Genomic DNA, 47,766 nt, shown 5'->3' with positions numbered 1-47,766 from the left:
CGCCGGGCGCGACCGCCCGGACCCCGTCCGCGAGCGCGAGCGCGGGCGGCGCGTACGGCGGGCGGCAGGACGCCGTGCCGGCCGGCGGTGGTTCCGGCCGGTCCGGTGGCCGCGGCCGGGCGGCGGGCCGCAAGGGCGGTTCCGCCGGCAAGCGGCGGACCGGGACGTTCCTCGCCGGTGTCGTGGGCGTGCTCGTGGTGATCGCCGGGGCCTTCTACCTCACCGGTGGCGGCGACGACGAGGCCAAGGGCGGTGCCACATCGCCCACGCCGAGCGCCAGCACGAACCCCGACCTGCCGCCCGGCGTGAAGTGCAGCGGCGACAGCTGCACCGGCAAGGACGCGGAGAACATGGGCTGCAGTGGTGACCTGGTGACCACGGCTCAGACCGCGACCGTCGGCACGACCGTCGTGGAGGTCCGCTACAGCGAGACCTGCAAGGCGGCCTGGGGCCGTATCACGCAGGCCGCGCAGGGCGACGAGGTCCAGATCAGCGCCGGCAAGGCGAAGCAGACCGGCAGCATCACCGCGGCCGGGGACAGCATCGCCTACACCCCGATGGTGGCCGTGAAGAACGCCGCAGACGCCAAGGCGTGCGCGACGCTCGCGGCCGGCGGCCAGGGCTGCACGGAGTGACGGAGCAGCGGACTGGCGGAGTGACGGAGTAGCGGGCGCGGCGGGATCCGCCGGGCCGGGAAAGATCTTCGTGGAGGAAGGCATGCCCGCCCGGATCGGGGGCACGCGAACCGTACCCCCACGGGACCGGCATCGTCGGTATCCCCCTCAGGCGGCCGCCTTCGTCCTCCTCTCCCGGACGGGCGGCCGCCTCTTGTGTGACGGCGAGTGGGTTGTGGGCCGGGCCACACCGACCCGGCGGTGCGGGATCCCGGATGCGCGATAGCCTGACCGCTGGATGGATCTCTTGACGCCAAGAGATCGATCAAACGTCCGGGGCAGGGACCCCGCCCCTACCGCCAGCTGTCATACGGAGAACGCCATGACCCGCACTCCCGTGAACGTCACCGTCACCGGCGCGGCCGGCCAGATCGGTTACGCCCTGCTCTTCCGCATCGCCTCCGGTCAGCTGCTCGGCGCGGACGTGCCGGTGAAGCTGCGCCTCCTGGAGATCACGCCGGCGCTCAAGGCGGCCGAGGGCACGGCCATGGAGCTGGACGACTGCGCGTTCCCGCTCCTTCAGGGCATCGACATCACCGACGACCCGAACGTCGCCTTCGACGGCGCCAACGTCGGTCTGCTCGTCGGCGCCCGCCCGCGCACCAAGGGCATGGAGCGCGGCGACCTGCTGGAGGCCAACGGCGGCATCTTCAAGCCGCAGGGCCAGGCCATCAACGCCCACGCCGCGGACGACATCAAGGTCCTGGTCGTCGGCAACCCGGCCAACACCAACGCCCTGATCGCCCAGGCCGCCGCGCCGGACGTCCCCGCCGAGCGGTTCACGGCGATGACCCGCCTGGACCACAACCGCGCCCTGACCCAGCTGTCGAAGAAGACCGGCACCCCGGTCTCGGAGATCAAGAAGCTGACGATCTGGGGCAACCACTCCGCCACGCAGTACCCGGACATCTTCCACGCCACGGTCGCCGGCAAGAACGCCGCCGAGGTCGTCAACGACGAGAAGTGGCTCGCCGACGACTTCATCCCGACCGTCGCCAAGCGGGGCGCCGCCATCATCGAGGCCCGTGGCGCCTCCTCGGCCGCCTCCGCCGCCAACGCCGCCATCGACCACGTCTACTCGTGGGTGAACGGCACCCCCGAGGGCGACTGGGTCTCCATGGGCATCCCGTCGGACGGCTCCTACGGCGTCCCGGAGGGCCTGATCTCCTCCTTCCCGGTCACCTGCAAGGACGGCACGTACGAGATCGTCCAGGGCCTGGACATCAACGAGTTCTCGCGCGCCCGCATCGACGCCTCCGTCAAGGAGCTCGAGGAGGAGCGCGAGGCGGTCCGCGGTCTGGGCCTCATCTGACCCGACCCGCTCGCGCCTGAATCCCGCAGGCCCCGCACCGGATCACCGGTGCGGGGCCTGCGGGCGTTTCCGACATACCTTTTGTTCCTTTTTGTCCGCATCTCCCGTGACGCAGCGCACTTTCGGCCACCCAGGCGCATGCATCCAGGGGTCTCGGGCAGGCGAACCCGGTCTCTGAGTGACACGTCTGTGACACAGAGACGCTGAACAGGAACGGAAGGCGAAGAGCGATCATGGCGGAAAGTACCGAGCTGCAGGCGAGTCAAACCATCCACGCGGGAGGAAAGTGGCGCGCGGCCGTTTCCGGGGCCACGCGCGAGATCATCGACCCCGCGGACGCCGTGCCCTTCGCCCTGGTCGCGGAGGGTGACGAGAAGGACACCGACCTCGCGGTCGCGGCGGCCCGCCAGGCCTTCGACGAGGGCGACTGGCCGCACACGCCCGCCGTCGAGCGGGCCGCGCTGCTGCGCCGCGTGGCCGACCTGCTCGTGCGGGACCGGGAGAAGCTCGGGCGCCTGGAGGCCCGGGACGCGGGCAAGACCGTGGAGGAGGGCCGCGTCGACATCGACTGTGTCGCCGACGCCTTCCGCTACTTCGCCGACCTGGTCGCCGCCGAGGCCCCGGGCCGGGTCGTGGACGCGGGCTCGCCCGACATCCACAGCGTCGTCGTGCACGAGCCCGTCGGCGTCTGCGCGATGATCACGCCCTGGAACTACCCGCTGCTGCAGGCCAGCTGGAAGATCGCCCCCGCCCTCGCCGCCGGGAACACCTTCGTCGTCAAGCCCAGCGAGATCACGCCGATGACGACCGTCGCGCTGATCGACCTGCTCGTCGAGGCCGGTCTGCCCGCCGGGGTCGCCAACATCGTCACCGGGCCCGGCCACACGGTCGGCGCGCGCCTGTCCGAACACCCCGACGTCGACCTGATCTCCTTCACCGGCGGCCTGGTCAGCGGCACCAAGGTGGCCCAGGCCGCCGCGCCCACCGTCAAGAAGGTCGCCCTCGAACTCGGCGGCAAGAACCCCAACGTCGTCTTCGCCGACGCCTGCGCCACCGAGGAGGGCTTCGACACCGCCGTCGACCAGGCCCTCAACGCCGCCTTCATCCACAGCGGCCAGGTCTGCTCGGCCGGGGCCCGCCTCATCGTCGAGGAGTCGGTGCGGGATCGTTTCGTCGCCGAACTCGCCCGCCGGGCCGGGAAGATCCGCCTCGGCCGTGGCACCGAGGACGGTGTCGAGTGCGGCCCGCTCGTCTCCGAACAGCAGCGCGCCAAGGTCGAGATGTACGTCGAGTCCGCCCTGCAGGAGGGCGCGGTGCTGCGCTGCGGCGGCAAGCGCCCCGAGCCGTCCCCGCAGCGGCCGGAGAACGGCTACTTCTACGAGCCGACCGTCCTCGACCACTGCCACCGCGAGATGCGCGTCGTGCGCGAGGAGGTCTTCGGGCCGGTCCTCACGGTCGAGACCTTCCGCACCGAGGACGAGGCCGTCGCCCTCGCCAACGACACCGAGTACGGCCTCGCGGGCGGCGTCTGGACCGCCGACCCGGGGCGCGCCCGCCGCGTCGCCGGCCGGCTGCGCCACGGCACGGTGTGGATCAACGACTTCCACCCCTACCTGCCGCAGGCGGAGTGGGGCGGTTTCGGCAAGAGCGGAGTGGGCCGCGAGCTCGGCCCGGCCGGTCTCGCCGAGTACCGGGAGACCAAGCACGTCTACCAGAACCTCGCACCCAAGCCGGTGCGCTGGTTCACGGGCTGACCACCCGGCCCGGATCACCCCCCGACCGGGCCGGATCCCCGGGCCCGGATCACCCGGTCCGGGCCGCCCCCCCGGCTCGGACCACCCCCGGGTCCGGGCCGGTCCCCAGGCCCGGACACCCCCGGTCCGGGCCACCCCCCTCGGTCCGGATCACCCCTGGTCCCGGCCACCCCCTCGGCTCGGATCCCCCCGTCCGGGCCGACCCGGTCGGTCCGGGGCGACTCCCCCCTCGCCCCGGACCGGCCTCCCCCCACCTCCGAGCCCGTCCCCTTCATCCCCCTCTGGAGCAAGCACGCCATGTCCCACACCCCTCATGAGTACGACTATGTCGTGATAGGCGGCGGAACCGCTGGTTCCGTCATCGCCTCCCGCCTCACCGAGAACCCGGATGTCACCGTCGCCGTCATCGAGGGCGGCCCCAGCGACGTGGACCGCGACGACGTGCTGACCCTGCGCCGCTGGATGGGCCTGCTCGGCGGCGAGCTCGACTACGACTACCCCACCACCGAACAGCCCCGCGGCAACTCCCACATCCGGCACAGCCGGGCCCGGGTCCTGGGCGGCTGCTCCTCGCACAACACCCTGATCGCCTTCAAGCCGCTGCCCGCCGACTGGGACGAGTGGGAGGACGCCGGCGCCAAGGGCTGGGGCGCGGTGCAGATGGAGGCGTACTACGCCCGGCTGCTCAACAACATCGTCCCGGTCGACGAGAAGGACCGGAACGCCATCGCCCGCGACTTCGTCGACGCGGCCCAGGAGGCGCTCGGCGTGCCGCGCGTGGAGGGCTTCAACAAGAAGCCGTTCACCGAGGGCGTCGGCTTCTTCGACCTGGCCTACCACCCCGAGAACAACAAGCGGTCCTCGGCGTCGGTGGCGTACCTGCACCCGGTGATGGACGAGCGGCCCAACCTGACGATCCTGCTGGAGACCTGGGCGTACAGGCTGGAGCTGAACGGCAACCGTGCCGAAGGCGTGCACGTGCGCACCAAGGACGGCGAGGAGATCCTCGTCAAGGCGCGGGGCGAGGTCCTGCTGTGCGCCGGCGCCGTCGACTCGCCCCGGCTGCTGATGCACTCCGGCATCGGCCCGAAGGCCGACCTGGAGAAGCTCGGCATCCCCGTCACGCACGACCTGCCGGGCGTCGGCGAGAACCTGCTCGACCACCCCGAGTCCGTCATCGTCTGGGAGACGAACGGCCCCATCCCGGAGAACTCCGCGATGGACTCCGACGCGGGCCTGTTCGTGCGCCGCGACCCCGAACTGGCGCACCCCGACCTGATGTTCCACTTCTACCAGATCCCGTTCACGGACAATCCGGAGCGACTGGGCTACCAGCGGCCGGAGTTCGGCGTCTCGATGACCCCGAACATCCCCAAGCCCAAGAGCCGCGGCCGGCTCTACCTGACCAGCGCCGATCCCGAGGTCAAGCCCGCCCTGGACTTCCGCTACTTCACCGACGAGGACGACTACGACGGCCGGACCCTCGTCGACGGCATCAGGATCGCCCGCGAGATCGCGAAGACCGAGCCGCTGGCCGGCTGGCTCAAGCGTGAGGTCTGCCCCGGCCCGGACGTCACCGGTGACGAGGAACTGAGCGAGTACGCCCGCAAGGTCGCGCACACCGTCTACCACCCCGCCGGCACCTGCAAGATGGGCGCCGGGGACGACCGGCTCGCCGTCGTCGACCCCGAGCTGCGCATCCGCGGCCTGCAGGGCATCCGCGTCGCTGACGCCTCCGTGTTCCCCACCATGACCACCGTGAACCCGATGATCGGCGTGCTCATGGTCGGGGAGAAGGCCGCCGAGCTGATCGGTGGTGGTGCCAAGTGACCGCGACCCTCGAACCCCCGACGGAGCAGACCATGGACACCACCGCCCCCGTCTTCTCGGTCCAGGGCCTGTGGAAGGTGTTCGGCCCCAAGGCCGAACGCGTCCCGGGCGATCCCGAGCTCACCGCCCTCGACCCCGCCGAGCTGCGCGAGCGCACCGGCTGCACCGCCGCCGTCCGGGACGTCACCTTCGACGTGCGCAAGGGCGAGGTCTTCGTCGTCATGGGCCTGTCCGGCTCCGGCAAGTCGACGCTGGTGCGCTGTCTGACCCGGCTGATCGAGCCCACGGCCGGCACCATCGCCATCGACGGCGAGGACGTCCGCGCCATGGACCGCTCCCGGCTGCGCGAACTGCGCCGCCACCGCGCGGCGATGGTCTTCCAGCACTTCGGCCTGCTGCCCCACCGCACGGTCCTCGACAACGTCGCCTACGGCCTGGAGATCCAGGGCATGGGCAAGGCCGAGCGGCGTGAGCGGGCCGCCGAGGTCGTCGCCAAGGTCGGCCTGGAGGGCATGGAGCACCGCCGCCCCGGCCAGCTCTCCGGCGGCCAGCGGCAGCGCGTCGGGCTCGCCCGCGCCCTCGCCGTCGACCCCGAGGTCCTGCTGTTCGACGAGCCGTTCAGCGCGCTCGACCCGCTGATCCGGCGCGACATGCAGGAGGAGGTGATCCGGCTGCACCGCGAGGAGGGCCGCACGATGGTCTTCATCACGCACGACCTCCAGGAGGCCCTCAGGCTCGGCGACCGCATCGCCCTGATGCGCGACGGCCGGGTCGTGCAGCTCGGCACGCCCGAGGAGATCGTGGGCGCGCCCGCCGACGACTACGTCCGCGAGTTCGTCCGGGACGTGCCGCGCGAGCAGGTCATGACGGTCCGCACGGCCATGCGCAGCCCCTCGGCGGGCCTGGACGGCAGCGGCCCGGCGGTCCGGCCCGACGCCACGGTCTCCGAGGCGATCGAGGCGGTCGCCCGCGCCGGCGCCCCGGCCCGGGTCATGGACCGGGGCCGGTGCGTGGGCATGGTCGACTCCGACACCCTCCTCGGGGTCGTCGCCGGCACGGAGCAGCCCGCTCCGCCGGGCGCGGACCAGCCCAAGGAGGCGGTGTGATGGCGACCCTCACCGCCAACCCGCCCCGCCTGGGCCTGCCCGGGCTGCTGAAGAACGCGACCGTGCGCAAGCTGCTGCTGCTGGCCGTCGCCGCCGCGGTGCTCGTGCCGCTGGCCGACGCCCGCTGGGCGAGCGGCAGCTGGCCGGCCGCGCTGACCGTCGACCTGTCCGGCCCGCTGGCCAGGACCAGCGACTGGATCATCGACAACCGCGACAGCCACCCCCTGTTCCTGTACTTCTTCGGCCACGTCAGCAACGTCGTCGTCATCGCCGTACGGGCCGTCTACCTCACCCTCCTGGCCGTCGGCTGGGCGGGCGTCACCGCCCTGGGCGCGCTGGTCGCCTGGCGCGTCGCGGGTGTGAAGCTGGCCCTTGGCACGGCCGTGGCGTTCCTCGCCTGCGGCCTGCTCGGCATGTGGGTGCCGACCATGCAGACCCTCGCCCTGATGGTCGTCGCGGTCCTCGCGTCGATCGTGGTGGGCGCGCTGCTCGGGCTCGCCGCCGGGCTGTCCGACCGGATGGACCGCGCCCTGCGCCCGGTCCTGGACACCATGCAGGTGCTGCCCGCCTTCGCCTACCTGCTGCCGGTCGTCCTCGTCTTCGGCATCGGCGTCCCCGCGGCCGTGCTGGCCACCGTCGTCTACGCCGCCCCGCCGATGGCCCGGCTGACCTCGCTGGGCCTGCGCGGCGCCGACAAGGAGGTGCTGGAAGCGGTCGAGTCCCTCGGGTCCACCGCCCGCCAGCGCCTGCTGACGGCCCGCATCCCGCTGGCCCGCAGGGAGCTCCTCCTCGGCGTCAACCAGACGATCATGATGGCGCTCTCCATGGCCGTCATCGCGGCCGTCATCGGCGCGGGCGGTCTCGGTGACCGCGTCTACCAGGCCCTGGCCTCCGTCGACGTCGGTGCCGCGCTCGCCGCCGGCATCCCGATCGTGCTGCTGGCCGTCGTCCTGGACCGCGTCACCGGCGCGGCGGGGGAGAAGCTGGGCGCCGAACCCGAGCCCCACAGCGGGCGCGGCTGGCTCTACGCCCTCGCCGGTGTCGTCGCCGTGGCGGTCGCCGGGCGGCTCGCGGGCCGCCTCGACTGGCCCGACGCCTGGGTCGTCGGCATCGCCGAGCCCGTCAACCGCGCGGTGGACTGGATGACCGCGCACCTGTACTCGGGCGTGCCCGTCATCGGCGGCACCGCCGACTGGGCGGGCCACTTCACCACCTGGGTCCTCGACCCGGTGCGCGACGGCCTCCAGGCGCTGCCCTGGTGGGCGGTGCTGCTGGTCGTCGCCGCCCTGGCCTGGGTGATCGGCACCTGGCGCACCGCGCTGACCGCCGTCCTCGCCATGGCCGCGATCGGTGTCCTCGGCGTGTGGAAGCCGTCCCTGGACACCCTCTCCCAGGTGCTCGCGGCCGTCGCCGTCACCCTCGTCGTCGGTTTCGCCGTCGGCATCGCCGCCGCCCGCAGCGACCGGCTGGAGCGGGCCCTGCGCCCGGTCCTCGACGTCTTCCAGACGATGCCGCAGTTCGTGTACCTGATCCCGGTCGTCGCCCTGTTCGGCGTCGGCCGCGCCCCGGCCGTCGCGGCCGCGATCGTGTACGCGCTGCCGGCCGTCGTCCGCATCACCACCCAGGGACTGCGCCAGGTCGACCCGGCCGCGCTGGAGGCGTCCGGCTCGCTGGGCGCGACCAGCTGGCAGCAGCTGCGGCAGGTCCAGCTCCCGCTGGCCCGCCCGGCGCTGCTGCTCGCCGTCAACCAGGGTCTCGTCCTGGTCCTCGCCGTCGTCGTCATCGGCGGTCTGGTCGGCGGCGGCGCGCTCGGCTACGACGTGGTCTTCGGCCTCGCCCAGGGCGACCTGGCGACCGGTCTGGTGGCCGGCGCGGCGATCGTCTGCCTCGGCCTGATGCTCGACCGGGTGACCCAGCCCACCGAACGCCGCGCGAGGAAGGGAGCCTGACATGCGCGTCCGTACCACTGCCGCGGTCGCCGCGGTGAGCTCTCTGGCGCTGCTCACCGGCTGCGGTGCCGCCGACATGACCAAGCAGGCCTCGCCCTTCGCCAACGCGCAGGGCGCGAAGACGGTGACCCTGTCCGTGCAGTCCTGGGTGGGCGCGCAGTCCAACGTGGCCGTCGCCCAGTACCTCCTGGAGCACGAGCTGGGCTACCGCGTCGACACCGTCCAGGTCGACGAGGTGCCCGCCTGGGACGCGCTGAGCCAGGGCCGCGTCGACGCCCTGCTGGAGGACTGGGGCCACCCCGAGCAGGAACAGCGGTACGTCAAGGACAAGAAGACGATCGCGCGGGGCGGCGAACTCGGCGTCACCGGCCACATCGGCTGGTACGTCCCGACGTACCTCGCCAAGCAGCACCCCGACATCACGGACTGGAAGAACCTGAACAAGTACGCCGACCTCTTCCGCACCCCGGAGAGCGGCGACAAGGGCCAGCTGATGGACGGTTCGCCGTCCTACGTCACCAACGACAAGGCGCTGGTGAAGAACCTGAAGCTGGACTACCAGGTGGTGTTCGCGGGCTCCGAGGCGGCGCAGATCACCCAGATCAGGCAGTTCGCCAAGGAGAAGAAGCCCTTCCTGACCTACTGGTACTCCCCGCAGTGGCTCTTCGAGAAGGTCCCGATGACCGAGGTGAAGCTGCCGCCGTACAAGGAGGGCTGCGACGCCGACCCGGAGAAGGTCGCCTGCGCCTATCCGCACACCCCGCTGCAGAAGTACCTCAACGCGGACTTCGCGAAGAAGGGCGGCAAGGCGGCGGCCTTCCTGAAGAAGTTCACGTGGACGACCGAGGACCAGAACGAGGTCTCCCTGATGATCGCCGAGCAGAAGATGTCCCCCGAGGAGGCGGCGAAGAAGTGGGTGGACAGCCACGAGTCCACGTGGCGCCAGTGGCTGTCCTGACCCTCACCGCAGCAGCCCGGCGGCGATCTCCCGCACCGCGCGTGCGGCCCGCCGCTGGAGACCCGGCCCGAAGGTGACCCGGGTGGCCCCCCGCCTGCCGAGTTCGGCGGGCGAGGGGCCGTCCTTGGTGAAGACGCCCGGGATCGGTCAGCCCGCAGGCGACACCCGGGCACTGACCGCGTCCCAGGGGCCGGGCAGCACCAGCGGGTCGCCCGGCGGCCGGTGGTGGTGCAGGGCGTCGAAGACATCGGCGTTGTTCATGGTGTGTGACCCCCCGGCGGAATCCGGCGGGCGACCATCATCCGGTTCCAGTTGTTGATGGCGACGATCAGGCCGACCAGATGGGCCAGCCGGGCCTCGTCGAAGTGCCGGGCGGCCCGTTCGTACACCTCGTCCGGCACGAAACCGCCGGTCAGGACCGTCACCGCCTCGGTCAGCGCCAGCGCCGCCCGCTCCCGCTCGTCGAAGACGTCCCCGGCCTCCTCCCAGGCGGCCAGCAGGTCCAGCTGACGCTCGCTCACCCCGTACCGCCGGGCGAGCGCGAGGTGCATGTCGAGACAGAACGCGCACCGGTTGAGCTGCGAGGCGCGGATCACGACGAGCTCGGCCAGGGCCGGGTCGCCGAGCCCCTCCTTCGCCGCGGCGCTCAGGGCCGACAGGGCCCGGGCCACCGCCGGGTCGAGCGCCCGCGTCCGCACCGTCACTTGTACTGGCCCGGCTGGTAGTGCCCCGGCACCATCCGGCAGGTCACCCCGAAACGGTTCCAGGCGTTGATCGTCGTGATCGCCGCGATCAGCTGCGCCAGCTCGGCCTCCTCGAAGTGCCGGGCGGCCCGCTCGTACACCTCGTCCGGCACGAAACCGTCCGTCAGGACCGTCACGGCCTCCGTCAGCTCCAGCGCCGCGATCTCCTTCTCCGTGTAGAAGTGCCGCGACTCGTCCCAGGCGCTCAGCTGGACGATCCGCTCGACGCTCTCGCCCGCCGCGAGGGCGTCCTTGGTGTGCATGTCGATGCAGAAGGCGCAGTGGTTGATCTGGGAGGCGCGGATCTTCACCAGCTCGTACAGCGTGTGGTCCAGGCCCTGCCGGGCGGCGATCTCCAGCCGGACCATCGCCTTGTAGACCTCCGGCGCGTGCTTGGCCCAGTCCAGCCGGGCCGGCCGCTCGGCGGCGCGCGCGGCGGCCGTCTCGTTCAGGTGCGTCGTCATGCCCTCGACCCTAGGGAGGAAGCAGCCCAGGGGTATGGTCCATTTCCATGGCGGAACAGTGGGCCACTCTGGGCGTCGACCTGCACCTGGAACCGGCCGGCCCGGGCCTGCGCAGGGGGCTGACCGACGCCCTGCGCGAGGCGGTGCGCTCCGGCCGGCTCGCCCCGGGCACCCGGCTGCCCTCCTCCCGCTCGCTCGCCGCCGACCTGGGCATCGCCCGCAACACGGTCGCCGACGCCTACGCCGACCTGGTCGCCGAGGGCTGGCTCACGGCCCGGCAGGGCTCCGGCACCCGGGTCGCGCAGCGCACCGTCGTCCCCCCGGCCGGGTCGGCGCCCCACCCGCGCGAACGGACCCGCCCCGCCTACGACCTGCGCCCCGGCAGCCCCGACCTCGCGTCCTTCCCGCGCGCCGAGTGGCTCAAGGCCGCCCGCCGCGCCCTCGACGCCGCCCCGTACCACGCCCTGGACTACGGCGACCCGCGCGGCCGGCCCGAGCTGCGCACCGCGCTCGCCGGGTACCTGGCCCGGGCCCGGGGCGTGCGCGCCGACCCCGAACGGATCGTGGTGTGCGGCGGGTTCGCGCACGGCCTGAGACTGCTCGGCACGGCCCTGCGGGCACGCGGCGCACGGACGGTCGCGGTGGAGTCGTACGGCCTGGACGTGCACTGGAGGGTCCTGTCCGGCTCCGGCCTGCGCACCGTCCCGCTGCCCTTCGACCGGCGGGGCACGGACCCCGGCGCGCTGCCCGGCACCGACGCGGTCCTGCTCACCCCCGCCCACCAGTTCCCCATGGGCGTGCCCCTGCACCGCGACCGCCGGGCCGCCGTCGTCGACTGGGCGCGCCGCACCGGCGGGCTGGTGCTGGAGGACGACTACGACGGCGAGTTCCGCTACGACCGGCAGCCCGTCGGCGCGCTCCAGGGCCTCGACCCCGACCGGGTGGTCTACCTGGGCACCGCCAGCAAGTCCCTCGCGCCCGGCCTGCGGCTGGCCTGGATGGTGCTGCCGCCGGACCTCGCCGAGGAGGCCGCCGCGGCCAAGGGCGGCGTCGACACCTGCGGCGTGCTCGACCAGCTGACCCTGGCCGAGTTCCTCACCTCCGGCGCCTACGACCGGCACGTGCGGGCCACCCGTCTGCGCTACCGGCGCCGCCGGGACGCCCTGGTCGCCGCCGTGGCCGCCCGGGCCCCCGAGGCCCGGGTCACCGGCATCGCGGCCGGTCTGCACGTCCTGCTGCGCCTGCCGCCCGGCACCGAGCAGTCGGTCGTCCAGGCCGCCCACTGGCGGGGCCTGGCCGTCCACGGACTGGCCCGCTACCGGCACGCCGACGCGGCCGCCGAGCCGGCCGACGCCCTGGTCGTCGGCTACGGGACCCCACCGGACCACGCCTGGTCGGGAGCGCTGGACGCACTGTGCGCGGTGCTGCCCGGATGAGAACCGGGGTCCTTCCCCCGCCGGCCGGTCCGTCCGCTCAGCGCGGCCCGGCCACCCCGGCCGGCTCCTCCACCGGTGCCTCCCCGAACCGCGACAGCGCCAGCGCCCCCGCCACCGCCACCGCGAAACCGACGATCGCCAGCCAGCCGAGCCCCGGCCGGGTGCGGTCCCCGAGCCACACCACACCGATCAGCGCGGGCGCGACCGTCTCCCCGAGGACGAGCCCGGCGGTGGCCGTCGTCACGGACCCGCGCTGCAGGGCCGAGGTCAGCAGCAGGAACCCGGCCCCGCCGCCGAGCAGCAGCGCGTACACCGCCGGGTCGGTGAGCAGCGCGACGGGCGTCAGCCCGTCGATCAGCCGGACCGCCACCTCCACCACCCCGAACCCCAGCCCGGAGCCCAGACCCAGCACCAGCGCACGCGCCCGCTCCGGAAGCCGCCCCGCCGCCGCCCCGAGCAGCAGCACCCCGGCCGCCACCCCGAGCAGCGCCCACTCCAGCCAGCCGGGCCCGGACTCGTCGCCCTCGGCGCCGGAGGCCAGCCCCAGCAGCGCGAGCCCGGCGCACACCACCCCCACCGCGGCCCACTCCACACGGCTCAGCCGCACCTTGAGCAGCCGGGCGGCCACGACGGCCGTGACGGCGAGGCTCGCCGCCAGTGCCGCCCCCACGGCGTAGATCGGCACCGACCGCAGCGCGAGGACCTGGAGAACGAAGCCGAGCCCGTCCAGCGCGAGTCCGGCCAGATACCGCCACTGCCGCAGCGCCCGCCACAGCAGCGCCATGTCCCCGCCCGGCCCGGTCGCCGCGGCGGCCCGCGCGGCGATCGCCTGCAGCACCGTCGCCGTACCGAAGCAGACCGCCGCACCCAGGGCGCACACCATTCCAAAGATCACATATCGACCCTAGGGGAGACGCGGACGCAGGGGGGCCGTGCGCGGCCGCGCACACCGCTCTCTAGGCTGACCGTCCAGCGGTACATGACAGAAACAGACGGGGGAGAAGCACCGGTATGGCGGAGACACGGCGGCGGCTGCGTTCCAGCACAGTGGTCCTCGGCGGCATGGGCGTCCTCGCGGCGGCCCTGTCCGCCTGCGGCTCCGACCCGGACCGCCGCTGCGTGGACCGGGACAGCTACGACTACATCAACGGCTACAAGATCGTCGCGGACCAGAACTGCTCGTCCGGTTCCTCCACGGGCAAGAGCCGCAAGAAGCCCGGCAAGGCCACGAACGCCGACTGGTACTACGACGCCGACGTCAGCGGCCGCTACGCGGACGACGGCACCTTCAGCCGCAGCGAGGCCGTCGACCGGGGCGGCTTCGGCTGCTCGGGCGGCAGCGGCGGCGGCTGACCGGGCACGCGCGCATGGAACGCCGTACCACCACCCCCCGCCCCGGCTGGCAGCAGACCGTCGAGGAACAGGGCCTGATCTACCCCCTGACCCGCTACCCCGACGGCTCCCTGCGCCCCTACTGGGACGAGAGCGCCTACTACGTCTTCAGCCTGCCCGAGATCGAGGCCCTGGAGGAGGTGGTCGAGGAGCTCCACCGCATGTGCCTGGCGGCGGCCGAGCACATCGTCACCGAGGACCGCTTCGCCGACCTGGGCATCACCGACCCCCGCGTGGCCCGGGCGGTCGCCGACGCCTGGCACCGCCGCGCCGAACTGCCCTCCCTCTACGGCCGCTTCGACCTCCACTACGACGGCACGGGCCCGGCCAGGCTCCTGGAGTACAACGCCGACACGCCCACGTCCCTGGTGGAGGCCGCGTCCCCGCAGTGGTTCTGGATGGAGGAGCGCTTCCCCGGCGCCGACCAGTGGAACTCCCTGCACGAGCGGCTCATCGACGCCTGGAAGAACCAGGCGGCCCTCCTCCCGCCCGGCAGCCCCCTGTACTTCGCGTACTCCTCGGCCGACGAACTCGGCGAGGACATGATGACGGTCGCCTACCTCAAGGAGACCGCCGAGCAGGCCGGCCTGGCCACCGACTGGATCGCCATGGAGGAGATCGGCTGGGACCGCCTCTCCGGCCGCTTCGTCGACAACCGCCTCCGCTTCATCCGCAGCATCTTCAAGCTCTACCCCTGGGAATGGCTCACCACCGACCGCTTCGCCGGCCACGTCCTGGACACCCTCGACAACGGCGGCGGCACGGGCTCCACCCTGTGGATCGAACCGGCCTGGAAGATGCTCCTCAGCAACAAGGCCCTGCTGGCGATCCTCTGGGACCTCTACCCGGACCACCCCAACCTGCTGCCCGCGTACCTGGACGGCCCCCGGGACCTGACCGCCACGGGCTGGGTCGCCAAGCCGCTGCTCGGCCGCGAGGGAGCGGGCGTCACGATCCACGAGCCCGGCACGGACCCCACCCCCCGCGACGAACCCTGCTGCTACCAGCAACTGGCCCCGCTGCCCGACTTCGACGGCAACCGGGTCGTCCTGGGCGCCTGGGTGGTGGAGAACGAGTCGGCGGGCCTGGGCATCCGCGAGTCCTCGGGCCTGATCACGGACGAGTACGCGAGATTCCTGCCCCACGTGATCCTCTGAGGGCCGAAACCCGCGCCCGGCCGCGCGGGGCGACCCGGTAGGCTGGCCACGGGCCGTGACTGGCGCGCTGGGATGGACGAACCATCGGGGAGCGGCCCGAACGACAAGAGCCGTGCGCCTGGGCCGTACCGTGAACGCTGAACGCAACGTCCGGAGGTCCTCATGTCCGCAGAGCTCAGCCCCGCTTCCACCGCCTACCGCGCCGCCCTCGACGTCATCCGCGCCGTGGAGCCGCGCGTGGCGGACGCCATCGGCCAGGAGGTCGCCGACCAGCGCGAGATGCTCAAGCTGATCGCCTCCGAGAACTACGCCTCCCCGGCGACGCTCCTGGCGATGGGCAACTGGTTCAGCGACAAGTACGCCGAGGGCACCATCGGCCGCCGCTTCTACGCCGGCTGTCGCAACGTCGACACCGTCGAGTCCCTCGCCGCCGAGCACGCCAAGGAGCTCTTCGGCGCCCGCCACGCCTACGTCCAGCCGCACTCCGGCATCGACGCCAACCTCGTCGCCTTCTGGTCGGTCCTGGCCCAGCGCGTCGAGGTTCCGGCCCTGGAGAAGGCCGGCGCCCGCCAGGTCAACGAGCTCTCCGAGGAGGACTGGGCGGAGCTGCGCCGCGCGTTCGGCAACCAGCGCATGCTCGGCATGTCCCTGGACGCGGGCGGCCACCTCACCCACGGCTTCCGCCCGAACATCTCCGGCAAGATGTTCGACCAGCGCTCCTACGGCACCGACCCGGCCACCGGCCTGCTCGACTACGAGGCCCTGCGCGCCACGGCCCGCGAGTTCAAGCCGCTGATCATCGTCGCGGGCTACTCGGCCTACCCCCGTCTGGTGAACTTCCGGATCATGCGCGAGATCGCCGACGAGGTCGGCGCCACGCTCATGGTGGACATGGCGCACTTCGCCGGCCTGGTCGCGGGCAAGGTCCTCACCGGCGACTTCGACCCGGTCCCGCACGCCCAGATCGTGACGACGACCACGCACAAGTCGCTGCGCGGCCCGCGCGGCGGCATGGTCCTGTGCGACGACTCCCTGAAGGACCAGGTCGACCGCGGCTGCCCGATGGTCCTCGGCGGCCCGCTCCCGCACGTCATGGCCGCCAAGGCCGTGGCCCTCGCCGAGGCCCGGCAGGAGTCCTTCCGCGACTACGCCCAGCGCATCGTCGACAACTCCCGGGCGCTGGCCGAGGGCCTGATGCGCCGCGGCGCGACCCTGGTCACCGGCGGCACGGACAACCACCTGAACCTGATCGACGTCGCCTCCTCCTACGGCCTCACCGGCCGCCAGGCCGAGGCCGCCCTGCTGGACTCGGGCATCGTCACCAACCGCAACGCGATCCCCGCCGACCCGAACGGCGCCTGGTACACCTCCGGCATCCGCATCGGCACCCCCGCCCTGACCACCCGCGGTCTGGGCACCGCCGAGATGGACGAGGTCGCCGGCCTGATCGACCGCGTCCTCACCACCACCGAGCCGGGCACCACCAAGTCGGGCGCCCCCTCCAAGGCCGCCCACGTCCTCGACGCGAAGGTCGCGGACGAGATCTCCCGGCGCGCCACGGACCTGGTCGCGGGCTTCCCCCTCTACCCGGAGATCGACCTCGGCTGACGAACGCCGTCAGGGGCAGCGTCCCCAGGGGCGCGGGGAACTGCGCGAACGGGTCCCACCGGCCCGCAGTTCCCCGCGAACCGATCCTCCCGAGCTCTCTGAGAGAATGAGGGACATGGCCTTCGATCGTCCCCGCGTGCTGTCCGGCATCCAGCCCACCGCCGGCTCGTTCCACCTCGGCAACTACCTCGGCGCCGTCCGCCAGTGGGTGGCCCTGCAGGAGACACACGACGCGTTCTACATGGTCGTCGACCTGCACGCGATCACGGTCCCGCAGGACCCGAAGGACCTGCGCGCGAACACGCGCCTGGCCGCCGCCCAGCTCCTCGCGGCCGGTCTCGACCCGGACCGCTGCACGCTCTTCGTGCAGAGCCACGTCCCGGAGCACGCCCAGCTCGCCTGGGTCATGAACTGCCTCACCGGCTTCGGCGAGGCCTCCCGCATGACCCAGTTCAAGGACAAGGCCGCCAAGCAGGGCACCGACCGCGCCTCCGTCGGCCTGTTCACGTACCCGATCCTCCAGGTCGCGGACATCCTGCTCTACCAGGCGAACGAGGTCCCCGTCGGCGAGGACCAGCGCCAGCACGTCGAGCTCACCCGCGACCTCGCCGAGCGCTTCAACGGCCGCTTCGGCCCCACCTTCACCGTCCCGAAGCCGTACATCCTCAAGGAGACGGCGAAGATCTACGACCTCCAGGACCCGTCGATCAAGATGAGCAAGTCGGCGTCCACGCCGAAGGGCCTGATCAACCTCCTGGACGAGCCGAAGGCCACGGCGAAGAAGGTCAAGAGCGCCGTCACGGACACGGACACGGTGATCCGCTACGACGCCGAGAACAAGCCGGGCGTCAGCAACCTCCTCACGATCTACTCGACCCTCACCGGCGAGACCATCGGCGAGCTGGAGGAGAAGTACACCGGCAAGATGTACGGCGCGCTGAAGACGGACCTCGCCGAGATCATGGTCGAGTTCGTCACGCCGTTCCGGGAGCGCACCCAGCAGTACCTGGACGACCCCGAGACGCTCGACGCGGTCCTGGCCAAGGGCGCCGAGAAGGCCCGCGCCGTCGCCGCCGAGACCCTCGCGCAGGCGTACGACAAGGTCGGCTTCCTGCCCGCCAAGCACTGAACGCCGGCCCCGCGCACAGCCGTACCACCGAACAGCGCTGTACATCACTCCGGTTGCGCCTGCCCGTAACCCGGTCGTGGCCTTACAGTCGATAACCGGGTGGTCGTATCAGCGGCCCGCCAACTGAAACGACAGGAGACGACGTGGGGACCGTAACGATCGGTGTGTCGATCGCGGTCCCGGAGCCTCACGGCAGCGAGCTCCAGCAGCTGCGCGCGGGCTTCGGCGACGCCGCGGCTCACGGCATCCCCACGCACGTCACCCTGCTGCCGCCAACGGAGGTCGACGAGGCCGCCCTGCCGGCCGTCGAGGCGCATCTGACCGAGGTCGCCGCGGCCGGCCGGCCGTTCCCCATGCGGCTGTCCGGCACCGGCACCTTCCGGCCCCTGTCGCCGGTGGTGTTCGTGCGGGTCGTCGCCGGAGCGGAGGCCTGCACGAGGCTCCAGCAGCAGGTCCGCGACCCCGCCGGACCCATCGCACGCGAACTGCAGTTCCCGTACCACCCGCACGTCACCGTGGCGCACGGCATCGACGAGGCCGCCATGGACCGCGCCTTCGAGGAGCTCGCCGGCTACGAGGCCGAGTGGCCCTGCACCGGCTTCGCCCTCTACGAACAGGGCGCCGACGGCGTCTGGCGCAAGCTCCGCGAGTTCCCCTTCGGCGGCCCGGTGGTCCCCTCGCAGTCCGGCCGCGTGGATCACGGCTCGGTGCCCACGCGCTGACCCCCCTGGCGGGTCAGATCGGCAGGCGGCGGAACACCCCGCGCGGCAGGTGCCGCAGCGCCGCCATCACCACGCGCAGCGCGCCCGGTACCCACACCGTCTCCGAGCGGCGGCGCAGCCCCAGCTCGACCGCCGTGGCGACCGCCTCGGGCGTGGTCGCCAGGGGCGCCTCGGGCAGCCCCGCGGTCATCCGCGTCCGCACGAAGCCGGGGCGCACGACCATGACGTGCACGCCCGTGCCGTGCAGTGCGTCCCCCAGGCCCTGCGCGAAGGCGTCCAGGCCGGCCTTGCTGGAGCCGTAGATGAAGTTGGCGCGGCGGGCCCGCTCGCCCGCCACGGACGACATCACGACCAGCGAGCCGTGCCCCTGCGACTGGAGCGAGCGGGCGCACACCAGGCCGGCCGAGACCGCGCCGGTGTAGTTGGTCTGCGCGACCCGCACCGCCGCCTCCGGCTCCCGTTCGTCGCGGGCCTGGTCCCCGAGCAGGCCGAAGGCGAGCAGCACCAGGTCGATGTCGCCCTCGGCGAAGACCTTGCCGAGCACGGCCTCGTGGGAGGCGGGGTCGAGCGCGTCGAAGGCCACGGTGTGCACGTCGGCGCCGAGCCCGCGCAGCTGCCCGGCGGCCTCCTCCAGCGCGGGTGAGGGACGGCCCGCCAGCCAGACGGTGCGGGTGCGGCGGGCGATCAGCCGGCGGGCGGTGGCCAGCGCGATCTCGGACGTGCCGCCGAGGACGAGCAGGGACTGGGGGAGGCCGAAGGCGTCCTTCATGACAGCTCCTAGGGGTTCGCTCAGAGGTGGAGGCGGCGGGCCAGGTCGGACACGAACACCCCGTGCGGGTCCAGCTCGGCGCGCAGGGCCCGGAAGTCGTCCAGGCGCGGGTACATCGCCGGGAGCAGCTCCGGGCGCAGCCGGGAGTCCTTGGCGAGGTAGACGCGGCCGCCCGCGGCGGCGACCTCCTCGTCGAGTTCGTCGAGGAACGCGCCGAGGCCGGGCAGGCTCGCCGGGATGTCCAGCGCCAGCGTCCAGCCGGGCACGGGGAAGGACAGCCAGCCCGGGTCGGACTCCCCGAAGCGCTTGAGGACGGCCAGGAAGGACGGGCAGCGGCGTTCGGAGATCCGGCGCACGATGCGGCGCAGGGCGTCCTCCCGGCCGTAGCCGACGACGAACTGGTACTGCACGAAGCCGCCCCGGCCGTAGACGCGGTTCCAGTGGGGCACGCCGTCCAGGGGGTGGAAGAAGGCCGAGATCCGCTGGAGTTGGCCGGTGCGGGCGCGGGGCGCCTTGCGGTACCAGAGCTCGTTGAACAGGCCCACCGTCGTCCGGCTGAGCAGGCCCTCGGGCAGGACGGCGGGGGCGGACGGCAGGCGCGAGGTGCGGAAGGAGAGCGCGTCGCGGCGCATGCGGGCGGGGAGCGCGTCCAGGGGCGCGTGGTCGCCGCGGGTGAGGACCGCGCGGCCGGTGGCAGCGCCGCGGGCCAGCAGGTCGATCCAGGCGACGGAGTAGCGGTAGCGGTGGTCGGTGGCCGCCAGCCGGGCCATGAGGTCATCGAGGTCGGTCGCGCGTTCGGTGTCGACCGACATCAGCGAGGTCTCGACGGGCTGGAGCCGGATCGTGGCGGTGAGGATCACCCCGGTCAGGCCCATGCCACCGGCGGTCGCGTCGAACAGCGGCGTGCCCGGGATCACCGTGTGGATCTCGCCGTCGGCGGTGAGCAGTTCGAGGGCGAGCACGTGCCGTGCGAAGGAGCCCGAGACGTGGTGGTTCTTGCCGTGGATGTCGGCGCCGATCGCCCCGCCGACGGTGACGTAGCGGGTGCCGGGCGTGACTGGCACGAACCAGCCGAGGGGCAGCAGCACTTCCATCAGGCGGTGCAGGGAGACGCCCGCGTCGCACAGCACGGTGCCGCCGTCGGCGTCGATCGCGTGCACCCGGTCCAGGCCCGTCATGTCGAGCACGGCCCCGCCCGCGTTCTGCGCCGCGTCCCCGTACGCCCGGCCCAGGCCCCGGGGGATCCCGCCGCGTTCCCCGCAGCCGCGGACGGCCGCCGCGGCCTCCTCGTACGTCCGTGGGCGGATCAGCCGGGCGGCGGTGGGGGCGGTGCGGCCCCAGCCGGTGACGGTGGTGTGGTCCAGGCCCATGACGTCCGGGGCGTACTCGGGGACGGAGTCGGTGTCGGAGTCGGTGTCGGCAGACATGTCGGTGACCGTATCGCCCTAGTGTGGGCGATGAGTTCGAGAACATGGCATCCCTCCCCGAAATGGGTGATTAATGGGATGTCGCTCAATATTGCCGGAGTTCAGGCGAGTCGGGCGTGAACAGTGAGTCCACATGGACGACCTCGACGACCTGCACGACATGGATCACCGGATCGTTGCGGCGCTCAGGGCCTGCGGCACCGACCCGCGCGTGGCCGGCGCCGCACGCGCCCTGTCCTGGGCGGGGGAACACGCGGCGCTGTGGCTGGCGGCGGGCCTGGCCGGAGCCGCCGTCGACCGCGGCAGACGCGGCGCCTGGCTGCGCGGCACGGCCCTCACCGCCGGGGCGCACCTGGTCAGCATGGGGGTGAAACGGGTCGTGCGCCGCCCGCGCCCCGCGCACGTCGACCCGCTGGTGCGCACCGCCGGCCGGCACTCCTTCCCCAGCTCGCACGCCACCTCCTCCGCGGCCGCCGCCGTCGCCTTCGGCGCCCTCGGCGTCCGCGCGGTCCCGCCGCTCGCCGCCGCCGTGTGCGTCTCCCGCCTGGTCGTCGGCGTCCACTACCCCTCGGACGTCGCGGCCGGCGCGGCCCTCGGCGCCCTCACGGCCCGGCTCGGCGCCCGCTGGATGACGGGAGGCACACCCCGTGACTGAGACGGCCATCCTCCGCCAGCGCGCCCCCGAGCAGCCGCCCGCGCCACCCCGCAGGGGCGGTGTCCCGGCCGGACTGCTCAGAACCGCCCGCCCCAGGCAGTGGGTCAAGAACGTCCTCGTGGTCGCCGCCCCGGCCGCCGCCGGAGAACTCTTCTCCCGCCACGCCCTGATCCAACTCGCCCTGGTGTTCCTCCTGTTCACGGCCTGCGCCGCCGCCGTCTACCTCGTCAACGACGCCCGCGACGCCGACGCCGACCGCGCCCACCCCGTCAAACGGCACCGCCCGGTCGCCGCCGGACAGGTACCGGTCCCCGTCGCCTACGCCGCCGGCGGCCTCCTCGGCGTCCTCGCGCCCACCGCGGCGGCCTGGCTGTGCGGCCCGGCCGTCGCCTCCCTGCTGACCGCGTACCTCGCGATGCAACTGGCCTACTGCATCAGCCTCAAGCACGTCCTGGTCGTCGACCTCGCCGTCGTCACCACCGGGTTCCTGATGCGGGCCATGGTCGGCGGACTCGCCCTCGGCATCCCGCTGTCGCGCTGGTTCCTGATCACCACCGGGTTCGGCGCGCTGTTCATGGTGGCGGCCAAGCGCTACTCGGAGGCCGTGCAGATGGCCGGAAAGGCGGGCGCCACCCGCGCGTTGCTCACCGAGTACACCACCGGCTACCTCCGCTTCGTCTGGCAGCTCGCGGCCGGGGTCGCCGTCCTCGGCTACTGCCTGTGGGCCATGGAGGAGGGCGGCGTCCCGCACACCAGCGTGCTGCCCTGGCGCCAGCTGTCCATGGTCGCCTTCATCCTGGCGATCCTGCGCTACGCCGTCTTCGCCGACCGCGGCACGGCCGGCGAACCCGAGGACGTCGTCCTGCGCGACCGGGCGCTCGCCCTGATCGGCGTGGCGTGGGTGGCGATGTACGGCCTGGCGGTGGCCAACTGGTGACCACGCGCGCCTGGTCCGGCCCCGCGCCCCCGCTGCGCCGGGAGCTGCTGGGCTTCGCCGCCGCCGGTCTGCTCGCCTACGCGGTCGACCTCGCCCTGTTCACCTGCCTGCGCGGCCCCGCCGGGCTCGGTCCGCTCACCGCCAAGGCCCTGTCCTTCCTGGCCGCCTGCGCGGTCGCCTACGCGGGCAACGCCCTCGGCCCCTACCGGGCCGCGCGGCCCCGGGGCCTGCGCCCCTGCGCCGTGTTCTTCGCGGTGAACCTCGCCGGGGCCGCCGTCCAGCTGCTCTGCCTCGCCGTGAGCCACTACGGCCTCGGGCTCACCTCCCAGCGCGCCGACACCGTCTCCGGCGCGATCGTCGGCATGGCCCTGGCCACAGTTCTGCGGTTCTGGGGTACCCGCACATGGGTGTTCCGGGCGGAGGGCAGAGTCGGATCATGGACTGGCTGAAAAAGCTCCCGGTGGTGGGGCCGTGGGCGGAGCGGCTGATGATCACCCACGCGTGGCGGTCGTACGAGCGGCTGGACCGCGTGAAGTGGACGCGGCTGGCCGCCGCGATGACCTTCACCAGCTTCGTCGCGCTGTTCCCGCTGCTGACGGTGTCGGCCACCATCGCCGCCGCCACGCTCAGCACCGAGCAGCAGGACCGGCTGCAGGACAAGATCGCCGAGCAGGTGCCGGGCATCTCCGACCAGCTGGACGTCGCCGGCCTGGTGGAGAACGCCGGCACCATCGGGCTCATCGCCGGCGCGCTGCTGTTCTTCACCGGCGTCAGCTGGGCCGGCTCGATGCGCGAGTGCCTGCGGGCGGTGTGGGAGCTGCCCGAGGAGGAGGAGAACCCCCTCGTGCGCTACGGCAAGGACGCGGGGGTCCTGATCGGCCTGGGCGGCGCGCTGCTGGTCACCATCGCCGCCTCCGCCGTCGCCTCCGCGATGATCGGCTGGATCATCCGGGAACTCGGCATCGACGAGGGCGGCTGGGGCGGGGTCCTGCTGCGCGTCGTCGCGTTCCTGATCGCCGTCCTCGCCAACTTCCTGCTGCTGCTCTACGTCCTGACGCTGCTGCCCGGCGTCGAGCCGACGCGCCACCGCCTGGTCGTGGCGGCCCTGACCGGCGCGGTCGGCTTCGAACTGCTGAAACTGCTGCTCAGCGGCTATCTCCAGGGTGTGGCCGCGAAGAGCATGTACGGCGCGTTCGGCGTGCCCGTCGCGCTGCTGCTGTGGATCAACTTCACCTCGAAGCTGGTGCTGTTCTGCGCCTCCTGGACGGCGACGCAGAGCAAGCAGGACGAGGTGCCCGGCTTCACGGGCGCGTCCGGCGGCGCACCAGATCCGGCAGCGGCCACCGGCGGTTGACCAGGAACGCGCCACCCGCGAGCAGCACCAGCGCGCCCCCGGTCACGCCGAGCGCGACGCCGATGCCGCTGGAGCCGTCCGCCGCCGGGGCGCCGGCCACCGGCTGGGAGCCCGTCCCGGCCGTGCCCTTCGCGCCGTCCCCGGAGCCGCCCGCCTCGCCGGAGGGGTTGGCGTCCGGCGCGGCGGCCTGCGCGGCACTCTTCGGCGGCACCAGCTCGCCCACCGGCCGCACCTTCCCGGCGGCCTTGAAGCCCCAGTCGAACAGCCGGGCGGTCTCCTTGTAGACCTCGTTGTGCCCGTCCTTCTCCGGCTTCATCACCGTCACCAGCAGCACCTTGCCGCCCCGCTCGGCGACCCCGGTGAAGGTGGCGCCGGCGTTGGTGGTGTTGCCGTTCTTGACGCCGGCGATGCCCTCGTAGACGGGCACGTCCGCGTCGCCGGCCAGCAGCCGGTTGGTGTTCTGGATCTCGAAGGACTTGCGGACCTTCTTGCCCTTCTTGTTCTTCTTCGTCTCACCGGGGAACTTCGCCGTCACCGTCGAGGCGTACTCGCGGAAGTCCTTCTTCTGCATCCCGGAGCGGGCGATCAGCGTCAGGTCGTAGGCCGAGGAGACCTGCCCCTCGGCGTCGTAGCCGTCCGGGCTGACGACATGCGTGTCGAGGGCCTGCAGCTCCTCGGCGTGCTCGTTCATCTCCCTGACGGTGTTCTCGACGCCCTTGTTCATCGCCGACAGCACGTGCACGGCGTCGTTGCCGGAGCGCAGGAAGACGCCGAGCCACAGGTCGTGGACCGAGTACGTCTCCTCCTCCTTTATCCCGACCATGCTGGAGCCGGGGCCGATGCCCGCCAGGTCCGAGGGAACCACCTTGTGCTCGGTGTCCCTGGGGAACTTCGGCAGCAGCGTGTCCGCGAACAGCATCTTCAGCGTGCTCGCCGGGGCGAGGCGCCAGTGCGCGTTGTGCGCGGCCAGCACGTCACCGGTCTCGGCGTCGGCCACGATCCAGGAGCGGGCGCTGACGTCCTTCGGCAGCACCGGCACGCCGCTCGCCAGGTTCACCTGCGTGCCCGGCAGCCCGAGCCGGGCGCCGCCGACGGTCGACATCGACGCCGGGGGCGTGGCCGAGGGACTCGCCGACGGGCTCGCCGAGGGGCTGCCCGAGGGCTTGGGGGCCGCGACGGCGGCGGGCGCGGCCAGGGCGAGGGTCGACAGGACGGCGGAGGTGACCAGCAGGGATCGCCTGGCGGTCTTCTTCGGTGCGGGCACGGTCGGAAACGTACATGCCGTGCGCGGGGAAGTCCCGCCTGCGGCCCCACCCCGGGGAAGGAACCGGACAGGCGCTGGCGATACTGGTTGCATGCTGTGCTCATCCGGGGGACAACCCCCGGACCCCCGGCCGGCCCCGGGAGCTCGGCATTGCGATGAAAGGTCTGATTTTGTGAAGCTCAGCCGCCCCGTGTCCTGGTTCCTGCTCGCCTTCGGGGTGTGGAGCTGGGTCATCTGGATCACTTTCGTCAAGAACCTTGTCAAGGACGGCAGCGGACTGGCGTTCGACGACGGTCGGCCCACGGCGTACTTCTGGGTGCACCTGCTGCTCGCCGTCGTTTCCTTCGTATTGGGGACGGTCGTCGGGGCCATCGGGTTGCGTGGTCTGCGCGCACTGCGCCGGACGTCATAACGGCAATCGGGAGACACGACACCGTGGCCATCGTCTTCGTACTCGTCGCCCTGCTGGTCCTGGCCGTCATCGTGACGGCCAACTGGTATGTGTGGCGCCGCCTGTTCCGCGACACCACCCGCGGACCGGGCCCGGCCCGCCGCGCGGGCGCGGTGCTGATCGCCGGCGGCTGGGTCCTCGCGATCACGGCCCTGGTCGCCGAACGCTCGGGCGCCCCCTTCTGGCTCCAGCAGGTCCTCGCCTGGCCCGGTTTCCTGTGGCTGGCACTGTCGATATACCTGCTGCTCGCGGTCCTCGCGGGCGAGGTCGTCCGGCCGTTGCTGCGCCGCTTCCTGGAGCGGCGGGACCGAGCCGGGGAGCAGGGCCCCGAGGCCGCAGCGGTGACGCCCGCCGCCTCACCGCCACAGAAGGTCACCGTGCCCGGGCGGGCGCCCTCCACCGTGGCGGCCGACCCGGAACCGGCCCCCGCGTCCGGCCCGCCCGCCGACGCCGGCGGCCCCTCCGGCCCCTCCCGCCGTCTCTTCGTCTCCCGGGTCGTCGGCGGAGCGGCCGCCGCCGCCGCTGTCGGAACCGTCGGGTACGGGACGTACGGCGTGCTGCGCGGCCCGCAGGTCAAGCGGGTCACCGTGCCGCTGGCCAAGCTGCCGCGCGGGGCGCACGGGTACCGGATCGCCGTGGTCAGCGACGTGCACCTCGGCCCCGTCCTGGGCCGCGGCTTCGCGCAGAGGGTCGTCGACACGATCAACGCGACCCAGCCCGACCTGATCGCGGTCGTCGGCGACCTGGTCGACGGCAGCGTCAAGGACCTGGGCCCCGCCGCGGCCCCGCTGGCGCAGCTGAGAGCCCGGCACGGCTCGTACTTCGTCACCGGCAACCACGAGTACTTCTCCGGCGCCGAACAGTGGGTCGAGGAGGTCCGGCGGCTCGGCCTGAACCCCCTGGAGAACGCCCGCCGGGAACTGCCGTACTTCGACCTGGCCGGGGTCAACGACGTCGCCGGTGAGGAGGAGGGCCAGGGCCCCGACTTCGCGCGGGCGCTCGGCGACCGGGACCGGGCCCGCGCGTGCGTGCTCCTCGCCCACCAGCCGGTGCAGATCCACGACGCCGTCGACCACGGCGTCGACCTCCAGCTCTCCGGCCACACCCACGGCGGCCAGCTCTGGCCCGGCAACCTCCTCGCCTCCGCCGCCAACCCCACCCTCGCGGGCCTGGAGCGCTACGGCGACACCCAGCTCTACGTCTCGCGCGGCGCCGGCGCCTGGGGCCCGCCCACCCGGGTCGGGGCACCGTCCGACATCACGGTGATCGAACTGGCGTCGCGGCAGGCGTGACCCGGGCCGGTGAGAGCTTCCCGGACCCGGACCCGGACCCGTCCTAGGACCCGGTGGTGCGCCTGGCCGGGTCCGGGATCGCGCGGGTCATGCCCGGCAGGAAGTCCGTGAACAGCTCGTGCACCTCCCGCACGAGCGGCCGCAGCACCCGGAAGCGGGCCAGGGCGACCCCGCGCGCGGTGAGCCGGGCGCCCCGCTCCGCGAGCCGGTAGCTGCGCTCCCGCCCTTCGGTGCGGTCGAAGATCCAGTACAGGACGAGGCCCATCTGGGACAGCCACATCAACTCGGGCAGGATGTCCCGCAGTTCCTCGGGCACCTTCGTCTTCGTCCCGGCCAGCACCTGCCGGTGGACGCTGATGGCCTCCAGGCGCGCGTGCTCCGACTCGGGCGAGAAGGGGCTGAGCGGACTGTCCGGGTCGGCGGCGTTCTTGAAGAACTGCACCGCGAACTCGTGGTACGGCGTGGCGATGTCCAGCCAGGCCCGCAGCACCCCGGCCAGCCGGGCCTCCAGGTCGCTCTCCCGCTCCAGGATCTCCCGGACGGCCAGCTGGTGCTCGGCGGCGATCCGGTCGTAGAAGCCCTGGATCAGGTGCTCCTTGCCCTCGAAGTAGTAGTACGCGTTCCCGACGGAGACCCCGGCCTCCTTGGCGATGGCCCGCATCGTCGTCTTGTCGTAGCCGCGTTCCTGGAACAGCCGCATGGCCGTCTCCAGGATCAGGGCGCGGGTCTGCTCGGACTTGCTCGGGGTGGCGCCGTCGTCGGGGCCGTCGTTCTTCTCGGGCACGGGAACAGAGCCTAATGCCAGGGCCGGTGCGGTCACCGTGGGGCGCAGGAGCCGTCGCCGCAGGACGGCGCGGTGTGGGTCCAGCCGGTGTCGGGGTCGTACGCCCACCCGTCCGCCCGCCGGTACACCCGCCCGCCCCACTGCCCCGCGCCCCACTGCCCCGCGCCCTGCTGTCCCGCGCCGCCCTGCCCCCGGTGCCACTGAGCCCCGCGCCACTTGGCGGCGGCGAGCACGGCGCCCTTGGCGAGCCGGGCGCCGGCTGGGGTGCTCAGCCGGTGGGCGAGCGGCCGGTGCTCACGCAGCGCCCACAGGGTGACGATCCAGGCGGCCGGGCCGCGGTAGACCTGCCCGGCGTCCCCGACGACGGTGATCTCGTCGAGGGTGGCGCCGTGGTCGAGGCCGGGGAAGCGCCGGCGGGCCTCCGCGGAACCGGCCGGGACCGGCTCCAGCGGCACCAGCTGGGGCTGCCGCACGAGCCAGTCGCGCAGGAACGCGCACAGGGAGCACTCGGCGTCGTAGAGGACGGTGATCCGACGGACCGGGGCGGGTGCGGTGGCGTTCATGTGACCGGGCTCCGTTCAGGCCTGGGCCTGCGGGGCGGCCCAGCCCTGCGGCGGCACCGGCGGGACCTGCTCCCGCTCCATGGCGCCCCGGCGCCGGATCCGGTTGAGCACGTAGACGTTGGCCAGGTGCATCACGCCGAGCACCAGCAGCACCACACCGAGCTTGGTCGACAGGGCCTCGAAGATCCCGCGGGTGTCGGTGATGGTCTCGTCGTCGCTCAGATACAGCGCGACGAAGCCGAGGTTGACGAGGTAGAAGCCCACCACCAGAAGGTGGTTCACGGCCTCGGCGAGCTTTTCGTTGCCGTGCAGCACGTCGGCGAGGAAGATCCTGCCGTTCCGGCTGAGCGTGCGGGCCACCCAGATGGTCAGGCCGATGCTGACCAGCAGGTAGATGACGTAGGCGACGACCGTGCGGTCCATTGCCCCCACCCTTCTTGAACACGTTCAAAACGCTGTCGGGGATGACTGTAGACCTATTTTTGAACATGTTCAACACAAGGCGCGGGGTGATTGTCAGTGGTGGCTCGTACTGTCGTCGGCATGGCAATCGTGACGTTCGTCGACGAGACGACAACGGGGGAGCGGCGGGCGGCCTGGGGGCTGGAGATCGCCGAGGAGAGGCTGAGCGTGCGGGAGTTGATCCGCCGCCGGGTCTTCCAGGAGGTGGCCGAGTTCAACGCCCGGACGCCGGAGGTGTTCCAGGGACTCGTGCAGCCCGAGGACACCGAGCGCGTGCTGAACGGGTACGCGCTGCGCACGCCCCGCCGCATCGACCCCGAGGCCCAGACGGCCCTGGCCCTGCGGGCGTTCGCGGGGAACGGCTTCCTGGTGCTGGTCGGTGACCGTCAGCTCACCGACGCGGACGAGGAGATCGACCTCCCGCTCGGCACGGAGGTCACCTTCCTGAAGCTCGTCCCCCTGGTCGGTGGCTGATGAGCGCCTTCCGTACACCCCGGTCGCACATGGACCGGCTGCGCGACAGGATCGCCGACGGCGACATGGGCCGGGTCGCCGACGAGGCGCTGCGCGTCCTCGACTCCAGCCGCGGCGGCTGGGGCGGCAGTTGGGAGCAGGTGCTGGACCGCCTGCGCGAGCTGCAGGCCGAGCGCCGCCGCGAGCTGCTGCACGCCCTGGCCGACCGGTTCGCCCAGGCCGGTGCCGACACGGAGGACCGCTGCCGCCATCTCGCCCTGTGTGCCCTGGTCTCCGAGGGCCTGGACGACGACCCGCTGGCCGCCGAGCGCCACCGCGCCCTGGACGAGCTGGCCCGCCGCCAGACCTTCTGGTACGCGGCCCGCTTCGACGTCCTGGTCCGGGCCGAACAGGCCGCGGGCCGCCCGCTCCCCGCTCCCGTGGTGGCCGTGGTCCGCCGCGCCGCCCTCGACGCCTACCGCGCGGACGACCTCATGACCCTGTCCCGGCAGCTCACCGACCCCGTCCTCAACGTCGGCGAGGCCTGGGCCGACCAGGCCCTGAGCGAGGCCACCACCGCCGACTGGCAGGCCCTCCTGCGGCACGCGCTGACGGCCACCGCCTCCAAGCCCACAGCCAAGTGGGACAAGGGCGCGCGGGCCCTGCTGGACACCCTCGGCACGGAGGCCGTCCGCGAGCGGGTCCTGCCCTGGCTCGCCCTGGTCGGCCGCCCCCGCACGCTCCCGCTGGAGCGCCGCGAGTGGGAGCCCGACGTCAACAGCGCCTACGACCCCTACAACGCCACCGCCCTGCGCGGACTGGCCTGGCTCCTGTCCCTGCTGCCCCCGGACCCCGGCACGGCCCGGGCCCTCGGCGCCCTGGTCGAGACCTCACTGAAGAAGGTCGCGGGCCTCGGCCCCCGCAACCCCAAGGTCGCCAACGCGGGCGTGATCGCGCTCGCCCGCGTCGACTCCGAGGCGGCCCTGGCCGAACTGGCCCGGCTGGCCACGCGGGTGACGTACAAGAACACCGCCAAGCTCCTCGACACGGCCCTTGAGGCCCGTGCCACCGCGCTGGGCCTCAGCCGCGAGGAGATCGAGGAACTGGCGGTCCCGGCCTACGGGCTGACGGAGGCCGGCCGGGCCACCCGCCGTCTCGGCGAGGCGACGGCACTGCTGGAGATCGAGGGCACCCGTACGGTCCTCACCTGGCGCAACGCCGCGGGCAAGCCCGTCAAGAGCGTGCCGGCCGCGGTGAAGCGGGACCACGCCGAGGAGCTGAAGGAGCTGAAGGCGGCGGTCAAGGACATCGACAAGATGCTCTCGGCGCAGAGCGAGCGCCTGGACCGCCAGTTCCTCGCCCGCCGCATTTGGCCGTACGCCGTCTGGCGCGAGCGCTACCTCGACCACCCGCTCGTCGGCACGCTCGCCCGCCGCCTGCTGTGGACGATCGACGGCACGACCGCCGGCTACGCGGACGGCGAGCTGCGGACCCTGTCCGACGAGCCCGTGCGGGAGGGCGCGTGGGTGGAGCTCTGGCACCCGGTCGGCCACGCACCGGCCGAGATCGTCGCCTGGCGCGACTGGCTGGAGCGGCACGGCATCACCCAGCCGTTCAAGCAGGCCCACCGCGAGGTCTACCTGCTCACCGACGCCGAGCGCGCCACCGGCACCTACTCCAACCGTTTCGCGGCGCACGTCCTGCGCCAGCACCAGTTCCACTCCCTGGCGGCCGTCCGAGGCTGGCGCAACAAACTCCGCCTGTGCGTCGACGACTCGGCCCCTCCGGCCACCCGCGCGCTGCCGCAGTGGGGACTGCGCGCCGAGTACTGGATCGAGGGCGACGGCGAGGAGTACGGCGTCGACACCACCGACTCCGGCAGCTACCTGCGCCTGCGCACCGACCAGGTCCGCTTCTACCCGATCGACGCCCCGGAGAACTGGGCCTCCACCTACGGCGGCGGGTACAGCATGTGGCTCGAACCCGGCCAACGGCGCGTCGAGCCCCTCCCGCTGGAGGACATCCCGCCCCTGGTCCTCTCCGAAGTCCTGCGCGACGTCGACCTGTTCGTCGGCGTCGCCAGCATCGGCAACGACCCGACCTGGCAGGACGGCGGCCCCGGCGGCCGGTTCCGCGAGTACTGGACGTCGTACGGCTTCGGTGAGCTGAACCAGAGCGCCGAGACCCGCAGGCTCCTGCTCGAACGCCTCGTCCCGCGCCTGGCGATAGCCGACCGCTGCACGCTGGAGGGCCGCTTCCTCCACGTCAAGGGCGACCGCCACACCTACAAGATCCACCTCGGCTCGGGCAACATCCTCAGAACCCCGAACGACCAGTACCTCTGCATCGTCCCGAAGTCCGACCCGAAGGCCCAGGGGACGGGTTACCTGCCCTTCGAGGGCGACCGCATGCTGTCGGTGATCCTCAGCAAGGCGATGCTGCTGGCGGCGGACACGAAGATCACGGACCCGACGATCCTGAGCCAGCTGTAGCGGGTCGGGGTCCGCCTTCTCGAAGACGGACCCCGATCCTGGTGCTTCGTCGTCACCCGATGGCGATACGGGTCTTCCAATAATCGGCTCGGGCGATGACCTCGGCACCCGGGCCGCTCAGAGCGGTCTTGCTGCCCGAGTGAAAGCGCACGGATCCGTCGGCCAGGACAGCCCACAGATCGGGAACGGTGTCGCCGTTGGCACTCGGCGTGCCCATCAGATGGGGCATGGCGCTGCTGGACCAGCCCGAGGCACCGTACTCGTTGTCTGTCCCGCCGGCAGAGTTGGCCGCGGTAGCCAGCGAGGTGAGATTGGCCCCGCCGCCCCTTCGGCGTGAAGCAGGTGTCTGAAGTCCGTGTCGGCGTGCGACGCGGCCAACTTCGCCAAGACGGACGACCCGGGAGCCTACCGTCCCTGGTGGGACACCCCCGGCAACCTCAACTGCAAGTCCACTTCCAAGCTGTGCCCGCCGTTCCCTTCGTTCTGGACGCAGCTCCGCCTGGACACGGTGACCACCAAGGCAGCTCGCCCGGGCCAGACCGGCCTCGGCAAGGTGGACATCTACACCCTGCACCAGTCCTTCCCGGAGGACTGGTACGACACCTCGCCGGGCCTCTGGCTCAACTCGATCACCCGCACCGGCTTCGGCCCCGGCGACACCACCGGCACCCTTCAGTCGCAGGACGGCGTCAGCTTCTCCCACTACACGGTCGGCGCGTCGTCTCCGCTGCGCACCCGGCTCAAGGACCGTCAGCTGCCCAATCTCGTGCTGACGGGCAAGAGCGACCAGCGTCCGGGGTTCACCCGCCCTCGGATCGGCACCGTCTCCACCGAATACGGCGGCGACATCGAGGTCGAGTACACCGGAGGCTGTGCGAGCGAGCCCTCCGAGGACAAGGGCGAGAACAACGGCACGTGCTACCCGGTGCGCTGGTCACCTGACGGCGACGAGCGCACCCCCGCGAAGTCCTGGTTCAACAAGTACGTCGTCGCCTCCGTGACCGAGACCGACAAGGTCACTTCGCACAGCAAGCCTGTCGTCACGATGTACTCGTACGCGGACCCGGCGTGGGCCAAGAGCGACGACGAGTTCACACGCCCCGCTCTGCGGACGTACAGCGACTGGCGCGGGCACCGGCAGGTCACGGTCAAGAAGGGCAGCAAGACCAGCTCCGAACCGGGTGTACCCCAGTCCCAGTCCCAATCGGTGACGCGCTACTTCCTGGGCATCGGCGGCGAGGTCAAGGACAGCGAAGGCAAGTACACGCTGCTGACGGACGACGCGCCGCAGTACGCGGGCCTGACCGCCGAAACCATCACCTACGTCGATTCGGGTGGCGAGGTCCTCAGCCGGACCGTGAACTTCCCCTGGTCGAAGGAGACGGCGTCCCGCCCGCGTGAGAACGAGGACGCGACCACCGCCGACCCGCTGCTCGCGCATCGCACAGGAACGAAGCGGTCGGACGAGATCCAGAAGGTCGGGTCCAGCTGGCGTGCCGTTCGCACGCTCCAGATGAACGGGTACGCCTACGCCAACAACAGCCCGGTCTCCCATTCCGACCCCACGGGGCTGTGGATCGACGACGGGACTGGCCACAGCGAGCCGCACCCGGATGCCACGAGTAAGTCGCATAAAAAGGTCGGCGCTTCTGCCGGTGGCGCCTCGGCGAAGACATCCGGAAGACAAGGGCGGGACAGTGAGGACATGGTGGCTGACACCATTCGTCACAATGCGGCGGTGCGGTCCGTTGCGGCGTATCTCTCTGCCGTGTATTGGCAGAATCCGGCGGTGCAAGTCAGTACTAACGTGAAGATCCCAAAGGGTGGTACTGGCAAGACGAAGGACGGTTTCGCTGATGTGGTCCTGTACTTCGACGACTACATCTTCATCTGGGAAGTGAAATCCGCCATAAGTGCTGAGAAGGCAGCTCCTGCCCAGTTGGATCGCTATGTCAGAGCAATGCAGAAGGAGCAGCGCAAGTACGGGAAAACGGTGCAGCGTGGCCACGAGCTCCAGCAGATTGCGACCATGGACCCCCTGAACCCAAAGCAGCAACTGGTCGCTCAATCGACACGGTCGCGGTTTAATTCACCGCGTACTGGTGAGCGGTATCAGGGAGTCGTGGGATGGTGGACTCGAAGTCAGTCGAAGAAAACTCCGAGAGGTCACGAACCGGCTACCGTGCGAGCGCCTCTGAGCGTCCAGGTCTGGCAGCCCACTCCGGAACAGCAGAGAAGCATTGCATGGTCAGCCATCGGTGCTACCAGCCTCTATGTGCTCGGGAAGATGGTGACGAGTCCCTTCGGTCTTGAGTAAGGTAAACGAGTGGACATCATTCGCTCTCTTAACGCCAACGTCTCTCACGGGTTGGTGAGCGAGCTGACCGTGTACGACGCGGACTCGGCTGGGCTGTCACAATGTGCGATGAAGTGGCTGACAGAAGGAGTGCGGGAGCTCGCACGGGCGGACATTCTGGTAAGGGCCGACCGACACAGAGTGTCCAGTAGGGGGAGCACACACTTCCCCGTCATGAGCCCGAGCGATGGGTCCGACCGTTGGAGCGTTGTCTCTGCGGCCCCTCAGGACACGTTGGAAGTGCGTTACAACCCCTACACCCCTGACGTGCTGCCTTGGTTGCGGCAGGTGGTCGACGACCGGGCTGAGTCGGTCTCTGTTACGAGCGGGTTGTTCACGCAGGACGGTGACATCGGCAACCCCGACGTCTCAGTCTCGGTCATGTTCGACGAGGAGCTCCCGGAGTATGTGAAGCTGACTGTCCACGTTGACGAACGAGATCTGCTTGCCCCAGGAACGGCCACATCGGTTCAGGGCGGCCTGTTGCGATCCGTCCGGTGGGTTTGTGAGCGGTACAAGGTTGTCTTCGGGCACGTCTCCTATCGTCATGCGTGCGGCGAGACGGAGCTTGAACGCTTCCTCAAAGGGTACGCAGGTGATCCCACGGCCAACACACCTGAGTGGCGCTCACGGCTGCGCGGGTACTCCTGGCTCATGGTCGTCCCCGCCGAGATCTCTGGCACATTGGGTGGCGCTGACGCACTGCGGGCTTCGGGCGCATTCCACTCCGTGACCATCTTGCCCAATGGAGGGTTGCTGCTCCAGGCCACTCCCACGTTCCGTGAGTACCGCGGTCAAGCGGTGGAGAAGGTACACCGCGCTGTGCGTGACGTGCTCGTGACTGGCGAGTTCCGACGCCTCCCTCCTATTCCTGGCCTGCCCCCGACGCACATGGTCGTCCTACCAGACTGACGCCGTCCGTTTAGCGGCATGGACGCCCGTGCAGTTCCGCTCAACGGATGCTGCGGTTCCAGGATCGGTGTTCCCGGCTGCGGGCGAAGTGCGTAGACAAAAGGCCCCGTCACCAGCGGTGACGGGGCCTTCCCGGTCAAGCGGTCGGGCTCAGTAGCGGCGCGTGATCAGCGCCCTCTTCACCTCGGCGATCGCCTTCGTGACCTCGATGCCGCGCGGGCAGGCGTCCGTGCAGTTGAAGGTCGTGCGGCAGCGCCACACGCCGTCCTTGTCGTTGAGGATCTCCAGGCGCTGCTCGCCCGCCTCGTCACGCGAGTCGAAGATGAAGCGGTGCGCGTTGACGATGGCGGCCGGGCCGAAGTACTGGCCGTCGTTCCAGAAGACCGGGCACGACGTGGTGCAGGCCGCGCACAGGATGCACTTCGTGGTGTCGTCGAAGCGCTCGCGGTCCTCGGCGGACTGCAGCCGCTCACGCGTGGGCTCGTTCGTGTCCTTCGTGATGAGGAAGGGCATGACGTCCCGGTACGCCTGGAAGAACGGCTCCATGTCGACCACGAGGTCCTTCAGCACCGTCAGGCCCTTGATGGGCTCGACCGTGATCGGCTTCTCGGGGTTGATGTCCTTGATCAGCGTCTTGCAGGCCAGGCGGTTCTTGCCGTTGATCCGCATGGCGTCCGAGCCGCAGATGCCGTGCGCGCAGGAGCGGCGGAACGTCAGCGAGCCGTCCAGGTCCCACTTGATCTTGTGGAGGGCGTCGAGGACGCGCTCCTTCGGGTCGATCTCGACCTGGAAGTCCTCCCAGGTCGCGTCCGCCGCGACCTCCGGGTTGAAGCGGCGGACCCGGAAGGTGACCGTGATGTAGGGGGAGTCGGCGAAACCGGGCTCGGGCTTGCCGGCCGCGTCTTCCTTGTCCAGAACAGGGGTAGCCATCAGTACTTACGCTCCATCGGCTGGTAGCGGGTCTGGACGACCGGCTTGTAGTCGAGACGGACGGTTTCGGAGCCGTCGGCGCCGACCTCGCGGTACGCCATGGTGTGCCGCATGAAGTTGACGTCGTCGCGGTTCGGGTAGTCCTCGCGGTAGTGACCGCCGCGGGACTCCTTGCGGGCCAGCGCGGAGACGGCCATGACCTCGGCGAGGTCGAGCAGGTTGCCCAGCTCGATGGCCTCCAGCAGGTCCGTGTTGAACCGCTTGCCCTTGTCCTGGATCGCCACGTTCTTGTAGCGCTCGCGCAGCTCCGCGATCTTCTCGACCGCCGTCTTGATGGTCTGCTCGGTGCGGAACACCATGACGTTGGCGTCCATGGTCTCCTGCAGCTCGCGCCGCAGCTCCGCCACGCGCTCGGCGCCGGTGGAGTTGCGCAGCCGCTCCACCTGCTCCAGCACGAGCTCCGCCGGGTTCTCCGGCAGCTCGACGAAGTCCGCCTTCTGCGAGTACTCCGCCGCCGCGATGCCGGCCCGCTTGCCGAAGACGTTGATGTCCAGCAGCGAGTTGGTGCCCAGGCGGTTGGCGCCGTGCACGGACACGCAGGCGACCTCGCCGGCCGCGTACAGGCCCGGGACGACCGTGGTGTTGTCCGCCAGGACCTCACCCTCGACGTTGGTCGGGATGCCGCCCATGGCGTAGTGCGCGGTGGGCTGGATCGGGATCGGGTCCGTGTACGGCTCGATGCCGAGGTACGTACGGGCGAACTCGGTGATGTCCGGGAGCTTGGCGTCCAGCTGCTCCGGCGGCAGGTGCGTGAGGTCGAGGTAGACGTGGTCGCCCTCGGGACCGCAGCCGCGGCCCTCACGGATCTCCGTGTAGATGGAGCGGGACACGACGTCACGGGACGCGAGGTCCTTCATGACCGGCGCGTACTTCTCCATGAAGCGCTCGCCGTCCTTGTTGCGGAGGATGCCGCCCTCACCGCGGGCGCCCTCCGTCAGCAGGATGCCCATGCGCCAGATGCCGGTCGGGTGGAACTGGAAGAACTCCATGTCCTCCAGCGGGATGCCCCGCCGGTACACGGCCGCCTGGCCGTCACCGGTCAGCGTGTGCGCGTTGGACGTCACCTTGAAGAACTTGCCGCAGCCGCCGGAGGCGTAGATCACGGCCTTGGCGTGGAAGACGTGGATCTCGCCGGTGGCCAGCTCGTACGCCACCACACCGGCCGACTTCTTGACGCCGTCGACCTCGGTGATCAGCTGGTCCAGGACGTAGAACTCGTTGTAGAACTCCACGCCCTCCTTGACGCAGTTCTGGTACAGCGTCTGGAGGATCATGTGGCCGGTGCGGTCGGCCGCGTAGCAGGAGCGGCGGACCGGGGCCTCGCCGTGGTTGCGGCTGTGACCGCCGAAGCGGCGCTGGTCGATGGTGCCGTTCGGGGTGCGGTTGAACGGCAGGCCCATCTTCTCCAGGTCGAGGACGGAGTCGATGGCCTCCTTCGCGAGGATCTCGGCGGCGTCCTGGTCGACCAGGTAGTCACCGCCCTTGACCGTGTCGAAGGTGTGCCACTCCCAGTTGTCCTCCTCCACGTTGGCCAGCGCGGCGGCCATGCCGCCCTGCGCGGCGCCCGTGTGGGAGCGGGTGGGGTACAGCTTGGTCAGCACGGCGGTGCGGCTGCGCTTGGTGGACTCGATGGCCGCGCGCATGCCCGCGCCACCGGCGCCGACGATGACGGTGTCGTACTTGTGGATCTTCATGATTCTCGCAGCCCCGTGCCTAGCGGATGTTCGGGTCGAAGGTGAAGATCACCAGCGTGCCCAGCAGGATGGTGAACACCGTGGCCGTGTAGAGCAGGCCCTTGAGCCACAGCCGGGTGTTCGCGCGCTCCGCGTAGTCGTTGATGACCGTGCGCAGGCCGTTGGCGCCGTGCAGCATCGCCAGCCACAGCATCAGCAGGTCCCAGACCTGCCAGAACGGGGACGCCCAGCGGCCCGCCACGAAGGCGAAGCCGATCTTGGAGACGCCGCCGTCCAGCACGAGCTGGATCAGCAGGTGGCCGAGGACCAGCACGACCAGCACGACGCCGGACAGGCGCATGAAGAGCCAGGCGGCCAGTTCGAAGTTGCCCCGGGTGCTCTTCGGGGTCTTCTTGGTCCGCTTGCGCGGGGCCTCGATGAAGGGGGCCGGGTTGTCGACGGTGTAGACGGCGCCACCCTCGACGGGGCCGACGCCCGCGGCGGACTTCTCAGTCGTGGACATTGGCGTCAGCTCCCGAACAGTTCACGAGCGGCGTGGCCGAGGACGGGGTAGATCGCCCCGAGCATCAGCACGACCCACAGGGCGACGACCGTCCAGAGCATCTGCTTCTGGTAGCGGGCGCCCTTGATCCAGAAGTCGACGGCGATGACACGCAGGCCGTTGAGCGCGTGGAAGAGGATGGCGGCGACGAGGCCGTACTCCAGCAGCGCGACGATCGGCGTCTTGTACGTGGCCACGACCTTGTCGTAGGCCTCGGGGGACACCCGCACGAGGGCGGTGTCCAGCACGTGGACGAACAGGAAGAAGAAAATGAGGACGCCGGTGACTCGGTGAGCCACCCAGGACCACATTCCTTCCCGGCCGCGGTACAGCGTTCCAGCCGGCACGGAAGTTTCCTCCGGGAGCGGTGATTGGGGCCGCGCCGGCTTTCCTTGTCGGTCGGGCCCGGCCGGGTACGGTCCACCGGCCCCCAGCATCGTAGCGAGGCACTGCGGCCGGGCTGCGCCGGGGTCCCGGGGTGTGATCAAACTGGCACGCAAAGGGGTACTGGTGGGCTAGTGCGACGCGGAGCCGCGCGGCGTCCGCGCGGTGCCGGGTGCGGGCGGTCAGTGGCTGATCGCGCAGTTCCCGGCGCCCCTGAGGGCGTGCAGCAGCCGTTCCCTGGCGAGCCGCCGGAGTTCGTCCGCCGCGACCACGCGCTCCTCTTCGGGATCGTTCGCCAATCGTGACCGGATGGCTTCGAGGAGTCGGTCCAGGGTCTCCGAGGGGGAGACACCGTCCAGGCAGATGACGAACACGTGTCCGAAGCGGGCCTCGTAGGCGGCGTGGGCCGCGTTCAGGGCCGTGTGGGCCGCGGAGTAGGTGTCCGGCGGGAGCGTGGGCAGGGGCTCGGCGGCCAGGGCCTCGGTCAGGTCGTCCCAGGTCAGGTCGTAGGCCGCCTCGTCGGCGGCGGCCAGCAGGGAGTCCACGTCGGGGTAGGGGCGGTGGTCCGCGACGCGGCGGGACCAGCGGGGGCTGCGCAGACACGCGAGGAGGGTGCGCTCCAGGTCCTCCGCCGAGGCTGCGTTGAAGTGCTCCACCGGTATGGCCAGGCGACCGGGGAGGTCAGGGGGACGGTGCGCGGGCAGCGTGGGTCCTCGTGGGCGTCACGTGTGTCGGCAGGGCAATGTTGTGAGAGTTGTGACGTCACGCTATCGAGTACGACCGTGGCGTGTCCGACGGATGCCCGAATTTCACCCGGGGGAGAGAGTTTCGGAACGCGTGGTGGACGCGCGCCCGGGCGCGCCGGGTCTTAGGTTGGCCGTGTGAGTCAGCACAGGCGCCGGGCTTCGGCGAAGCAGGTGAAACAGCGGCAGGTGCTGGTCGTGGCCATGGCGGTAGCCCTGGTCGTGGTGGCGGCCGGCGTGAGTCTGGGGCTCTGGGCGGCCTCGGGCGGCGACGGCGGGCCCACCGCACCGGAGGCGAGATCGTCCCGGGGCGGGGCCGCGGCGGCTCCCACCCCGACCGGGCAGGAGACGAGCCCCGGCCCCAGCCGCTCGTACCCCCTGTCCACCGCGCCCCGCACCATCCCGGCCGTGCGCGACCACACCCCCGCCCGCGGCCCGGGCTGGAAGCCCGGGGACGGCGACCGGGTGGTCGTGAACGACCCGGCGCTGGCCGACGAGGGGCGGCTGATCGCCGGAGAGCTGGGGCTGACGTACGCCGGCGAGAAGGACGACGACCGGGACGGGGACCTGCGGCTGTCGCTGGAGGACCGGAAGAACGCGAACCCCGAGTCGTACGTGATGACCGTGCGCGACGGGCGCGTGGAGATCAGCGGGCCCGCGGAGGCCGGTGTCTTCTACGGCACCCGCACGCTCAAGCAGGAGACCCACGACGGCGGCACGGCTCCCGAGGGCGTGGTGCGCGACGAGCCGGCCAAGGAGCGGCGCGGTTTCATGCTGGACATCGCGCGCAAGAACTTCACGGCCGGCTGGATCGAGGACCGCGTCCGTGAGCTGGGCGATCTGAAGTTCAACGAGCTGGGGCTGCACTTCTCCGACGACCAGGGATTCCGGATCGAGTCCGACACGCAGCCGGAGATCGTGTCCCAGCCGCATCTGACCAAGGCGCAGGTGCGGAAGATCATCGACCTGGCGGAGAGCCGGCACATCACCGTCGTGCCCGAGATCGACTCGCCCGGGCACCTGGGCGCGGTCCTGCGCGCCCACCCCGACCTGCAGCTGCGCACCGCGCAGGGCTCGGCGGTGCAGGGCGCCATCGACATCTCCAAGCCCGAGAGCGCCGAGATCGTCGACGAGTTGCTGAACGAGTACGCGGAGCTCTTCCCCGGCAAGCCCTGGCACCTCGGGGCCGACGAGTACCAGGCGCTGGTCCGCTCCGACCCGGAGGCGTCCTTCCCGCAGCTGGCCGCGGCCGCGCAGGAGAAGTACGGCTCCGGCGCCACGGTCGCCGACCTCACCACCGGCTGGCTGAACGACCGGGCCGCCACCGTCCGCAAGCACCAGCGCGTCCCGCGCGCCTGGAACGACGGCTTCTTCCGCGGCGGATCCGTCCAGGCCGACCAGGACATCCAGGTCGCCTACTGGACCGGCAAGGAGATCGGCGCCCGGCCGCCCCTGGAGTACCTGCAGGCGGGCCGCAAGGTGCTCAACTACAACGACGAGTTCCTGTACTACGTGCTCGGCGAGCCGCAGACCTTCGTCTATCCGACGGGGCAGCGGATCTACGAGCAGTGGACGCCCCGCGTGCTGCGCGGCACCGCGGCCGTCCCGGAGCGCTACGACGGGCAGATCCCCGGCGGCTCCTTCGCGGTCTGGTGCGACCTGGCGAACTCCCAGACGCAGGACCAGGTGGCGGCCGGCATCCGGATGCCGTTGCGGGCGACCGTGCAGAAGCTGTGGGACCCGGACAGGCCCGAACTGTCCTGGGCCGAGTTCCGGGCGCTCGCGGACAGGCTCGGCTGACTCCGCTCGAATTGGCCCATACGGCTGCGAACGCCCGTACGGCTGTGGTGGTCTTCTGAGGCGAGTCGAATCGAATATGCCGGGGGGAACCGGGACATGGGCTACTGGGGATACTTCGTCGTCGGCCGGGGGGAGCGGCCGCTCGCCGAACTGGACGCGCTCGCGGGCGCGGCGGACGCGATGACGCGGCACACCTCGGCACCGGACGGATGGCAGGTCTGGGAGTACCCGGGCGGCGAGGGCGACGTGGGGAACATGAACGACCTCGCGGGCGAGACCGGCGCGCCCGCGCTGTTCGGGTACGTCATGAACAGCGAGTGCGTGGTGCTGGAGGCGGCCGCTCCGGAGAGCGGGGCGTGGACGACCTGCCTCGCCCGGGGCGCCATGGCCGGGTACCTGGGTGCCGGGCAGGAGGGCCTCACGCTGGAGGACTACTTCCTCGAACCCGGCGACGCCGCCGAGCGCGCGGTGCGCTGGGCCGCCGAGGCCGGGCACGAGGTGAACGCCGGGACCCTGCTGGACGTACTCACGTCAGACCCCGATCCCCTGGCCGAAAACCTCTTGTTCCGCTTCCTCGACAGGCTGGGCGTGGTGCCCCTGTGACACTCCGGGGCCGTCGCACGCAGTAAGGGGAAGTGCGGGTTCCGTGAGGGGTGAGGCTGGAAGTGGCCTGGCAGGGCCCCGTAGAAGGCCCGCGGAGGGAGGCGTGGATGAGCCTGGTGGAGTTGATCGCACAGGCCGACGAACGCGGGCTGGCCGCGAGCGGGCTGGCTTGTTTGGATCGGTGCGTGCCCCTGCTGGGCGGTGACGACGAGACCCTGCGGCCGCTGTGGGCGAGTCTGACCGACGGTGCGGAGGCCGCCGAGTGGGGCGAACGGCTGGAGCAGGCCCGGGCGAAGCTGGACGCCGCAGGCGAGGAGGACGAGGCGGTCTCGCTCGCCCACCGGATGCTCCAGGCCGCTCCCGCCGAGCGGTCCGCCGCCGCGGTGCGCGTCTGGGCCGACGCCTGCTCCGTCGCCTCCCTGCAGATCCACCGGCTCCTCGACCCCTCCGAGGACGACGCCTCCTCGGTCTCCGTACGCCGCGAGGGCCGCACCGAGGGCATGTCGCCGCTCGTCGCCGCCGAGCTGCGCCGGCAGGTCGTCGTCCTGGAGGTCCTCGCCGGACACGGGCAGAACGGACTGCGCCGGGCGCTGGAGGTGTCGACGGAGGGGCGGCGGGTGCTGCGGGCGGTGGTGTCGCGCCGGAACCGGCACCAGGGCTGACAGCCGCGGCGTCAAACCCCCTTCCGTGAAAGGGTCCTGTGACTGTCCCCCGGACGCGGTGGGGCGGTCCTGCGCTGCTTCGGGGCAGCCACCGGAATCCGGGTGACGAAACGCTTCCCCTGAGCGCTCTTGGGGATGTGACGACTCAAGCGGAGACCAGGCCGTCGGCGGCGACCAAGCCCATGCGGTGGGCGGCGGACACAGTGGCGACGATGCGCGAGGGAGCACGGCTGCGCCTCGACTACTCGGCGCAGAGTCTGTGGAGCGTCGACCGGATGATCGAGGAGATACGGCGCGAGGGAGCGCCCTACGCCGCCGTCGAGTCGGTGCTGCGCGGCTTCGGCGCGTACGCGGGCGAGGTGATGGCGCGTCAGGCCGGTGCCGAGTGGTGGGCGAGCGGCGGCGACCACTGGGTCCGCACACCCGACGGGCGCCTGTGGGACCCGATCGAGGAGGCCCGCCGCGCCTACGCCGGGCACGGCTCGCTGCGGCTGCTGTGCCGGGACGCGACCCGCGGCACGCCCCGGCCGTAGCCTCTGCCGCCGCGGCCGTGATCCTTGCCGCCTCAGCGGCCGGAGGCGCCGGGCGCGAACCAGTCCGGTGCGAACGGGTCCGTCTCCTCCGGGGCGGGCTCGGTGGGCTTGCCCGCGTTCCCGGCGAGGGTGCGGATCTGCGGCAGGTCGTCGTAGAGGTGCTGCCCGGGGCACTCGGTCGGGTAGCCGTCGCGGTGGCCGGAGATGCGGTGCATGGTGACCTTCTCGCCCAGCTTGTACTTGCCGTTGTTCGCCCCGGCGGTCAGCACCACCGTGCCGGTCGGGTCGATGCCGTACAGGCCGAGCTTCCAGGCCGCGACCTTGGCGACCGACTCCCGGACGGCGGCGTTCGCGGTCGTGGCGGAGTAGTCGCCGAGCACCGAGACGCTGCTGGTGTCGGTGTTGAAGCCGTAGGCGTGCGCGCCGAGCACGGGCTTGTCGATGCCGCCCGCGCGGCCCTCGAAGACGGTGCCGCACTTGTCGACGAGGAAGTGGTAGCCGATGTCGTTCCAGCCGTTGCTCCTCACGTGGTACAGGAACACGCCGCGCACGATCGACGCCGACTCGGAGCAGGCGTAGTCGTTGGTGCCCGCCGTGTGGTGGACGAACATCGCCTTGGTGTCGCCGGTGTAGGTGGGCGGGTCCTTCACCAGGGACTCGTCGGCGCCCCAGGCGGAACGCGCCGTGACGGCGGGGCGGTCCGGGGCGAGCGGTCCGGCGGCCGGCGGGACGACGCCCGGCTCCGGCGCGCCGGGTCCGGCCACGTCCGGCTCCACCACGTGCACCGCGTCGTCCGGGCCCCCGTCGGGGTCGACCAGTTCGACACGCAGCCCCGCGGGCAGCCGCTCGCCCGAGACGCGCACCTGGACGCCGTCCGACGGCCCGGTCCACAGCGGCTGGGTGCCGCCGCGCACCCCGGTCCGGGCGCGGTCGGGGCCCGTCTCGGGCATCCGCACATCGGTCTCCAGAGGGCGCCACGCGCTCCACGCTCCGCTGTCCCGGGCGCGGGTGCGCACGTACGCCGTGCCGTCCATGGCCTCATCCGGGTCGTCCCAGGTGATGCCGAGCAGGCTGAACGGCTCGGTGGTGCGCGGGGCGAGGGAGCGCTCGTGCGGGTCGCCGTCCGGCACCCGCACGGTGTGCACGCCGTCGGAGGAGACGGCGAGGGCGGGGCGGGCCGGGCCGAGGGCGCCGAGGGCCAGGGCCGTGGCGACGGCGGTGCGCAGCAGAAGGCGTGTCATGGGGGCTCGTCTCCGGTCCACTTGCGGGGCGGCGGGATGTCCTGAACGTCATTCCCCCCTGCCGGGCCGTCCGTTCGCCCGACGGGAGAAATCCGGCGAACGGAGGACGTCCGGGGGCCCCGCGCACCCTGTGCACGGGGCCCCCGGTCCTCAAGCGGGTGTGCGGGGTGTCACGGCGTCAGGTTCTGCCCCAGCCGGGCGTCCGCCGGCGTGCCCAGCGCCGTCCTGCCGAAGACGACGGAATCGGCGTACCCGAGGCCGGTGCTGTTGCTCGGCAGGTGCAGCAGGACGCCGTCGCCCCCGTCCTCACCGTCGGCGCCGAAGGTGAGGTCGGCCCTGCCGTAGCCGGACAGGTCGGCCGGCGTCACCGACGAGCCGAGGCGGTCGCCGGTCTCCGTGGAGCCGGGGACGCCGGAGGTGTCCTGCGAGACGCCGGCCGAGCCGGAGCCGGTCAGACCGGACGCGCCGCCCTTGAGGAGGATCGCGTTGCCGGCGTCGGCGCGGCTCGTGCCGTCGCGGGTCAGGTCCTCGCCCGGGGCGCCCGCCAGGACGTCGGCGTAGCCGTCGGCGTCGTAGTCGCCGACCGAGACGGACGTGCCGAGGGCGTCGCCGGACTCGTTGCCGCCCGGGACGGAGGCCGTGTCCTGGTGGACGACGCTCATGCCGGTGGTGGTGAAGCCGGTGGACGTGCCCGGGACCATGGTGATCTGGCCGCCGGACTTCCCGCCCGACTCGGCGGCGACGGGCTGGCCGATGACGATGTCGTCGTAGCCGTTGCCGTTGACGTCGCCGGCCGCGAGGGAGCGGCCGCCCTTGACGGAGATGACGCCCGCCTTGGTCAGACCGGTCGCCGAGCCCGCGAAGCGGACCACGCGGCCGATGCCGCCGGTGTCGCGGTAGTTGAGGGCGACGTCCGCGTAGCCGTCCCGGTTGAAGTCGCCGGTCGCGGCGTCGAGGTAGGAGACGGCGCCGGTGGCCGTGGTGAGCGTGCCGTACCGCGTGGCGCCGCCGGTCAGCCGGGCGTTCCAGTTGCCGCCCTTGCCGGTGCCCGCCGCGAAGACGTCCGCCGTGCCGTCGGCGTCGAAGTCGCCCACGGCGACCGCGGAGCCGAGCCTGGCGCCCGTCGACGTGACCCCTGACGTGGTGTAGGAGAAGCCGGTGGTGAGCGCGGGGCCGTACAGCACGGTGACCGCGCCGCGGTCGGCGTGGCCGCTGGTGTCGTCCTCGCCCGGGGCGCCGATCGCCAGGTCGGCGTAGCCGTCGCCGTTGACGTCGCCCCAGGAGGTGGCGGTGCCGAAGCCGTCACCGGACTCGTGCGAGCCGGGCACGCCGGTGCTGTTCTGGGTGAGCGTCACCTTGGCGGCGGTGACGGGCCCGTCGACGCCGCCCGGCACGACGGTGACGCTGCCGCCGCCGCTCAGGGCCTTGGGCGTGCCCGCGACCAGGTCCGTGACGCCGTCCCGGTCGCGGTCGGAGGTGGCCAGGGCGTGCGAGACGCCCGGGGTCTTGGCGACCTGCGCGATCCGGGAGAGCTGGGGGTAGAGGTTCGCGCCGGGGCAGGCGGTGGCGTTGGTGTCCCGGTGCCCGAAGACCCGGGGCAGGGTGACGGAGGTGCCCTTGGCGACCTTGTTGCCGTCCTGGCCGGCCGCGACACCCGAGGTGAGCGTCACCTTGCCGGTCGGGTCGATGCCGTACATCCCGAACTTCCAGGCCACGAGCCGGGAGACGGCGTCCAGGGCGGCGCGGCTGGGCTTGGCCTTCTCGTAGTTGCCGAGGTAGGAGATGCCGACGGTGTCGGTGTTGAAGCCGACGTCGTGGGCGCCGGTCACCGGCAGGTCCATGCAGCCGCTGCGGCCCTCGAAGATCTGGCCGCAGCGGTCGACGAGGAAGTTGTAGCCGATGTCGTAGTAGCCGCGCGCGAAGTGCTCCTGCTGGATGGAGCGCATCCGGGCGCGGGACTGGGCGCAGGACAGGGTGTTGTCGCTGTCCATGCCGGTGTGGTGCACGACGGCGGCCTTGATCTCGGTGCCGTAGGCCGGCGTGCCGTCGTAGTCCGTGGAGGCGCCCCACTCGGCCTGCGTGATGACGGGAGGCTTGACGACCGTGGACGGGCGCGGCTCGGGGACGGTGGGCGTGGGGGAGGCCGTCGCCGAGGGGGAGGCGGACGTGGACGGGGAGGCCGATGTGGTCGGGGACGTGGTGTCGCCCGGGGTGCCGGTGGGCGTGGCCGAGTCGGCCGGTGTCTCGGGCGGTGTCTCGGCCGGTGTGCCGGTCGGGGTGGCCGTGTCGGTCGGTGTGCCCGTCGGCTCGGTCGTCGTCGCCGGGGCGGTGGTCTCCGCGGCGTAGGCCGCGGGCCGCGGGCCGGCCTCGGGGGCGGTGCCCGGGTCGAGCAGCTTCACGTCCAGGCCCGCGGGCTGGCCGCCGGCCTCCGTGCCGTCCGCGTTCACGACCCGCACCTCGATGCCGTCCGCGTCGCCGGTCCACAGCGACTCGGTGCCGCCGCGCAGGGCCGCACGCTCGCCCTCCGCGCCGTCGGCCTGGCTCGGCTCGGCCGCCAGCTTCCGCCAGCCGGACCAGCGCCCGCTCTCCAGGTCCCGGGTGCGCACCTCGGCGGTGCCCCTGACCCGGGCGTCGGGGTCGTTCCACGTCACCAGGACCGCGCTGAACCGGTCCGTCTCCCGCTTGGCCAGGCCCTTGCGCCCGGCCCCCTTGTCCGTGAGCCGCACCGTGTGGACGGACGGCTCGCGGCCCTGCGACCCGGCCGCGGACTCGCTCGGCGGATCGGCGATCGCGTACGTGACCACCCCTGCTCCGCTCAGGACGACGGCGCCGACCGTCAGCCACACCCGTCTTCTCAGACTGAGCGGTTGGTACGCGCGCGTGCTCCGAGGACTCAACTACCCCACCCCTGGTCCTGGACACAAAGACACCTGCTGTCACACAGGCGCCACTCACCCAGCGCACAGCCATGGCCAGACATCACCCTCGGGGCGTGGGGGCGGGGTGCGGGCCGGCCCGCTGTGACACTTCTCGGCGGCCCGGCGCTGATCAGCGTGGAGGACGTGGCACGGACGCGCCGCGCTCGGTACGGACGAGGACGGTTCTTGGGCCAGGGAGGGGAACCCCGGCGCGGGCAGGCGCGCGACGGGGAACTGGGCGCGGCCGTCGCGCGGGCCCAGGACGGTGACGAGGCGGCCTTCGCGGTCGCCTACCGGATCGTTCAGCCGGGCCTGCTCGGCTATCTGCGCGGTCTGGTCGGAGAGGACGCGGAGGACGTGGCGTCCGACGCCTGGCTGGAGATCGCCCGGGACCTCGGGCGGTTCAAGGGCGACGGGGCCGGCTTCCGGGGCTGGACGGCGACCATCGCCCGGCACCGGGCGCTGGACCACCTGCGCCGCCAGCGCGTACGGCCCCGGGCCTCCACGCTGGAACAGGACGTGCTCGACCTGCCCGGGCCGCACAGCACGCACGACCAGGCGCTGGAGTCGCTGTCCACCGCGCATGCCCTGCGGCTGGTCGGCGGTCTGCCGCAGGACCAGGCCGAGGCCGTGCTGCTGCGGGTGGTGGTGGGCCTCGACGGCCCCGCCGCCGCCCGTGTCCTCGGCAAGCGGCCGGGGGCGGTGCGCACCGCCGCGTACCGGGGGCTGAAACGTCTCGCCGCCCAGCTGGGCGGCGACGGTGTGACGGATGAGGCGCGCCGGACGCTGGGGGAGTCGACATGAACGACGTCGGCGGGCCGGGCGCGGCGGCCGGGGCGTCCGCCCTGAACAGGGTGGACGGACGAGACGTATGGATGGGGCCCGGGAAACCGGGCCGGTCGGCCGGGTCATGGGCACCGGGCGGACCGTGCGGTACGCGTGGATCGAGCAGGGACGGAACCGGACATGGGTGAACATCGAAGCGACGGCGGGCTCCCCGGCCGTCGACAGGTGCACCCCACGGACCCCACCACGCCCCCCGGCCGGCCCGCGCCGACCAACGGCGACCGGCCCGCGGGCCAGGACCGTCCCATCGGCCACGGCCGTTCCGCCGGCCCCGACCGGGCGACCGGCTCCGACCGTTCCGGCGGCTCCGACCGGCCCACCGGCCACGGCCGTTCCGCCGGCCCCGACCGGGCGACCGGCTCCGACCGGCCCGCCGCTCACGACCGCGCAACGGGCCCGGACCGGC

General features: G+C 72.0%; 45 protein-coding genes, 3 pseudogenes and 1 riboswitch. Of the genes and pseudogenes, 29 read left to right on the top strand and 19 right to left on the bottom strand.

The features are described 5' to 3' along the window. From CHR28_RS34685 to CHR28_RS34655, 7 genes are all read left to right on the top strand, one after another. On the top strand, window positions 1-635 hold a 635-nt coding region (locus tag CHR28_RS34685), incomplete at its 5' end, for a DUF2690 domain-containing protein (RefSeq protein ID WP_143655951.1). Between the two features lie 361 nt (window positions 636-996). Beyond that, entirely contained in the window at window positions 997-1,986 is a 990-nt protein-coding gene (locus CHR28_RS34680; protein WP_094057695.1) for a malate dehydrogenase, read from the top strand. A gap of 233 nt (window positions 1,987-2,219) precedes the next feature. Beyond that, window positions 2,220-3,740, top strand: a complete 1,521-nt coding sequence (locus tag CHR28_RS34675; protein WP_094057694.1) for an aldehyde dehydrogenase family protein — start codon at window positions 2,220-2,222, stop codon at window positions 3,738-3,740. A 297-nt stretch (window positions 3,741-4,037) separates the two neighbouring features. Continuing rightward, on the top strand, window positions 4,038-5,570 hold the full coding sequence (locus CHR28_RS34670; RefSeq protein ID WP_094057693.1) for a GMC family oxidoreductase: 1,533 nt from the start codon (window positions 4,038-4,040) through the stop codon (window positions 5,568-5,570). 32 nt (window positions 5,571-5,602) lie between these two features. Next, a complete protein-coding gene (locus CHR28_RS34665) occupies window positions 5,603-6,676 on the top strand; it encodes a quaternary amine ABC transporter ATP-binding protein (RefSeq protein WP_094057699.1) in 1,074 nt (357 codons plus the stop codon). Next, window positions 6,676-8,625, top strand: a complete 1,950-nt coding sequence (locus tag CHR28_RS34660; RefSeq protein WP_094057692.1) for an ABC transporter permease — start codon at window positions 6,676-6,678, stop codon at window positions 8,623-8,625. Before CHR28_RS34665 ends, CHR28_RS34660 begins: the two co-directional genes overlap by 1 nt. A 1-nt stretch (window position 8,626) precedes the next feature. Continuing rightward, window positions 8,627-9,583, top strand: a complete 957-nt coding sequence (locus tag CHR28_RS34655) for an ABC transporter substrate-binding protein (RefSeq protein WP_094057691.1) — start codon at window positions 8,627-8,629, stop codon at window positions 9,581-9,583. A 3-nt stretch (window positions 9,584-9,586) separates the two neighbouring features. Here the strand turns inward: CHR28_RS34655 and CHR28_RS39065 are convergent. The 4 genes and pseudogenes from CHR28_RS39065 to CHR28_RS34640 all read right to left on the bottom strand — a co-directional run. Further along, window positions 9,587-9,706: pseudogene (locus tag CHR28_RS39065) on the bottom strand (isocitrate lyase/phosphoenolpyruvate mutase family protein); the annotation flags it as partial. Window positions 9,707-9,730: 24 nt separating this feature from the next. Continuing rightward, window positions 9,731-9,844, bottom strand: a complete 114-nt coding sequence (locus tag CHR28_RS38665) for an isocitrate lyase/phosphoenolpyruvate mutase family protein (RefSeq protein WP_256984579.1) — start codon at window positions 9,842-9,844, stop codon at window positions 9,731-9,733. Then, on the bottom strand, window positions 9,841-10,287 hold the full coding sequence (locus CHR28_RS34645; protein WP_094057690.1) for a carboxymuconolactone decarboxylase family protein: 447 nt from the start codon (window positions 10,285-10,287) through the stop codon (window positions 9,841-9,843). The genes CHR28_RS38665 and CHR28_RS34645 overlap by 4 nt, the downstream gene beginning before the upstream one ends. After that, a complete protein-coding gene (locus CHR28_RS34640) occupies window positions 10,284-10,790 on the bottom strand; it encodes a carboxymuconolactone decarboxylase family protein (RefSeq protein WP_094057689.1) in 507 nt (168 codons plus the stop codon). The genes CHR28_RS34645 and CHR28_RS34640 overlap by 4 nt, the downstream gene beginning before the upstream one ends. Before the next feature lie 47 nt (window positions 10,791-10,837). Between CHR28_RS34640 and pdxR the strand changes: the two genes are divergently transcribed. Continuing rightward, a complete protein-coding gene (gene pdxR / locus CHR28_RS34635) occupies window positions 10,838-12,226 on the top strand; it encodes a MocR-like pyridoxine biosynthesis transcription factor PdxR (RefSeq protein ID WP_094057688.1) in 1,389 nt (462 codons plus the stop codon). Window positions 12,227-12,263: 37 nt separating this feature from the next. Here the strand turns inward: pdxR and CHR28_RS34630 are convergent, their stop codons facing one another. Then, on the bottom strand, window positions 12,264-13,109 hold the full coding sequence (locus CHR28_RS34630) for a hypothetical protein (RefSeq protein ID WP_094057687.1): 846 nt from the start codon (window positions 13,107-13,109) through the stop codon (window positions 12,264-12,266). A 128-nt stretch (window positions 13,110-13,237) separates the two neighbouring features. On the opposite strand from CHR28_RS34630, the gene CHR28_RS34625 reads away from it, so the two are divergent. The 5 genes from CHR28_RS34625 to CHR28_RS34605 all read left to right on the top strand — a co-directional run bounded on the left by CHR28_RS34625 (window position 13,238) and on the right by CHR28_RS34605 (window position 18,234). Then, complete coding sequence (locus CHR28_RS34625) at window positions 13,238-13,579, top strand: hypothetical protein (RefSeq protein WP_094057686.1); 342 nt, start codon at window positions 13,238-13,240, stop codon at window positions 13,577-13,579. A 14-nt stretch (window positions 13,580-13,593) separates the two neighbouring features. After that, a complete protein-coding gene (locus CHR28_RS34620) occupies window positions 13,594-14,775 on the top strand; it encodes a glutathionylspermidine synthase family protein (RefSeq protein WP_094057685.1) in 1,182 nt (393 codons plus the stop codon). A 45-nt stretch (window positions 14,776-14,820) separates the two neighbouring features. Continuing rightward, a riboswitch (ZMP/ZTP riboswitch) is annotated at window positions 14,821-14,906 on the top strand. A 31-nt stretch (window positions 14,907-14,937) separates the two neighbouring features. Further along, complete coding sequence (locus CHR28_RS34615; RefSeq protein ID WP_094057684.1) at window positions 14,938-16,383, top strand: glycine hydroxymethyltransferase; 1,446 nt, start codon at window positions 14,938-14,940, stop codon at window positions 16,381-16,383. A gap of 115 nt (window positions 16,384-16,498) precedes the next feature. Next, window positions 16,499-17,512 carry a tryptophan--tRNA ligase gene (gene trpS, locus CHR28_RS34610; protein WP_094057683.1) on the top strand — a complete coding sequence of 338 codons (1,014 nt, stop codon included), beginning with the start codon at window positions 16,499-16,501 and terminating at the stop codon, window positions 17,510-17,512. A 143-nt stretch (window positions 17,513-17,655) separates the two neighbouring features. Next, window positions 17,656-18,234, top strand: coding sequence for a 2'-5' RNA ligase family protein (locus CHR28_RS34605; RefSeq protein ID WP_094057682.1), 579 nt, complete (start codon window positions 17,656-17,658; stop codon window positions 18,232-18,234). A 13-nt stretch (window positions 18,235-18,247) separates the two neighbouring features. Here the strand turns inward: CHR28_RS34605 and CHR28_RS34600 are convergent, their stop codons facing one another. Both CHR28_RS34600 and CHR28_RS34595 read right to left on the bottom strand, forming a co-directional pair. Further along, entirely contained in the window at window positions 18,248-19,003 is a 756-nt protein-coding gene (locus CHR28_RS34600; RefSeq protein ID WP_094057681.1) for a decaprenylphospho-beta-D-erythro-pentofuranosid-2-ulose 2-reductase, read from the bottom strand. Between the two features lie 20 nt (window positions 19,004-19,023). Next, a complete protein-coding gene (locus CHR28_RS34595) occupies window positions 19,024-20,430 on the bottom strand; it encodes an FAD-binding protein (protein ID WP_373453414.1) in 1,407 nt (468 codons plus the stop codon). 133 nt (window positions 20,431-20,563) lie between these two features. On the opposite strand from CHR28_RS34595, the gene CHR28_RS34590 reads away from it, so the two are divergent. Genes CHR28_RS34590 through CHR28_RS34575 form a run of 4 tightly spaced genes read left to right on the top strand, consistent with a single transcriptional unit; the run spans window position 20,564 to window position 23,376 of the window. Then, a complete protein-coding gene (locus CHR28_RS34590; RefSeq protein WP_094057680.1) occupies window positions 20,564-21,085 on the top strand; it encodes a phosphatase PAP2 family protein in 522 nt (173 codons plus the stop codon). Next, a complete protein-coding gene (locus tag CHR28_RS34585; RefSeq protein WP_094057679.1) occupies window positions 21,078-22,022 on the top strand; it encodes a decaprenyl-phosphate phosphoribosyltransferase in 945 nt (314 codons plus the stop codon). Before CHR28_RS34590 ends, CHR28_RS34585 begins: the two co-directional genes overlap by 8 nt. Beyond that, on the top strand, window positions 22,019-22,471 hold the full coding sequence (locus CHR28_RS34580) for a GtrA family protein (protein ID WP_179272667.1): 453 nt from the start codon (window positions 22,019-22,021) through the stop codon (window positions 22,469-22,471). The genes CHR28_RS34585 and CHR28_RS34580 overlap by 4 nt, the downstream gene beginning before the upstream one ends. Continuing rightward, entirely contained in the window at window positions 22,459-23,376 is a 918-nt protein-coding gene (locus CHR28_RS34575) for a YihY/virulence factor BrkB family protein (RefSeq protein ID WP_179272666.1), read from the top strand. Before CHR28_RS34580 ends, CHR28_RS34575 begins: the two co-directional genes overlap by 13 nt. Here the strand turns inward: CHR28_RS34575 and CHR28_RS34570 are convergent. Next, window positions 23,324-24,640 (bottom strand): D-alanyl-D-alanine carboxypeptidase family protein, encoded by a 1,317-nt coding sequence (locus CHR28_RS34570; RefSeq protein ID WP_094057677.1) that lies wholly within the window; start codon window positions 24,638-24,640, stop codon window positions 23,324-23,326. The genes CHR28_RS34575 and CHR28_RS34570 overlap by 53 nt on opposite strands. 172 nt (window positions 24,641-24,812) lie before the next feature. On the opposite strand from CHR28_RS34570, the gene CHR28_RS38660 reads away from it, so the two are divergent. Further along, a complete protein-coding gene (locus tag CHR28_RS38660; protein ID WP_094057676.1) occupies window positions 24,813-25,052 on the top strand; it encodes an SCO4848 family membrane protein in 240 nt (79 codons plus the stop codon). Window positions 25,053-25,075: 23 nt separating this feature from the next. Further along, complete coding sequence (locus CHR28_RS34560) at window positions 25,076-26,383, top strand: metallophosphoesterase (RefSeq protein ID WP_094057675.1); 1,308 nt, start codon at window positions 25,076-25,078, stop codon at window positions 26,381-26,383. Between the two features lie 43 nt (window positions 26,384-26,426). Here CHR28_RS34560 and CHR28_RS34555 read toward each other — a convergent pair whose 3' ends face one another. From CHR28_RS34555 to CHR28_RS34545, 3 genes are read right to left on the bottom strand one after another with little or no spacing between them, the layout of a single operon-like run. Beyond that, window positions 26,427-27,167, bottom strand: coding sequence for a TetR/AcrR family transcriptional regulator (locus CHR28_RS34555; RefSeq protein ID WP_094057674.1), 741 nt, complete (start codon window positions 27,165-27,167; stop codon window positions 26,427-26,429). A gap of 32 nt (window positions 27,168-27,199) precedes the next feature. Further along, window positions 27,200-27,730 carry a thiol-disulfide oxidoreductase DCC family protein gene (locus CHR28_RS34550; RefSeq protein ID WP_094057673.1) on the bottom strand — a complete coding sequence of 177 codons (531 nt, stop codon included), beginning with the start codon at window positions 27,728-27,730 and terminating at the stop codon, window positions 27,200-27,202. Window positions 27,731-27,745: 15 nt separating this feature from the next. Beyond that, complete coding sequence (locus CHR28_RS34545) at window positions 27,746-28,153, bottom strand: hypothetical protein (protein WP_094057672.1); 408 nt, start codon at window positions 28,151-28,153, stop codon at window positions 27,746-27,748. Between the two features lie 120 nt (window positions 28,154-28,273). Between CHR28_RS34545 and CHR28_RS34540 the strand changes: the two genes are divergently transcribed. Next, window positions 28,274-28,666: a hypothetical protein gene (locus tag CHR28_RS34540; RefSeq protein ID WP_094057671.1), complete on the top strand. Its 393-nt coding sequence runs from the start codon at window positions 28,274-28,276 to the stop codon at window positions 28,664-28,666. After that, window positions 28,666-31,137: a DUF4132 domain-containing protein gene (locus CHR28_RS34535; RefSeq protein ID WP_094057670.1), complete on the top strand. Its 2,472-nt coding sequence runs from the start codon at window positions 28,666-28,668 to the stop codon at window positions 31,135-31,137. The genes CHR28_RS34540 and CHR28_RS34535 overlap by 1 nt, the downstream gene beginning before the upstream one ends. Before the next feature lie 52 nt (window positions 31,138-31,189). Here the strand turns inward: CHR28_RS34535 and CHR28_RS38875 are convergent, their stop codons facing one another. Next, window positions 31,190-31,354 carry a hypothetical protein gene (locus CHR28_RS38875; RefSeq protein ID WP_179272665.1) on the bottom strand — a complete coding sequence of 55 codons (165 nt, stop codon included), beginning with the start codon at window positions 31,352-31,354 and terminating at the stop codon, window positions 31,190-31,192. Between the two features lie 123 nt (window positions 31,355-31,477). Here CHR28_RS38875 and CHR28_RS38650 point away from each other — a divergent pair. Together CHR28_RS38650 and CHR28_RS34525 are read left to right on the top strand one after the other, a co-directional pair. Continuing rightward, window positions 31,478-33,454 (top strand): annotated as a pseudogene (locus CHR28_RS38650) (hypothetical protein); the annotation flags it as partial. A 9-nt stretch (window positions 33,455-33,463) separates the two neighbouring features. Beyond that, window positions 33,464-34,405, top strand: coding sequence for a hypothetical protein (locus CHR28_RS34525; RefSeq protein ID WP_094057669.1), 942 nt, complete (start codon window positions 33,464-33,466; stop codon window positions 34,403-34,405). Between the two features lie 150 nt (window positions 34,406-34,555). Here CHR28_RS34525 and CHR28_RS34520 read toward each other — a convergent pair whose 3' ends face one another. The 5 genes from CHR28_RS34520 to CHR28_RS34500 all read right to left on the bottom strand — a co-directional run bounded on the left by CHR28_RS34520 (window position 34,556) and on the right by CHR28_RS34500 (window position 38,670). Next, window positions 34,556-35,335, bottom strand: a complete 780-nt coding sequence (locus CHR28_RS34520) for a succinate dehydrogenase iron-sulfur subunit (protein ID WP_094057668.1) — start codon at window positions 35,333-35,335, stop codon at window positions 34,556-34,558. Continuing rightward, complete coding sequence (gene sdhA / locus CHR28_RS34515; protein WP_094057667.1) at window positions 35,335-37,089, bottom strand: succinate dehydrogenase flavoprotein subunit; 1,755 nt, start codon at window positions 37,087-37,089, stop codon at window positions 35,335-35,337. The genes CHR28_RS34520 and sdhA overlap by 1 nt, the downstream gene beginning before the upstream one ends. A gap of 19 nt (window positions 37,090-37,108) precedes the next feature. Further along, window positions 37,109-37,591 carry a succinate dehydrogenase hydrophobic membrane anchor subunit gene (locus CHR28_RS34510; RefSeq protein WP_094057666.1) on the bottom strand — a complete coding sequence of 161 codons (483 nt, stop codon included), beginning with the start codon at window positions 37,589-37,591 and terminating at the stop codon, window positions 37,109-37,111. Window positions 37,592-37,596: 5 nt separating this feature from the next. Then, window positions 37,597-37,977, bottom strand: coding sequence for a succinate dehydrogenase, cytochrome b556 subunit (gene sdhC / locus CHR28_RS34505; protein WP_037670267.1), 381 nt, complete (start codon window positions 37,975-37,977; stop codon window positions 37,597-37,599). A 219-nt stretch (window positions 37,978-38,196) separates the two neighbouring features. Further along, entirely contained in the window at window positions 38,197-38,670 is a 474-nt protein-coding gene (locus CHR28_RS34500; RefSeq protein WP_094057665.1) for a 2-oxo-4-hydroxy-4-carboxy-5-ureidoimidazoline decarboxylase, read from the bottom strand. A gap of 291 nt (window positions 38,671-38,961) precedes the next feature. Between CHR28_RS34500 and CHR28_RS34495 the strand changes: the two genes are divergently transcribed. The 4 genes from CHR28_RS34495 (at window position 38,962) to CHR28_RS34480 (ending at window position 42,355) form a co-directional block, all read left to right on the top strand. Continuing rightward, window positions 38,962-40,557: a beta-N-acetylhexosaminidase gene (locus CHR28_RS34495; RefSeq protein WP_094057696.1), complete on the top strand. Its 1,596-nt coding sequence runs from the start codon at window positions 38,962-38,964 to the stop codon at window positions 40,555-40,557. 96 nt (window positions 40,558-40,653) lie between these two features. Continuing rightward, entirely contained in the window at window positions 40,654-41,160 is a 507-nt protein-coding gene (locus CHR28_RS34490) for a hypothetical protein (RefSeq protein WP_094057664.1), read from the top strand. A 107-nt stretch (window positions 41,161-41,267) separates the two neighbouring features. Next, complete coding sequence (locus CHR28_RS34485) at window positions 41,268-41,822, top strand: hypothetical protein (protein WP_094057663.1); 555 nt, start codon at window positions 41,268-41,270, stop codon at window positions 41,820-41,822. 182 nt (window positions 41,823-42,004) lie between these two features. Beyond that, window positions 42,005-42,355 (top strand): hypothetical protein, encoded by a 351-nt coding sequence (locus CHR28_RS34480; protein WP_373453415.1) that lies wholly within the window; start codon window positions 42,005-42,007, stop codon window positions 42,353-42,355. A 32-nt stretch (window positions 42,356-42,387) separates the two neighbouring features. Here CHR28_RS34480 and CHR28_RS34475 read toward each other — a convergent pair whose 3' ends face one another. Both CHR28_RS34475 and CHR28_RS34470 read right to left on the bottom strand, forming a co-directional pair. Then, window positions 42,388-43,596: an N-acetylmuramoyl-L-alanine amidase gene (locus CHR28_RS34475; RefSeq protein ID WP_094057661.1), complete on the bottom strand. Its 1,209-nt coding sequence runs from the start codon at window positions 43,594-43,596 to the stop codon at window positions 42,388-42,390. Between the two features lie 170 nt (window positions 43,597-43,766). Next, entirely contained in the window at window positions 43,767-46,442 is a 2,676-nt protein-coding gene (locus CHR28_RS34470; RefSeq protein ID WP_256984574.1) for an N-acetylmuramoyl-L-alanine amidase, read from the bottom strand. Between the two features lie 258 nt (window positions 46,443-46,700). On the opposite strand from CHR28_RS34470, the gene CHR28_RS34465 reads away from it, so the two are divergent. After that, window positions 46,701-47,318, top strand: coding sequence for an RNA polymerase sigma factor (locus CHR28_RS34465; protein WP_094057659.1), 618 nt, complete (start codon window positions 46,701-46,703; stop codon window positions 47,316-47,318). Window positions 47,319-47,480: 162 nt separating this feature from the next. Next, window positions 47,481-47,766, top strand: a pseudogene (locus CHR28_RS34460) (hypothetical protein); the annotation flags it as partial.

It is taken from the genome of Streptomyces sp. XY006, from assembly GCF_002237655.1.
GTDB lineage: Bacteria > Actinomycetota > Actinomycetes > Streptomycetales > Streptomycetaceae > Streptomyces > Streptomyces levis.
The sequence above is the reverse complement of the archived record's forward strand: the minus strand, read 5'-3'. Positions and strand labels throughout refer to the sequence as shown.

What these genes read in the sequence shown, in the direction of transcription:
- CHR28_RS34680 (WP_094057695.1), top strand. Translation starts at nt 997, where the DNA reads ATGACCCGCACTCCCGTGAACGTCACCGTCACCGGCGCGGCCGGCCAG.
- CHR28_RS34675 (WP_094057694.1), top strand. Translation starts at nt 2,220, where the DNA reads ATGGCGGAAAGTACCGAGCTGCAGGCGAGTCAAACCATCCACGCGGGA.
- CHR28_RS34670 (WP_094057693.1), top strand. Translation starts at nt 4,038, where the DNA reads ATGTCCCACACCCCTCATGAGTACGACTATGTCGTGATAGGCGGCGGA.
- CHR28_RS34665 (WP_094057699.1), top strand. Translation starts at nt 5,603, where the DNA reads ATGGACACCACCGCCCCCGTCTTCTCGGTCCAGGGCCTGTGGAAGGTG.
- CHR28_RS34660 (WP_094057692.1), top strand. Translation starts at nt 6,676, where the DNA reads ATGGCGACCCTCACCGCCAACCCGCCCCGCCTGGGCCTGCCCGGGCTG.
- CHR28_RS34655 (WP_094057691.1), top strand. Translation starts at nt 8,627, where the DNA reads ATGCGCGTCCGTACCACTGCCGCGGTCGCCGCGGTGAGCTCTCTGGCG.
- CHR28_RS38665 (WP_256984579.1), bottom strand. Translation starts at nt 9,844, where the DNA reads ATGAACAACGCCGATGTCTTCGACGCCCTGCACCACCACCGGCCGCCG.
- CHR28_RS34640 (WP_094057689.1), bottom strand. Translation starts at nt 10,790, where the DNA reads ATGACGACGCACCTGAACGAGACGGCCGCCGCGCGCGCCGCCGAGCGG.
- pdxR (WP_094057688.1), top strand. Translation starts at nt 10,838, where the DNA reads ATGGCGGAACAGTGGGCCACTCTGGGCGTCGACCTGCACCTGGAACCG.
- CHR28_RS34630 (WP_094057687.1), bottom strand. Translation starts at nt 13,109, where the DNA reads ATGGTGTGCGCCCTGGGTGCGGCGGTCTGCTTCGGTACGGCGACGGTG.
- CHR28_RS34625 (WP_094057686.1), top strand. Translation starts at nt 13,238, where the DNA reads ATGGCGGAGACACGGCGGCGGCTGCGTTCCAGCACAGTGGTCCTCGGC.
- CHR28_RS34620 (WP_094057685.1), top strand. Translation starts at nt 13,594, where the DNA reads ATGGAACGCCGTACCACCACCCCCCGCCCCGGCTGGCAGCAGACCGTC.
- CHR28_RS34615 (WP_094057684.1), top strand. Translation starts at nt 14,938, where the DNA reads ATGTCCGCAGAGCTCAGCCCCGCTTCCACCGCCTACCGCGCCGCCCTC.
- trpS (WP_094057683.1), top strand. Translation starts at nt 16,499, where the DNA reads ATGGCCTTCGATCGTCCCCGCGTGCTGTCCGGCATCCAGCCCACCGCC.
- CHR28_RS34600 (WP_094057681.1), bottom strand. Translation starts at nt 19,003, where the DNA reads ATGAAGGACGCCTTCGGCCTCCCCCAGTCCCTGCTCGTCCTCGGCGGC.
- CHR28_RS34595 (WP_373453414.1), bottom strand. Translation starts at nt 20,430, where the DNA reads ATGTCTGCCGACACCGACTCCGACACCGACTCCGTCCCCGAGTACGCC.
- CHR28_RS34590 (WP_094057680.1), top strand. Translation starts at nt 20,564, where the DNA reads ATGGACGACCTCGACGACCTGCACGACATGGATCACCGGATCGTTGCG.
- CHR28_RS34575 (WP_179272666.1), top strand. Translation starts at nt 22,459, where the DNA reads ATGGACTGGCTGAAAAAGCTCCCGGTGGTGGGGCCGTGGGCGGAGCGG.
- CHR28_RS34550 (WP_094057673.1), bottom strand. Translation starts at nt 27,730, where the DNA reads ATGAACGCCACCGCACCCGCCCCGGTCCGTCGGATCACCGTCCTCTAC.
- CHR28_RS34545 (WP_094057672.1), bottom strand. Translation starts at nt 28,153, where the DNA reads ATGGACCGCACGGTCGTCGCCTACGTCATCTACCTGCTGGTCAGCATC.
- CHR28_RS34540 (WP_094057671.1), top strand. Translation starts at nt 28,274, where the DNA reads ATGGCAATCGTGACGTTCGTCGACGAGACGACAACGGGGGAGCGGCGG.
- CHR28_RS34535 (WP_094057670.1), top strand. Translation starts at nt 28,666, where the DNA reads ATGAGCGCCTTCCGTACACCCCGGTCGCACATGGACCGGCTGCGCGAC.
- CHR28_RS38875 (WP_179272665.1), bottom strand. Translation starts at nt 31,354, where the DNA reads ATGGGCACGCCGAGTGCCAACGGCGACACCGTTCCCGATCTGTGGGCT.
- CHR28_RS34520 (WP_094057668.1), bottom strand. Translation starts at nt 35,335, where the DNA reads ATGGCTACCCCTGTTCTGGACAAGGAAGACGCGGCCGGCAAGCCCGAG.
- sdhA (WP_094057667.1), bottom strand. Translation starts at nt 37,089, where the DNA reads ATGAAGATCCACAAGTACGACACCGTCATCGTCGGCGCCGGTGGCGCG.
- CHR28_RS34510 (WP_094057666.1), bottom strand. Translation starts at nt 37,591, where the DNA reads ATGTCCACGACTGAGAAGTCCGCCGCGGGCGTCGGCCCCGTCGAGGGT.
- CHR28_RS34495 (WP_094057696.1), top strand. Translation starts at nt 38,962, where the DNA reads ATGGCGGTAGCCCTGGTCGTGGTGGCGGCCGGCGTGAGTCTGGGGCTC.
- CHR28_RS34490 (WP_094057664.1), top strand. Translation starts at nt 40,654, where the DNA reads ATGGGCTACTGGGGATACTTCGTCGTCGGCCGGGGGGAGCGGCCGCTC.
- CHR28_RS34485 (WP_094057663.1), top strand. Translation starts at nt 41,268, where the DNA reads ATGAGCCTGGTGGAGTTGATCGCACAGGCCGACGAACGCGGGCTGGCC.
- CHR28_RS34480 (WP_373453415.1), top strand. Translation starts at nt 42,005, where the DNA reads ATGCGGTGGGCGGCGGACACAGTGGCGACGATGCGCGAGGGAGCACGG.
- CHR28_RS34475 (WP_094057661.1), bottom strand. Translation starts at nt 43,596, where the DNA reads ATGACACGCCTTCTGCTGCGCACCGCCGTCGCCACGGCCCTGGCCCTC.